We start from the raw sequence: 57,671 nt of genomic DNA, 5'->3' as shown, positions 1-57,671 counted from the left end.
TGTTCGGGCGTGCAAGCGAGCTTACTCAGGTCGACCACATCGGCTACAAGCCCGAGAGCGTTTACAACGCACCCACAGTCAGCCTCTATCGTTTTTACATCGAGCGTTGTCGAGCCAACCTCAAGGTATTGGCGCATGAAACGCCGGGCATCATGGCCACCTTGCTTGAGTTTTCCCAGACGCTGTTCGGTGAAATCATCAGCCTGCTGTTGATCCCGGTGCCAGGGCCTTTGAAAGGTCTGGGGCGGTTGAGAGCGTTCGCCATGTTCACTTCAATAGGGCAGACCCTTTTCCAGGGGCTGCACAAGGATGGCCGTGGCGACTTGGTGCAAGCGGCGATGGATGTCGCTGACCTGCTCAGCAGCAGGTTCCTGCACGCACGTTTGGCCCCGACTGTCAGGCGCCGGCATCAAGCGTTGTATGAGCGGCTGGCCCAGCAAAGCAAACCGCTGACGGCCGCCGAGCGCGAGAGCCAGACTGACGGCCAACTGCTGGAAAAAATGCTGGGCGCTACAGACGTGCCGCCACAAAAGCTCGAGCGGATCGTCACCCTCAGCAACAGCTCGAGAGCCGACCTGGATCAGGTCTGGGAGGGAGCACCGCCCTCGGCATCGCTGGTTGAGGCAGTGCATCGGTTTAACATCGACCAACTGATCGACTGGGCAGCCGAGGGGGCCGACGCCAAACGTCCCGAGGCAATGGGGGCCGTTGAGATTCTCGCTCCGCTGCTCACCCAGCATAAGGATTGGCCGAAAAACACCGCCTTGAGCATTCAAAATCCGCAAGGTGTGGAAGTGCGGCGCTACAGCAAACGTGCGGACCATAAGACCACGGCGGTGGTCACGGTAACCGCGTTGGAAGGCGATCTGTTTGCTCATTCAACGCCACGGCGGATTACCCTGAGTTTGCCTCAGGCCATTGTCGATTTGCTCCCCGAGGTTTTTTTATCGGGCGAGTCGACGTTGGCCGAACAACTGGCCGGCAGGGCCGACGCGTTGCGAATTGATCTGTTTGAGGCACTCACGGAATATGCCAATGCCAGTCGCGCTACGGCCCCGACCGTGTCTCAGGCAGTGCTTCGATTACTGCCTGACAGTGTTGCCGACCATAACCCTGCGCACGCGGTGATCGAGCAGTTACACACATTGCACCCGCTGTTGAGCCGGGCACGCTTGCTGGAGGTGCTGCGCCAACACCCGTTGTCGGAACATCAGCAGACACAACTCCTGCACTCGCAATTTCAACCCCAAGCGCTTTACACCGCGCTACGCTCTGCCCGTCAGAGGGCACGCGCAGAAGCCATGGTTGACGGCGTACTCCATCCTCGGCGCTTCAGTCAAAAAACTCAGGACTGGGCCACGGAGTTTGCCGCCGGGGCACTGCGTGACCTGACCGGCCAGGTAGTGGTCGTCAGCCCTCAAGCGCAAGCGATACCTTATGTTTCGCGAGGACCGCTGGACAAAACCATTGTCGTGATCGACCACGGGCGCGGACAGTTCTCACTGTTTGACGCTCAATCGCCCAGCCCAAGGGCGACCGAAACCGATGATTTATACCAAACGGTCGTGAGCCAAATCTCTGAACACGACCTGCTACGGTTGAAGTGGGACGCGCAGAGCGCCGCCTCTCAATTCCGTCACGCAGTGGCGCGGACCTTGCTCAACAACCTTAGGCCCGATGGCAGGTTTTATCCGTCACGCCGTGAGATCGGGCGATACGCCAGCGTGGTCGAAACGTCAAATATTGTGCCCGAGCCTGACGCGCTCGGCCTCTACAGCCTGGGTGCCGATCGCTACCTGTTTATCGAAGGTGAGTATTTCAATGTCGCCCAGGAGCGGGGGCTTGGCCCCTGGCGTATTCAGCACCCGTCCCTGGAGCTCGCCTATGCGCCGGTGCTGACTCACAACGGCGAGGGCGCCTGGCGGCATGAGTGGGAGAACCCGCTGACCTGGGACGGGCAGAAACCGTTTCAGCGTCTAGGGCCCTGGGTGCGTGAATTGACGCCGGATGCCATTGTGCAGATCCAGCACATCAGTGGCGTGACGCCGGCCATCCTGCGCCGCGTGCATGTGCGTAACGAGCGCCCCCCGGCCATCCTGCGCGAGACGGTTGAGCGCTTCACGATTCATCAGCGGGTCAAATCGGGTGTGGAGGTCGGGCGGGACTTTTACGATGAGCTGCTCGGTGAGGTCGGGCCTGAGGCTGCCGACGCATTGGCCGGCGTGACGGGGGCGTCTCGTGCCGATCAAGTCGCGCTGCTGGAATCCAGGGTGGGCGAGGACAAGCCACAGATGGAGCGGCTTTTTTTCAAGGCGTTGTGTCATAAGAGTGAGCAGTCGTCCGAGCCTTTGGCGCAGGTGCTGCAGCGTGATTTTCCCAGCTTGACGGCAGCCATCGCCGAGGATCTGGTGCGGGATGCCACCGCCACAGAGCAAGCGAGCCTGGAGGCTGGTCGCGTGCCTTTGACACTTACGCCAGCGGTACGTTGGTGGATCGATTACTTGCAAAAAACCAGGGCTTTAGAGGGCGTGCATCTGTCGGCGGCAACCAGTGACAACAGCTCCAAGTTGATCCTGCATACATTGCCGGATATTGACGGATGGCCGAAACACTTGCGGGTCGAAGTGAGGGAACGGGGGCGGTTGATCGATAGCATCGGCCCCGCCGACGGGACACTTACGCGTGAGCTGGAGTCTTTGGATGGGCAATACCAGGCATACACGCCCCAACCGGATGGCGACCGGAAGGCGTTAGGGCGGCCCGGTGTTTTTCTGGAAGTTCTGTTAGGTGCGCTGCCGACCATTGAACGTCAGGCAGTGGGCTATACCCATGCGGGCGGATTCGAAGAATTGATTCAGGAGATTGGCCATCGACTGGAACGCAAATGGGAGTTCGCCGATACCCTGCTCGGAATAGGGCAGCGCCCTTGGTACAACCCGCCGCGACGTGTCGCTGACGGCCGGATTGGTTATCCACTTAGCGGTGGTGAAGATCTGGGGGCGGAGGATCACGCGCAGGTTTTGCGTGTGCGTGTGTTGTTTCCTCGTAAAGACGACAAAGAGGTGTTTGAAATAATTAATAACTTGGCGGGCCCCTTGGGCGACCGTGATCAGGTGATTAACTCACTGTTCGATGATTGGGAGGCTTTGGATGGGGTACTGGACCGTTGGACTGCCCAAGACGAGCAGGTGGAGCAGAAGGCCGCCCGCAGCGAAGCCGCTGAGCGAATTCGCAGTTGCTGGCGTAAAGAGGATTCTACGCGTGGCGTGTCATTCGAGCTGAATCTGGAAGAGCTGGCACTCGAAGACTTGCCGCTGATGTCCGCTTATTTTAGGGGGGTGAAAATACTGAGTTTAAAAGGTAACCAGTTGACAGGGATGCCTGCGAATTTTTTCAGAGGGTTTCCCGATCTTCGTTGGCTAACGCTCGATGGTAACAAGCTTGAGCATCTACCTTCGGGCTTGGATGAGCTGCCAAACCTTTCACTGCTCAACTTGGCTAATAACCGCATTAAACCCAATCTTCAGGACGTGATGGCGTTGGCCGGGTTGACTCGCTTGATCAAGCTCGATCTCTCCGGTAACCCTTTAGCGCAAGGGTCTCCTTTAAAGCTCTACCCCTTGAAAAATCTGGAAGTACTCAAGTTGAGACACTCCGGCCTCACCCAGTTGCCTTCAGGCGCGGTGACGTTACGCAGTTTGCGAGTGTTCGACGTGATAGATAACCAGCTCAGAGAGTTGGGTGAGCACGATCTTTATGTGAATGAAAATGTTCATCGTGCATTAGACGTGAGGGGCAACGATCTTTCCCAGGACACGTATGAGCTGCTGACCAGTTATCGGCTACGACCGGGTTATTACCATGTGGACTTCGGTCTGTCGGCAGATCACCCGCTGCCGAAACCCTTTATTGACCGATGGCTGCCACCGTTGCCCTACAGTGAGTTCCCTCAGCGACGAAACACCTGGTCGTCGCTGAGTGCCGAACAAATGGCTGACCGCTTCTTCAATGTGTTGTGGAATATTTCCGCCTATCGGCCATTTACCGAGCCTGGCCATAGAGAGTTACGCATCGATATCACCCGGCGCGTATGGGGCATCATTGATTCGGCTGTGAATAACGTTGAGCTGCGCCAAGTACTCTTTGATGCGCCTTTGGCTGATCGAATGGGAGGTATCGATGGCTTGCTGTTGTGCATTAATGACTTAGAGCTGCAGATGCATCCGATACAACTGCTCGCCGAGAAGAAGCACAGTGCCGGGCCGGATCTTGTTAACTACTATCGCGCCAGGCACCGGCTCGCATCTATCTATGAAAAGGTTTTGCGAGCGCTTTCCGAATTTTCGCGGCCGACGATGCGGGAGCTATGCAGGCATGTTTTTGACTATCGGATGGCATTGGCTCAAACCCTGGGGCTCCCCCTGCCTTTCCATCAGCGTTTTGATGTGCCTGCTGTGTTGCCCAGGCCATTTGCGCCGAACACGTTGCGCAACCTGATCATCGCGCAAGAGCATCAGATCGATTGGCCGGGCGTGCTCAAAGATGAGGAGCATTGGATCAGTTTTCTCGAGCTTAAATACCCAAGTCGTTTTGAGGCGGCCCTCGGTCATTACTACCGTAGGATGGAGCGCGCGAATCGATACGTTAACGATGGAGACATCAACGAGCATCGGTTCGAAATTACCTTGCGAGCAATAAAGGTACCGATGGGAGCAGCCAAAAGAACAGTGGTTCAGCAATTGACTCAGATAGAGTGGGCCAGCTTCCTGGCCAACTGATTCCTGTGCTTATGCCTTTAAGCCATAAGCACCACACTTTGCGTGATATGGCCCGCCGGCCTTTCCCGGTATGATGTTCGCCCCCGCAGTCTGGATTGCGAATACGCCATGACCTTGCAGTACCCTACAATCGCCGATTGCGTCGGCAATACGCCCCTGGTCCGCTTGCAACGCATGGCGGGTGAAACCAGCAATACCCTGTTGCTCAAGCTCGAAGGCAACAACCCGGCCGGTTCCGTCAAGGACCGCCCGGCGTTGTCGATGATCACCCGCGCCGAGCTGCGCGGGCAGATCAAGCCCGGTGACACGCTGATCGAAGCCACCTCGGGTAACACCGGTATCGCCCTGGCCATGGCCGCGGCGATCAAGGGTTACAAGATGGTGCTGATCATGCCCGACAACGGCAGTGCCGAGCGCAAGGCGGCGATGACCGCCTATGGCGCCCAACTCATCCTGGTCACCCAGGAAGAGGGCATGGAAGGTGCGCGCGACCTCGCCGAGCGCATGGCCGCCGAAGGCCGTGGCGTGGTGCTGGACCAGTTCGCCAACGGCGATAACCCCGAAGCGCATTACACCAGCACCGGCCCGGAAATCTGGCGCCAGACCAACGGCTCCATCACCCATTTCGTCAGCTCCATGGGCACCACCGGCACCATCATGGGCAATTCGCGCTACCTCAAGGAGCAGAACCCGGCGATCCAGATCGTCGGCCTGCAACCGATGGAAGGCGCGGCCATTCCCGGTATCCGTCGTTGGCCTGAAGAGTACTTGCCGAAGATCTACAACGCGGCGCGTGTAGACCGCATCATCGACATGGCCCAGCGTGAAGCCGAAGACACCACCCGCCGTCTGGCGCGTGAAGAAGGCATCTTCTGCGGCGTGTCCTCCGGTGGCGCTGTGGCGGGGATGTTGCGCTTGTCGAAAGAAGTTGAAAACGCGGTGATCGTCGCGATCATCTGTGACCGAGGCGACCGCTACCTGTCGACCGGCATCTTCGACGAACCCAACTGATGGCCAAGCACGAGAGAGGCCTGCGCTTTCAGCCGACGGGCGGCAGCCGCGCCCCGCAGATTCCGGTGGGCAAGAAACAACGCCTGACCATCGAGCGTCTGGCCAACGATGGCCGCGGCATTGTGTTTTTTGAGGGCCGCACCTGGTTCGTCAATGGCGCGCTCGCCGGCGAAGAAGTCGAAGCGCGGGTGTTGGGCGCCCACGGCAAAATCGTCGAGGCCCGCACCGAGCGTGTGTTCAAGGCCAGCGAGCTGCGTCGCCCGGCACCGTGCGCGCACTTCGGCCGCTGCGGCGGTTGCAGCGTGCAGCACCTGCCCCATGACGAACAACTTGCCCTGAAACAGCGCATGCTCGCCGAGCAACTGTCCCGCGTGGCCGGTGTCGAACCGCAAGAGTGGGCCGCACCCTTGAGTGGCCCGGAATTCGGCTACCGTCGCCGCGCCCGTGTGGCGGTGCGCTGGGATGCCAGGGCCAAACAGCTTGAGGTGGGTTTTCGCGCGGTGGCCAGCCAGGATATCGTCGCCATTGATGATTGCCCGGTGCTGGTACAAGCCTTGCAACCGATCATGCAGCGTTTGCCGAACATGCTGCGTCGCCTGAGCAAGCCTCAGGCGTTGGGGCATGTGGAGTTGTTCAGTGGTTCGTCGATTGCCGTATTGCTGCGGCATATGGCGCCGTTGTCCGAAGCGGACCTGCAGGTATTGAACGAATTTTGCACCTTCCATCAAGCCCAGTTGTGGCTGCATGGCGAGGGCCAGCCGGAGCCGGTAGAGCCGGGTCAGGCGCTTGGTTTTAGACTGGCGGCGTGGGATCTGGAACTGGCCTACCGTCCGGGAGATTTTGTCCAGGTCAACGCCGGCGTCAACGATGCGATGGTTGCCCAGGCCCTGGAATGGCTGGCGCCACAGCCCGAAGATCGGGTGCTGGACCTGTTTTGCGGGTTGGGTAACTTTGCCCTGCCGCTGGCCAGACAGGTGCGCGAAGTGGTGGCGGTAGAAGGCGTGCAAGCCATGGTCGAGCGGGCGGCGCAGAACGCCGTCAGCAACAATTTGCATAATGTGCAGTTTTTTCAGGCCGATCTGTCCCAGCCTTTGAGCGACGCGCAATGGGCCAAACAGGGCTTTTCTGCGGTACTCTTGGACCCACCCCGTGACGGTGCCCTGGAGGTTGTGCGCAAGCTCGCCACCCTGGGGGCCAAGCGTCTGGTGTATGTGTCCTGCAACCCGGCCACGCTGGCGCGGGACACGGTTGAGTTGGTCAAGCAAGGCTACCGGCTAAAACGTGCCGGGATCCTCGACATGTTTCCGCAAACAGCGCATGTCGAGGCCATGGCGTTATTTGAAGCGGGCTAGGATGCCCGTTTAATCCGACTGGCCTGTCGTCTCCTGGGCCGTGACCTGTCAGGGAGTGGTACCTAGCCTAATGGTTGCACCGCTAGGGTTACGCAGCAGGTCAGCGATGATTTTTGGCGCATCCAAGATGCGTCGTAGGGAAGGTAAGCAAGATGGTACAGGTGAGAGCACACCAGCCGATCAACACCGACGGCAGTATCAATCTCGAGGCATGGCTGGATCATGCCGTCAGTGTCGACCCGGCACTGGACCGTGAAGCCTTGAAAGCAGCCTGCGAGTTCGCTCGTGAGTCTGAACAGCAAGACAATGCGGCCAAGAACCTGTGGGCCGAAGGCACTTCAAGCTTTCGCACCGGGTTGGAAATCGCCGAGATCCTCGCCGATCTCAAGCTCGACCAGGATTCGCTGATCGCCGCCGTGCTGTATCGCGGCGTGCGTGAAGGGCATATCCCGTTGCCGACGGTCAGCCAGCGTTTCGGCGCGGTGGTGGCCAAGCTGATCGACGGCGTGCTGCGCATGGCCGCCATCAGCGCCAGCCTCAGCCCGCGCCAGTCCATGGTGCTGGGCACCCAGGGCCAGGTCGAAAACCTGCGCAAAATGCTGGTGGCCATGGTCGACGACGTGCGCGTCGCGCTGATCAAGCTGGCCGAACGTACCTGCGCGATCCGTGCGGTCAAGACCGCCGACGACGAAAAGCGCAACCGCGTGGCCCGCGAGGTGTTCGACATCTACGCGCCGCTGGCGCACCGCCTGGGCATCGGCCATATCAAGTGGGAGCTGGAGGATTTGTCCTTCCGCTACCTCGAACCCGACCAATACAAACAGATTGCCACGCTGCTGCACGAGCGGCGGCTCGACCGTGAGCGCTTTATCACCGACGTGATGGGCCAGTTGCGTTCCGAGTTGCAGGCCACCGGCGTCGATGCCGACATCAGCGGCCGCGCCAAGCATATCTATTCCATCTGGCGCAAAATGCAGCGCAAGGGCCTGGCCTTCAGCCAGATCTACGACGTGCGCGCCGTGCGCGTGCTGGTGCCGGAAATGCGCGACTGCTACACCGCGCTGGGCATCGTGCACACCCTGTGGCGGCACATTCCCAAGGAATTCGACGACTACATCGCCAACCCCAAGGAAAACGGCTATCGCTCGCTGCACACTGCGGTGATCGGCCCCGAGGGCAAGGTGCTGGAAGTGCAGATCCGCACCCACGCCATGCACGAAGAGGCGGAGCTTGGGGTTTGCGCGCACTGGCGTTACAAGGGCACCGACGTCAAGGCCGGGTCCAACCAGTACGAAGAGAAGATCTCCTGGCTGCGCCAAGTGCTGGAATGGCACGAAGAGCTGGGCGATATCGGCGGCCTGGCCGAACAGCTGCGGGTGGATATCGAACCGGACCGGGTCTATATCTTCACCCCCGACGGCCACGCCATCGACTTGCCCAAGGGCGCCACGCCGCTGGACTTCGCCTATCGCGTACACACCGAAATCGGCCACAACTGCCGGGGCGCCAAGATCAACGGGCGCATCGTGCCGCTCAACTACAGCCTGCAAACCGGTGAACAGGTCGAGATCATCACCAGCAAGCACGGCACGCCGAGCCGCGACTGGCTGAACCCGAACCTGGGCTACATCACCACGTCGCGGGCACGGGCGAAGATTGTTCATTGGTTCAAATTGCAGGCGCGCGACCAGAACGTTGCAGCCGGCAAGACCTTGCTTGAGCGCGAATTGGCGCGTCTGGGCCTGCCGCAGGTGGACTTCGACAAGCTGGCCGAAAAAGCCAACATGAAGATCGCCGAAGACATGTTCGCCGCCCTCGGTGCTGGCGACTTGCGCCTGGCGCAATTGGTCAACCTGGCCCAGCAACTGGTAGAGCCGGAGCGCGGCAGCGAGCAGCTGGAACTGATCCCACGCAAAGCCACCGGCTACAAGCCCGGCAAGCGTGGCGATATCCAGATCCAGGGCGTGGGCAACCTGATGACGCAAATGGCCGGTTGCTGCCAGCCATTGCCGGGCGATGCCATCGTCGGCTACATCACCCAGGGGCGTGGCGTGAGCATTCACCGCCAGGATTGCGCCTCGGTGCTGCAACTGGGCGGGCGCGAACCCGAGCGCATCATCCAGGTCAGCTGGGGCCCGGTGCCGGTGCTCACGTATCCGGTGGATATCATCATCCGTGCCTACGACCGTTCCGGTTTGCTGCGTGACGTGTCGCAAGTGCTGCTCAACGAGCGCATCAACGTGCTGGCGGTCAACACCCGCTCGAACAAAGAGGACAACACCGCATTGATGTCCCTGACCATCGAGATCCCGGGGTTGGACGCGCTGGGGCGGTTGCTGGGGCGGATTTCCCAGTTGCCGAACATCATTGAGACCCGGCGTAATCGCACGCCATGACACGGTTTGAAAACCTGTGTGGACTGCTTTGTGTGGGAGTCGGGCTTGCCCGCGATGCAGGCACCTCGGTCTGTTTGACAGACCGAGGCGAGGCTATCGCAGGCAAGCCAGCTCCCACATTAGATCTTCAGTGGTTCCAGAAAATGGGCAGAGATTGACCGATGTATTCACTTGAAGACCTGCTGCACCTGATGAACCGCCTGCGCGACCCTCAATACGGGTGCCCGTGGGACATCAAGCAAACCTACGCGACCATCGTGCCGCACACCCTTGAAGAAGCCTACGAAGTCGCCGACGCCATCGAGCGCGGCGACTTCGATCATCTGCAAGGCGAGTTGGGCGACCTGTTGTTCCAAGTGGTGTATTACAGCCAGTTGGCGCGGGAAGAAGGGCGCTTTGAGTTTGCCGGCGTGATCGACAGCATCACGCGCAAGCTGATCCGTCGCCATCCCCACGTGTTCCCCACTGGCGACCTGTATGCGCCGCTGGATATTCCCCAGTTGAGCGAAGAACAGGTCAAGGAACGTTGGGAGCAGATCAAGGCCGAGGAGCGCGCAGAAAAATCCGACGCACCCGAGCAACTGTCGCTGCTCGATGACGTACCCACGGCCCTGCCCGCATTATCCCGCGCCGCCAAATTGCAAAAGCGCGCCAGCCAGGTCGGTTTTGACTGGCCGTCTGCCTTGCCGGTGGTCGACAACGTGCGTGAAGAGCTGGATGAAGTGCTCGAAGCCATGGCCGATAACGACTCGGTGGCCATCGCCGATGAAGTCGGCGACCTGCTGTTTGCGGCGGTTAACCTGGCCCGTCACCTCAAGGTCGACCCGGAAACCGCGCTGCGTGGCGCCAACGCCAAGTTCGAACGACGTTTCCGATTTATCGAACAGGCATTGCGCGACACGCACAAACCCATAGAAGATTGCACCCTCGAAGAGTTGGACGCCCTGTGGGGCGAAGCCAAACGCCAGGAAAAGAATGTGTCCAGCTGCGGTTGAGCAGTTGCCTAAATGAGTAAGCACCATGAGCCTTTCCCTTCGCGACCAGTTGCTCAAAGCAGGTCTGGTCAACCAAAAGCAGGCCAAGCAGGTCGGCAAAGACAAACAGAAACAGCAGCGCCTGGTCCACAAAGGCCAGATCGAGGCCGATGACACCCAGGCGCGTTTGGCCACCGAAGCGCACGCCGAAAAGGTCAAGCGCGACCAGGAACTGAACCGCCAACAGCAGGAAAAAGCCGAGGCCAAGGCGCGCACGGCCCAGGTCAAACAATTGATCGAGACCTCGCGCCTGCCCAAGCTGACCACCGAGGACTACTACAACTTCGTGGATGACAAGAAGGTCAAGCGCCTGTCGGTCAACACGCTGATGCGCAACAAGCTGAGCAACGGTTCCCTGGCGATCGTGCACCACGGTGGCGGCTACGAGGTGATTCCGCGTGAAGCGGCGCTGAAGATTCAGGAGCGCGCACCGGAGCGTATCGTGCAGCTCAATATCCTCACCGAAAGCCAGGTTCCGGATGAGGACGATCCATACGCCGCCTACCAGATCCCGGATGATCTGATGTGGTAAGGCGTTAAAAACAACAAACCCCGCTCAAAAGGCGGGGTTTGTGTTTTTAACCTGCAGCTTCAGCCGATCACCAATCCACTGCATAACTCACGCTGAAGGTACGCCCTTCAGCGTTCGGATACGGCGCACGGGCGTTGGCCTGGGCAAACATGTTCTGGTAATTGCGGTTACTGAGGTTGTAGATCGCGCCTTCCAGGCGACCGACTGGCAACCTGACCGAACCGAGCAGATCGACCAGCGTATAACCTTTGATATCGCGGCCGTTGTTGTCTTTGGCCGCGGCGTCATAGTCCGCCAGTTGCATGCCTTGCAGGCGCAGGCTGTAGTCGCCACGGTCATAGCCGACAAAGGCGGTGGTCTTGGCAGGCGAGATACGTGTGGCGGGCAGGTCGATCCATTTGCCGTTTTGCTGGGTCTCGCCTTTGGCGTAGGCGTAAGTGCCGCCTACCGACCATTGATCGGTGACGTTGTAGGTCAGGCTGGTTTCGATGCCGCGCACGCGCTCTTTCTGGTTGATCAGGCGCAACACACGGTCATTGGCATCATAGAACTGGGTGACGTCGGAGGTGTTTTCATAGGCGGTGACGTTGGCCAGCCACTTGTCCCAGTTGCCACGCCAGCCGAGCTCGTAGCTGTCGACCTTGAGGGCTTGGGCGTTCAGGTCCTGGATGTCGTACTTGCTGTTGACGTCACGCAGGAAGCGCTGGATATCCGGCAGGGAAAACCCCTGGCTGAAATTGACGAACACATCCTGGTTTTCATTCAGGTGGTACACCGCACCCAGGTTGTAGAGCGTGTCATCGTATTTGAGGGTGCCGCCCGGCAGTGTGGCGCGGTTGCCGGTCTGCACGATCTCGCCGTAGGCAATGCTGTCGGACACTTCGCTTTCGATCCACTCACGACGTATGCCGCCACGTAAGGTCCAGTCATCGATATCGTAGGACAGCTGAACAAAAATGGCTTTGGTGCTGGTTGCGATGTCCGGGCCCATCTCGAAGGTGGTGCCGGTCTTGGTATAGCTCAGGCCGTTGACCCGGTATTGGTCGCCGCGTTGGCGCGAGGTTTCATGGTCATAGTCGGCGCCCCAGACCAGATTGCCGGTCGCCGAGCCGATGTCCGGCATTTGTGTATCGATCGCTGCCCGCACACCATAGACGTCTTGCACACTGTTGTTGTCGGACACCCCGGCACGGCCGCGAGACAGGTCGGGGAAGAACAGTGCATCGGCGCGCCGCCAGTAACTTTCGACCTGCAAGCCCTGGCCGTAGAAGTCCTTGTCGGCGTAATTGAGGTTGACCGCCTGGTTGTGGGTGAAGGGTTGGTCATCCAGGTCCAGGCCTTTTACCGCGACCGCAGTGCTGGTGATGCGTGGGTTCTTGGTGTAGCGGGTGTCCTGTTCATCTTTATAGTCTTGCAGCGACAGGCTGATCTTCTTGTCGTCATCCAGCTCGTAGCCGAAGCGACCTTGCAGGTCGTAGGTGTCGGTGTCCATGTTGCTGCCCTGGGACGTGTCCTGGGGAATGCGTTTGCCGTTACCGTCGAACTGGTCGTTGCGTTGCACCGTATTGCCCGACACGTACCAGTCCACCGGGCCCTTGCGGCCGGTGGCACTTTGAAAGGCTTCGTAGGAGAACCCTTTGTGGCTGAAGTTGTTGCCGGCGGTCATGCCGATCTTGCTGCTGAAGGCCAGGTCTTCGCCTTTGTTGCGCTTGGTGATGATGTTGATGATGCCGCCTGACGCGCCGGCGCCGTAGACGCTGCTGGCGCCGGATATCACTTCGATGCGCTCGATGCTTTCCGGTGCCACGCTGTTGAGCTGGCGGAAGTTGTCACGCGTGGCGTTCTGGGACACGCCATCAATCAGGATCAGCGTGTTGCGCCCGCGCAGCGTCTGGCCGAAGTTGCTCATGCCACCGCTGGAGGGCGCTATGCCCGGGACCAGCTGCCCGAGGATATCGGCAACCCGGCGTCCTGCCGCTGTCTGCTGGCGGATCTGTGCTTCGTCGATGACCTGCACCGAGCCTGGGATCGCGGCAATGCTGGTTTCACTGCGAGTGGCTGAAACGACCGTCGCCTGCAATTGCAGGTTGGTAGCCGCCGCTGGCGCGTCTTCCGGTTGATCGGCCCAGACAGGCGCGCTTATCGAACCGAGCAGGGGCAGCAGGACGGCCCATTGTGATTTGTTCATGATCTTGCCTTTGAGTTATTAGAAGTATTGACAGAAAAATCGGAAGTCTCAGGTGTTCGGGTGAACGAACGGATGGCGCGGATACCCAGGGCTGCCAAGGCATAGGTCAGTGCCACCAGCCAAAAGCTGTGCGCCAGGCCCACCATTGCCATGCCGACGCCACCCAACAGCGCACCGCACAACGCGCCACCTTTTGCGGCGCTATTGCCCAGGCCCAAGGCAAACCCCTGCTGGCTGGGTGCAACGGTGTTGGCGATCAACGTGTAGGCGACCGGCAGCAGCGCGCCTTGCCACACGCCCCACAGCAGCCGGCTGGCGAGGAACCCCAGCCATTCGCCGGCCATCGCCGTGAAGGCCAGCGTCAAGGCGCAAAGCCACGTGACGCATTCGATGATGCGCAGCGTGTGCGCCGCCGGGTGTCGGTCAAACAGCCGGCCCCACAGCGGCGCGGACAGCGCGAGCGTCAGTGCGCTGGCGGCATAGCTGGCGCCGATCAGCCAGGCAGGGGCGTGCAGAACATCGGCGACGTACAGGGCATAAAACGGCTGGGGCATCATCTTGGCTGCCTGGATCAGCACGATGATGGCGAGCATTGCGCCGAGCCAGCCTTTGGGCAGTGCCGTAGGCGTTGAGGCACGTGCCGGTCTTGAGCGCGGCGCATCGCTGGGTAGAAACAGGCTGATCAACGCGCACAGCAGGCAAACCGCCGTGGCGCTGTAGCACAGCAATGCGAAGCCGGAAATGTCCATCAGCCAGCCACCCAGCACCGGCCCGGCCAGCGAGCCCACGGCGGTGGCCGATTGCAGCCGCGCCAGAACGTGCCCGCGCCCACCTTCGGCGCAGTACGCCAGCGCGTAGGCCTGGGCCGCTGCAATAAAGCCGGCCAGCGCACCTTGTGCCACGCGAATGACCACCAGCAGCCACGGATCGGTGGTGACAGCGGCCAGCGCCTGGCATACCGCCAGTGCCAGCAGCGCGCGAATGATCATCGGCTTGTGGCCGGTACGATCACCCAGGCGCCCCCACATTGGTGTGAGGATCATCGCCGCCATCATCGGCCCGGCATACACCAGCGATGAAAGCAGGCCGGTGTACTGGGCGTTGGCAACGCCCAGCAGCTTCTGGATTTGCAGCGGCCAGAAGGGGCCGCTCATTTCCATGGCGCCCATCGACACCAGCTGAATCACCACCAACAGGCGCAGTGCCGTGTTGTTAGCCGACATTGGCGGCAGTGCTCAGCGGGTTCGGCAGGCGGCCGACGATATCGGCATGGCTTTCCATCAGGCGCATGCGCATAAACGACTTGGCTGGCCAGTCCTGCTCCAGCAGCGCGGCGCGTTCGGTCAGCCAACGTTGGGGCTCGACCTGGCTGCGCAATTCATCGAAACACTCGCGGACCTGGGCGGACAGTTCGTCCCACAGCAGCCCCTCCGGAATATCGAAGTGGCGCGCACTGAGCAATACCAGTTCGCCCAGGTGGCACATGAACACCGTGTGCAGCAACTTGTCGCGCACGAAACCGGCATCGTCGTACAAGGTCATCTTCGGGTCGTGCAGTTCGATGTCCAGGCCGTGGGCGTGCAAGGTCTTGCGATCGATGCGGATATCACCGAAATCACGCAGCAACAGACGGCTTGCTTGCCCGTCGGTGCCCATGACCATAAAGGAGTTCTGCTGATGGGCCTCGAAGGCCACGCCATAACGCAGGTACATGCCCAACAGCGCCGGCACTGCGATGGATGCATAGTCTTTAAAAAACGCCTGCATGGCCTGCGCGTCGTCGGTGCCTTTGCTCAGGCGTACCCACTGCTTGAGCAGGGGTTGCCCATGCTGATCGATGGCAAACAGGCTGCCTACCGGAATGGCCATTTCGCCCGGCTCAAGCAGGCTCTGCGGATTGTCCCGGTACAGGACGGCCAGGTGCCGCGAGTGTTCGTCATTGGCAGGTTGTGGTTGGAAATGCACGCCGAGTCGTTCGGGCACGATGCTCAGAATTTTTTGAATGTGTGGCTCGCGTGCCAGGATGGTTTGCAGCAAATGGCTGATACGTGGGCCCATGCGCGCGGAGCGTGGCGACACGGTGCGCTGCACGCTGGTCAAGCGCAGCGACACTGGAAGTTTAACCATTGGCGCGTCGCACCGGCCTTCGGGCAACACGGTCCTGAACGACATGGTCGGGTGGGCGGTGAACGCGACGATGTCGGTCAGCACCAGCAGCCGGTCGCCGATTTCATTGGCGAACAGTTGCGGCAGCTCTTGGCGAGCCTGCCAAGGGTGAGCGGGCATCGGCAGGTAGTCGCCGGCCTCAAGGCCTTGAGCGGTCAGCTGTGCCGTCAATTGGCGGGCCGCCTGCGGGAAGTGGTTTTGCCACCATTGCCAGTAATCTGCAGTACCGGCCAGGCTTTCGACATGGGCGAACTGGCGGTGCAGCGCACAGAGTAATACCGGGAAGCGCGCTTCGAACTCCGGCGAGAATTCAATCACCTGCTCTGTTCCCAGGCCCAGCTTTGTCTTGTAGTTGGGGTGCCATGGATGGCCCAGGGTGCCCCACTGCTCAAGGACTGATGTCGGGTTGGAAACGCTTGGGTTGTTCTTGAGGTAGCTGAGCAAGTTGTCTTGATGCGCGGGGGCCATTGCGGCGTGCAGCTCAAGGGTCCACTGCTCGTGGAAAGCGAGGCACAGCGTATCGTTGACAACGCTGTCATCGATCTCGCTGTTGAGGCGGCTCAAGACGTCGGGGGCGGCAGGTGATTCGAGGCTGCTGTTGAGTAATGTCAGCAACTGCGAGGGGAACCGGATTTTCTGTTCTGGCTGGCCGGCGCGCAGGACACTCACCGAGCCGCGCAAATCCCAGCTGGCCATGCGGCCCGGGCGCAGGTGATCAAAGCGCAGGCGGGTGTGGTCGGGTAGCTCCAGCCAGCAGCGATTGTGCTCGTCATAGGTGCGCGCGGCGGGGTTGAGCAGACCTTCACGGAACAAGGCCTGGATCAAGCGCTGGAAGCTGCGTTCGGCGGCGGGTGCAAGGGTATCGATCAGGGCATCAAGCGTGACGTGCTTAGCCTGGAATTGGCGAGTGGAGAGTGCTTCACCCCAGCGTTCAAGCAGTAGTTTTTCCGGTGTGGCGACATGTCCGTGCATCAATTCGAACTCCTTATCCGAGGCGCTGAGTGAAAAGCGAACGGATACTATCGAGAATCATTACCAAATGTCTATTTGTTGTTACGCTTTTTGCGGAAACGATTATTCAGGGAGTGAAAGGAGGGCGGGTCGAAGACGGACAGAGCAACCATGCAGGTCTGCAGTCAGGGCTTGAAGCGTCTAAGTCAGGCTAGTTCAGTGTCTTTGAGATGGCTTGTAATACGCGGCCTGAGGCTTTGTAGGATGTGTCTGTTTTCATGCGGTCGTGGCAGAACACAGGAAAACGACGGAGGTGAGATACGAAAAACCCCGCTCAATGGCGGGGTTTTGTGTGCAGGCACACCAGCTGCTGTGTGGGGCTGGGTGGCTGCCGGATTTCAGCCTTTCAGGAGCCTTCGGCCTGGCGTTTCATCTCTAGAGATTCGAGCTCGTTTTTATAATTGTGGGCTTCGTTCTCATTGTGGAACATGCCGACCAGTTGGTCTTGTTGATGTACATCCCAGATGTGAATCCCATGACCCAGTGCTTCGTGAGACATGTGTGCATCGTCGCGTTCAGTTACTTTTACAGTCATCTGCTTGCTCCAATCTCTGGTTGATCTGCGGCAAGTCGTCGCAGGCCTCTTTTATATGTTTTGTTAGCTTGCTAAGTAAACCGATTTTGCGCGCAACTATTTATTGCAGGAAACGCAACAGTGCTGCAGGCCACGCAAATCGCGACATTGCGTCGCAGGGTGCTGAGTTTTATGACAAAAGTTTCATGTTTGCGACCGGCTGGAGCCTTGTGTTGATCATTGAGCCGCTATCGCAGGCAAGCCAGCTCCCACAGGTGAATGCATTTCAAATGTGGGAGCTGGCTTGCCTGCGATAGCGGTAGTGGCTTCAACACAAAACCTCCAGGCGAAAAAAAGCCCCGCATTTCAGCGAGGCTCTTTTAAATCACATCACGGTATCAGCTACCTTTGATAGCCTGGCCATCAACGGTACCGACCAACAGCATGATGTTGTATTCCTTGCCGTCGGTTTCCACCTGGCGCAAGGCAACCAAAATACCGCCCAGGTCCTTGGCAAACCACATCTGGGTGATGCGCTTGCTTTGGGTCGGGTCGCGTACACGTTCAACCTTGATCGCATCGATGGAGCCGACCTTGGTTTGGACCTTTTCCGGGCCGATCACGCGGAAGTCGTAGGTGTCGGTGTCGGTGCCTTCAACGACGATGTAGCTCATGCTCTTCTTGCCGGCCGCCACATCGCGTTGCAACGCCAACTGATAGGTCGACTTGTCGAGCATGCCGCTTTGCAGGGCGACGTTGACCGGGTCTTTGTTTTCAAAGCCGGTGACTTTCTTGGCCGTCTGGTCGAAGTCCAGGTTGATCTTCTTCGACTTGCCCAGGCCGCCACGCTCGAAGCTGTAGCTCACGGGCTGCAAGGCATCTTTGTCGAGACGGATAACACTGGTCTCGGTGAGGCTGGCGATCATCATGGACGCCTTGAAATTCAGGGTCCACGAGCCGTTGTCATTCTTGACCAGGCTGCGTTCGGCCGAACCGCTCATGGGCAACTGTTTCCAGTCGGCGGTGTAGCTGGCGGAGAAAGGGTGAAGGTCTGCTGCTTGCACGGCGGGCAAGGCGAACAGCGCAAAAGCGAAGAGCAGGGCGCGACGCATAAAATCTCCTAGGTTCGAATCAAGTGGCCGCTGGCCGCGAGTAACTGACCGTCCAATAATGCACCCTGTTCGCCGAGAATCAATCGTCCCTCGGCAAACCAGCGAACAGCCAGCGGGTAAATCCTGTGTTCCTGGGTGTGAACCCGTTGCGCAAGTGTCTGCGCCGAATCTGCAGACTCTACCGGAACCACTGCCTGTACGACCAGAGGCCCGCCATCGAGTTCCTCGGTGACAAAGTGCACGCTGCAGCCATGCTCCGTGTCGCCGGCCTCGAGCGCGCGTTGGTGCGTGTGTAACCCTTTGTATTTGGGTAGCAGGGACGGGTGGATATTGAGCAGGCGCCCCTGGTAGTGCCGCACGAAATCGGCGCTGAGGATGCGCATGAAACCGGCAAGCACCACGAGTTTGGGGTTGAAGGCGTCGATCAGTTCGATCAAGGCGCTGTCGAAGGCCTCGCGACCTTCGAAAGCCTTGTGATCCAGCGAGCGGGTGTCGATACCCGCGTCCCTGGCGCGTTGCAGGCCGTAGGCGTCGCTGCGGTTGGAGATCACCGCAGCAATGCGCACCGGGCTGTCGCCGGTGCGCGTGCTGTCGATCAGGGCCTGCAAGTTACTGCCGGTGCCGGAGAGCAGCACCACGACATCACAGGTCTCAGGCATCAGTGAGCCTTGAGGTTCTTCAGTTCAACCTGGGCCGCGCCTTCCGGGGCGGTCGCGATCTGGCCGATAACCCAAGGCTGCTCGCCGGCTTCACGCAGTACGTGCAGGGCGGTTTCAACGTGTTCTTGCGCCACGCAGATGACCATGCCCACGCCGCAGTTCAGCACGCGGTGCATTTCGGTTTCGTTGACGTTGCCTTGCGCTTGCAGCCAGTCGAACACGGCAGGACGGGTCCAGCTTGCCACGTCGACAATCGCCTGTGCGCCTTTTGGCAGCACGCGCGGGATGTTGTCCAGCAGGCCACCTCCGGTGATGTGGGCCATGGCTTTGACGGCGCCGGTGTCTTTGATCAGCTTGAGCAAAGGCTTCACGTAGATGCGGGTCGGGGCCATCAGCAGGTCGGTCAGCGGTTGGCCGTCGAGCTGGGTGTTCTCGATGTCGGCGCCGGACACTTCGATGATCTTGCGGATCAGCGAGTAGCCGTTGGAGTGCGGGCCGGACGATGGCAGGGCGAGCAGGGCGTCACCGGCTGCGACTTTGGAACCGTCGATGATTTCAGCTTTTTCGACAACACCGACGCAGAAACCGGCCAGGTCGTAGTCTTCGCCTTCGTACATGCCTGGCATTTCAGCGGTTTCGCCGCCGACCAGGGAGCAACCCGACAGTTCGCAGCCGGCGCCGATGCCGGTGACCACTTGAGCGGCGGTGTCCACGTTCAGCTTGCCGGTGGCGTAGTAGTCGAGGAAGAACAGCGGCTCTGCGCCACACACCACCAGGTCGTTGACGCACATGGCAACCAGGTCGATACCGATGGTGTCGTGCTTGTTCAGGTTCAGCGCCAGGCGCAGCTTGGTGCCCACGCCGTCGGTGCCGGACACCAGCACAGGCTGCTTGTAGCCGGCCGGGATTTCGCAGAGGGCGCCAAAACCGCCCAGGCCGCCCATGACTTCGGGGCGCGCAGTGCGCTTGGCGACGCTCTTGATGCGTTCGACCAATGCTTCACCGGCGTCGATGTCTACACCGGCGTCCTTGTAGCTCAGGGAGGGTTGCTTGCTCATGATCCAGGCCTTTAGGGGGGATTTCTGGGTAACGACCGAGCCGGCAGGCGCTTTGGATAAAAGGCCCAGCCGCTGACGGTCTGCGAAGGCGCGCGATTTTATCAGGCTTGAGGGGCAGCGGCCATCCTCGGGCCGACGGGCAGGGCCATATAGGTTAAAAAAGCCGGTTAAAAAAATGCTAATCGAGCCGGTAATGGCGTGTATTAAGGTATAGCCTTTAACCCGCTATCGTTATGACAGTACAAAAACTGCCATGACCCTGTGAATGTTTTACCGGCTGCTGTGGTCACAGCCTTGCCAAGCCGAGTTCACGCGGTCTGTTCCAGCCGCTAAATTTGTCGTTCGGGAATCTTCCATGCGTCTGTGTAATGTCTTCTTTGTAGGCTGTTTGTCGTTGGTCAGCCTGGCGAGTCATGCCGAAACCCTCAATGGCCTCTATCAAGTACTTGAACCGGTTGCCAGCCAGTCGCCCCAAGAGCGTGATCAGGCCACCCAGCGCGCCGTGCAATCCCTGGTGATCCGCCTGACCGGCGATGCCAAGGCCGCCGAAGGCCCAGGCCTGGCGGCGATCCGCAAAGACCCGCAGCAAATCATCAGCCAATACGGCTACGACGCCGGCCCGCCGGAAAGTCTGCAAGTTGACTTCGACCCTGTGAGCACCGATCGCGCCCTGCGTGAAGCGGGCCTGTCGATCTGGGGCAGCAATCGGCCGTCGATCCTCGGCTGGTGGCTCAACGATTCCACTGACGGCAGCAGCTTGGTCGGTGATGGCCAGGCGATAGCCGGTGCACTGCGCCGTGCTGCGCAACACCGCGGCTTGCCGTTGCGTTTGCCGCTGGGTGATCTGGATGAGCAAGTCGTCGCCACTGCACCGAATCTGGAAAGTGCCGACGCCACGCCCTTGCGCGCCGCCTCCGAACGCTACGGTGCCGACGCCTTGCTGGCCGTGCACGCGCGCCAGGAAGGCAGCCAGTGGCAGGCCAAATGGCGCCTGTGGTTGGGCGACAAGAGCGAGCAGGGTACCGCCCAGGGCGCTGATACTGGCGCGGTGGCCGATGCCGTGATGTTGGCGGTCAGTCAAAAACTGGCACCACGCTTTGCCGTCAAGCCAGGTGTGAGCACCGAACAGCTGCTCGAGGTGCAGGGCATGAACCTGGAGCGCTATGCCGCTTTGGGTCATTTGCTTGAGCCCTTTGGTGCTCAGCCGCAACGGGTGGATGGCAATCGCATTGTGTATCGGGTCAACGGCAGTGCCGATCAGTTGCGCACGCAGTTGAGCCTGGCCAAGTTGCAGGAAGTGCCTGCGGGCGAAGCGCCGGTTCAACCGCCGGTCGCCGATGGTACGCAGCCGCCGGCTGCTCCGGAGCCTCAGGCGCAGTTACGTTTTCGTTGGTAGGTGATCTTCCTTCTATATAGATAGAAGGAAGCAAATGAGAGATGGAGTGGTTTATGGCGGATACGCGTCGTTGGGTGTGGCTTGGTGGGGTTGTCCTGCTGTGCGTTTTTGTGTTCTTGCTGCATTCGATCCTGACGCCGTTCCTGGTCGCGTTGCTGCTCGCTTATCTGTTCGATCCGGTGGTGGATCGCCTGGAGAAAGCCGGTTTGTCGCGAACCTTGGGCGTGGTTGCGGTGTTTGCACTGTTCACGCTGATTATCACCGCCTTGGTGCTGGTGTTGGTGCCGATGCTGGCCAAGCAGCTGTTCCGTCTTTATGAGCTGGCGCCGCAAATGCTCGACTGGTTGCAGCACACGGCCATGCCGTGGGCCCAGGCCAAGCTGGGGCTGGCAGACGGTTTCTGGAAGTTCGACAAGGTCAAGGCCGCGATCAGTGAGCATATGGGCCAGACCACCGATATTGTCGGTGTGGTGCTCAGCCAGGCCACGGCCTCCAGCCTTGCCTTGATCGGCTGGTTGACCAATCTGGTGTTGATCCCGGTGGTAGCGTTCTACCTGCTGCGTGACTGGGACATCATGATGGCCAAGATCCGCAGCCTGCTGCCACGCAACAACGAAGAGCGCATCGTTTCCCTGGCGCAAGAATGTCACGAGGTGCTCGGCGCGTTCGTACGCGGCCAATTGCTGGTGATGCTGGCGCTCGGGATCATCTATGCCGCCGGCCTGATGGCGATTGGTTTGGAGCTGGGGCTGTTGATCGGTTTGATCGCAGGTTTGGCGGCCATCGTGCCGTACATGGGCTTTGTGATTGGTATCGGTGCGGCGCTGGTGGCCGGGTTGTTCCAGTTTGGCGGCGACCTGTACCCGATGCTTGGGATCGTCGCGGTGTTCATGGTCGGCCAGGCTCTGGAAGGCATGGTGCTGACGCCACTGCTGGTGGGTGACCGGATTGGCTTGCACCCGGTGGCGGTGATCTTTGCGATCCTCGCGGGCGGTGAGCTGTTTGGTTTTACCGGCATCTTGCTGGCGCTGCCGGTGGCGGCGGTGATCATGGTGTTGGTGCGCCACGTCCATGATCTGTATAAGGATTCGGATGCGTATACCGGGGTTGAAGACCCGGATCTGTAACCGTTTCGCAACAAACCCGGCCTAAGCCGGGTTTGTTGTTTCTGGGGCAGGGTGTCAAACAATTTGCGCAAATCGCCCCAAGTTAACGCAAACCTTTGATTTTGCTTGTGGTCTGCTGCATTGTGCGCCCGGCTTCACGGGTATAAACTTTGCAAACTTTACACAGAGGCCACTAACGGTTCGTTTGGAGCCGTTCAGTCAGCATGAAACCGATTCAGCTGCCCTTGGGTGTGCGTCTGCGTGACGACGCCACCTTTATCAATTACTACCCAGGCGCCAATGCCGCTGCACTCGGCTATGTCGAGCGGCTCTGCGAAGCCGACGCCGGGTGGACTGAAAGCCTGATCTATCTGTGGGGCAAACACGGCGTGGGGCGTACCCACCTGTTGCAGGCGGCCTGCCTGCGCTTCGAGCAGATGGGCGAGCCGGCAGTTTATTTGCCGCTGGCTGAGCTGATGGACCATGGCATCGGCATCTTCGACCACCTTGAGCAATACGAACTGGTGTGCCTGGATGACCTGCAGGCCATCGCCGGCAAGGCAGAGTGGGAAGAGGCGCTGTTTCACCTGTTCAACCGCCTGCGTGACAGCGGCCGGCGCTTGTTGATTGCCGCGTCTACCTCGCCGCGTGAGCTGCCGGTGAAGCTGGCTGACCTCAAGTCACGCTTGACCCTGGCGCTGATCTTCCAGATGCGCCCGCTCTCCGATGAAGACAAGCTGCGTGCCCTGCAATTGCGCGCATCGCGTCGCGGGCTGCACCTCACCGACGAAGTCGGGCACTTTATCCTCACCCGTGGCACCCGCAGCATGAGCGCGTTGTTCGATTTGCTCGAACAGCTCGATCAAGCCTCGCTGCAGGCCCAGCGCAAGCTGACCATTCCGTTTCTCAAGGAAACCCTCGGTTGGTAGCCAGCCCTTGTCCAGCAAGGTTTTCGGCAACTTCCAGGCGTCAGAAAACCTGCGTTTGGGCCGGTTTGGCCACGCAACAGGCATGAATTGGGTGTTAAGGGCTTAGATGTCATAGTCCAAACAAGAAGTCACATAGATCACGATTGAATTTGCAAATCGATGTGATAGAGGGCATAGTCTCGACTTCTTTACACATCAGCCACGGTCGTGCCCATGCTAAATCGCTTCGCACCCCTCGTGCCTCTCGCACTCGTTACCCTGTTGTTTGGTTGCGCCACCCACACTAAAAACGTGGCTGAGCAGCAAAAACCACAGGTTCAAAATCAGGCAAAGTTCGTTGCAGCGCAGTCTTCCACTGTCTATCAGGAAGATCTTTATAAAGAAGAGCAGGCAACCGAAAAAGAACTGGCCAACTTCGCCGGCAGCAAGCCTTACCAGCTTCCCGTTCTGGCCGACAGCATCCTCGAACGCGGAATGTCCCTGATCGGTACCCGTTACCGTTTTGGCGGTACCTCTGAAGCCGGTTTCGACTGCAGCGGCTTTATCGGCTACCTGTTCCGTGAAGAAGCCGGCATGAACCTGCCACGCTCGACACGCGAAATGATCAACGTGGATGCACCGTTGGTCGCACGCAACAACCTCAAGCCCGGTGATCTGCTTTTCTTTAGTACGGCAGGCCGTGGTCGTGTCAGCCACGCCGGTATCTACTTGGGCGATAACCAGTTTATCCACTCCAGCAGCCGTCGCAGTGGCGGTGTTCGAGTCGACAACCTGGGCGACAGCTACTGGAGCAAAACCTTCATCGAAGCCAAGCGTGCACTCGCCATGGCCCCGACTACGGTTACCGCTAGTAAGTAAAGTTAAAGTGATACTTGAAGTTTGACGTGTAAGCGCTAGAATCCCTGGACATTGTTGTAATCCGTTCGCGCGAGCTTTGCTTGCGCGTTCTGGTTTTCAGCGTTCGGCAGCCAAAGCCGCATCCAGATCAGGATTGTTCTGCCCATGTCGACCTCAGCACGCCTCATTCTTCTTGTTTGCGCCGCGCTCCTCAGCGCCTGCGCAAGCCGTCCACCGCCGCCTGCGCCTGTCGCGGTCAAGCCCAAGCCGGTGTTCAACTATTCCACCCAAAATTTCTCGCCGGCTGCTGAAGACGTGCTCTTCCGTGCGCTCGGCCTGGTCGGCACGCCTTACCGTTGGGGCGGCAATACGCCGGACTCCGGGTTTGATTGCAGTGGCCTGATCGGCTTTGTCTACCGTGACGCCGCCGGCATCAGCCTGCCGCGCACTACCCGCGAACTGATCGTGATGCGCGCTCAGGATGTGAGCGAAAACAACCTGCAAACCGGCGACCTGATCTTCTTCGCCACCGGCGGCGGCTCGCGAGTCAGCCACGCAGGTATCTACGTGGGTGAAGGGCGGTTCGTACACGCGCCGCAAACGGGCGGTACGGTGAAGTTGGACACCTTGTCCAAGGCCTATTGGCAAAATGCCTACCTGAGCGCCAAGCGCGTGTTGCCGGCGAGTCTGGCGCGTAATCCTTAAGCCACTCGGGCCCAAGTGTCTGAGCCGGCTTGTGTGGGAGCTGGCTTGCCTGCGATTCAGGCGGCTCGGTCTGTCAGTTAAACCGAGGCGATACCATCGCAGGCAAGCCAGCTCCCACATGAGCCCCCTACAAGGCAGTTACTTAACCGCCGACACCCGCCACACCTTATTCCCCACATCATCGGCCACCAGCAAATCCCCCTGCTGATCAATCACCACGCCCACCGGCCGGCCCATGGCTTTCTCGTCTTTATTGAGGAACCCGGTCAGCACGTCCACCGGCTGCCCCTTGGGTTGCCCACCTTCGAACGGCACGAAGATCACCTTGTAGCCACTGTGCGGTTTGCGGTTCCACGAACCATGCTGGCCGATAAATGCGCCGTTGCTGAATTGCGCCGGGAGTTTGCTGCCCTCGGCAAACGTCAGCCCCAATGACGCAGTGTGCGGCCCCACGGCATAGTCCGGGGCGATGGCCTTGGCGACCAGGTCGAGGTTTTGCGGCGAGACACGCACGTCCACATGCTGGCCGTAATAGCTGAAGGGCCAGCCATAAAACGCGCCGTCTTTCACCGAGGTGATGTAGTCCGGCACCAGGTCGCTGCCGATCTCATCGCGCTCGTTGACCGCCGTCCACAGCTTGCCGCTCTGCGGTTCCCAGGCCATGCCGTTGGGATTGCGCAGGCCGGAGGCAAAAATCCGGTGCTGGCCCGTGGCGCGGTCAACTTCCCAGATCGCTGCGCGGCCTTGTTCCGCGTCCAGGCCGTTTTCGCCGACGTTACTGTTGGAGCCGACACTCACATACAACTTGCTGCCGTCCTTGCTGGCCACCACGTTTTTGGTCCAGTGGTGGTTAATGCTGCCGCCCGGCAGGTCCACGACCTTGGTACCGGCTGCCTTGATCGCGGTTTCGCCCGGCTGATAAGGGAAGCGCAGCAGCTTGTCCGAGTCGGCGACGTACAGGTCGTTACCCACCAGCGTCATGCCAAACGGCGAATTGAGGTTCTCCAGAAACACTGTGCGCGTCTCGGCCACGCCATCATGGTCGGCATCGCGCAGCAGTGTGATGCGGTTCGGGCTCGGCACGCCCGCGCCGGCGCGGCCCATGACTTTCTCCATCACCCAGCCGCGAATGCCGGTGGCGTCGTCCGGCTTGGGCGGCGAGTTCGTTTCAGCGACCAGCACATCCCCGTTAGGCAAAACGTAGAGCCAGCGCGGGTGATCCAGGCCTTCGGCAAACGCCGCCACCTGTGTACCGGCGGCGGCTGTCGGCTTGGCGCCGTCCGGCCAGCCGATCGCCGGGGCAATGTTGACGGTGGGGATCAGGGTTTTGTTCGGCTCCGGCAGTTTGGGCGATGGCCCGGTGCCGTCCGAGACCTGCAAGGTAGAGCTTTCACCGCAGGCGGCGAGGGTGCCTGCCAGCATGATCAGTAAGGCGAGTCTGGTTTTGTGCATGGTTTTCTCCTTAATACCTGTAAAGGTAGAGAAGCGCGGCAGTCGGATGGTTCAAGTGCAAGGCCAGCTTTAATTGACGCTCCACCCCCAACCCACTAACCTTCGCGGCTTGTTCCAGGTGCTCTGTGGCCGATGTGCCGACAGAGTGAAACAGGGAAGCCGGTGAGTGAGCGCGCTTGTACACAGCGCAGCCGCAATTCCGGCGCTGCCCCCGCAACGGTAAATGAGTCGAAACGGTGCCTTTTGCCACTGTATCCGCGTGATATGGGAAGGCGCACCGTTGGCCTGCTCGCGCTATATGCAGAGCGCCACTTATGAGCCCGGAGACCGGCCTGGATCATCCAACAGCATCACGGTGGGCGATGCTTGGCTGTCTGTTTTTCTTTTTCCTGCCCGCCGTTTTTGTCCAGCCCCAGCGGAGAGCTGCCATGACTGATTCCCCCGACCGCGACGAACGCCACCTGGCGCGCATGCTGCGCAAAAAAGCCGTGATCGACGAGCGTATCGCCAATTCCCCAAACGAGTGCGGCTTGCTGCTGGTGCTGACCGGTAACGGCAAAGGCAAAAGCAGCTCGGCGTTCGGCATGCTTGCCCGCGCCATGGGCCACGGCATGCAATGCGGCGTGGTGCAGTTCATCAAGGGGCGCAACAGCACTGGCGAGGAACTGTTTTTCCGGCGCTTCCCCGAGCAGGTGCGTTTTCATGTGATGGGTGAAGGCTTCACCTGGGAAACCCAGGACCGCCAGCGCGACATCGCCGCCGCCGAAGCCGCCTGGGCGGTTTCCCGCGAATTGCTGCAAGACCCGTCCATCGGCCTGGTGGTGCTGGACGAGCTGAACATTGCGCTCAAGCACGGCTACCTCGATCTGGACCAGGTACTCAGCGACCTGCAGGCCCGCCCACCCATGCAGCACGTTGTGGTGACGGGCCGTGGCGCCAAGCCCGAGCTGATTGAAATGGGCGACACCGTCACCGAAATGGGCATGCTCAAGCACGCGTTCCAGGCCGGTATCAAGGCACAGAAGGGCGTCGAACTTTGAATCAGCCCCGTCATTGCCCAGCCGTATTGATCGCCGCACCGGCGTCCGGCCAAGGCAAAACCACCGTCACCGCCGCGCTCGCCCGCTTGCACCGCAACCTGGGGCGCAAAGTGCGCGTGTTCAAATGCGGGCCGGACTTTCTCGACCCGATGATCCACGAGCGTGCCAGTGGCGCGCCGGTGTATCAGTTGGACATGTGGATGGTGGGCGAGCAGGAAAGTCGCCGGTTGTTGTGGGGAGCGGCGGGCGAGGCTGACCTGATCCTCATCGAAGGCGTAATGGGGTTGTTTGACGGCACACCCTCAAGCGCCGACCTGGCGCGGCACTTTGGCGTACCGGTGCTCGGTGTGATTGACGGCACCGCCATGGCCCAGACCTTCGGTGCCCTGGCGCTGGGCCTGGCGCGCTACCAGCCGGACTTGCCATTCGCCGGTGTGCTGGCCAATCGCGTCGGCACCTTGCGTCATGCGCAATTGCTCGAAGGCAGCCTCACCGAAGGCCTGCGCTGGTATGGCGCGTTGTCCCGTGAAACGGGGATTGAATTGCCGAGTCGTCACCTGGGCCTGGTGCAAGCCAGTGAACTCAATGACCTTGATGCCCGTCTGGACGCCGCAGCCCAGGCGCTGGGCAGCAGCTGCGAAGTGGCGTTGCCGCCGCCGGTGACCTTCGCCGCGCCGCAACTGATTGAAGCTGAGCCGCTGTTGGCCGGTGTGCGCATTGCCGTGGCCCGTGATGAAGCCTTCGCTTTCACCTACGGCGCCAGCCTGGATCTGTTGCGGGCAATGGGCGCTGAGCTGAGGTTTTTCTCGCCGATCCACGATCGCCAGTTGCCCGACGCCGACAGTCTCTACCTGCCCGGTGGCTATCCCGAATTGCATCACCAGGCACTGTCTGAAAACACCCCGATGCTTGCGGCAATCCGCGCCCATCATGCGGCAGGCAAACCGTTGCTGGCTGAATGTGGCGGCATGCTCTACCTGCTGGATTCGCTCACCGATGTGGATGGCACCCGTGCCGAACTGGTCGGCCTGCTGCAAGGCGATGCGGTGATGCAAAAGAAACTCGCGGCCCTGGCCCTGCAAAGTGTCGAGTTGCCCGAAGGCGTGCTGCGCGGTCATACCTATCATCATTCCCTGACCAGCACCGAATGGCAGCCGATTGCCCGTGGCCTGAGCCCCAATGGCGGGCGCGGGGCGGAGGCGGTGTATCGGCAGGGGCGGATGACGGCTTCTTATGTGCACTTTTACTTTCCGTCGAATCCAACGGCGGTGGCCGCGCTCTTTGCGCCCGACCAGAAGAACGCCATCGCAGGCAAGCCAGCTCCCACATTGACCGGGTTCACACATCAAAATGTGGGAGCGGGCTTGCCCGCGATAGGGCCATGACCAACAACGCCTATCCCCACGCCGACCGCCAAGCCGTCTACCGCGCCATCGCCGAACGCCGCGACATGCGCCACTTCACCGGCGGCACGGTCGCGCCCGAATTACTGCACCGCCTGCTTCAGGCCGCACACCAGGCGCCCAGCGTGGGCCTGATGCAACCCTGGCGGTTTATCCGCATCAGTGACCGTCAACTGCGTGGGAACATTCAGCAATTGGTGGAGGAAGAACGCGTGCGCACCGCCGAAGCCTTGGGCGAGCGCTCCGACGAATTCATGAAGCTCAAGGTCGAAGGCATCCACGACTGCGCCGAAGTTTTGGTGGCTGCGTTGATGGACGACCGCGAGCGCCACATCTTTGGCCGGCGCACCTTGCCGGAGATGGACATGGCGTCGTTGTCCTGCGCGATCCAGAATCTCTGGCTGGCCGCCCGTGTCGAGGGCCTTGGCATGGGCTGGGTCTCGCTGTTCGAACCACAGGCGCTGGCCGACCTGCTGGGCCTGCCGCCCGGCGCCAAACCCCTGGCCGTGCTGTGCCTGGGCCCGGTGGCCGAGTTCTACCCGGCACCGATGTTGCAACTCGAAGGCTGGACCGAACCACGGCCGCTGAGTGACATGTTGTATGAGAATGTGTGGGGAGTGAGTCAATGAGTGTGGCCTTGCTGTGTGTCGCTGCGGTGGCGCTGGATGCGCTGCTGGGCGAACCCAGGCGCTGGCATCCGCTGGTGGCGTTCGGCAATTTCGCCGGGCGTATCGAGCAACGTTTCAACACCGGTGGCCGTGGCTGGCGCAGCCATGGCGTGACCGCATGGTTTATCGCCGTGGTGCCGCTGACGCTGCTGGCCACTGCGTTGTCCTGGGCGCCCTATATCGGCTGGGTCCTGGAAATCCTGGCGCTGTACCTGGCGCTGGGCATGCGCAGCCTGGGTGAGCATGTGATGCCGGTTGCGCAGGCGTTGCGCAGCGGTGACCTGGATGAAGCGCGCAAACGCGTGAGTTATCTGGTCAGCCGCCAGACCAGCGAGCTGGACAGCACCGAAGTCGCCCGCGCCGCCACCGAGTCAGTGCTGGAGAACGGCAGCGACGCAGTATTTGCCGCGTTATTCTGGTTTGTGGTCGCCGGTGTGCCGGGCGTGGTGCTGTACCGCCTGAGCAACACCCTCGACGCCATGTGGGGCTATCGCAACGAACGCTTCGAGCGCTTCGGCTGGGCAGCGGCCAGGATCGACGATGTGCTCAACTATATTCCTGCACGGCTGGTGGCGCTGACCTACGCCGTGCTGGGCAAAACCCGCCTGGCGTTCAGATGCTGGCGCACCCAGGGCCCGACCTGGGACAGCCCCAACGCGGGTCCGGTGATGGCGGCCGGGGCGGGCGCCCTGGGCGTGGAACTGGGTGGCGCGGCGATCTATCACGGCGAGCTGCATCAGCGTCCGCAGCTGGGCGAAGGCCCGGCCGCCGATGCCGACGCCATCGACCGTGGCTGGCAACTGGTGCAGCGTGGCGTTTGGTTATGGCTGTTGATCCTCTGCGCGGGGGCGCAATTGTATGCTTGAGCACGGTGGGCGCCTGCGTAAGGCGGTGATTGAGTACGGGATTGCCGAGGCCGATTGGCTCGACCTGTCCAGCGGCCTCGCGCCCTGGCCCTGGCCGATCCCGGACATCCCGTTGCGGGCCTGGGCGCGTTTGCCGGAAGCCGATGACGGCCTGGAAAAGGCCGCCTGCGACTATTACGGCGCCGCCCACTTGTTGCCGGTGCCGGGCTCCCAGGCGGCGATCCAGCTGCTGCCGCGCCTGCGCCGTTCCGGCAAGGTGGGCGTGTTGTCGCCCTGTTACGCCGAGCACGTCGAAGCCTGGCGCCGCGCCGGGTATGTGGTGCGCGAAGTGCAGGAGCAGGAAGTCGACTTCTTTCTCGACAGCCTCGACGTGCTGGTGGTGGTCAACCCCAACAACCCCACCGGCCTGAGCCTGAGCCCGCAACGCCTGCTGGACTGGCACGCACGGCTGGCCCAACGCGGCGGTTGGCTGGTGGTGGACGAGGCGTTCATGGACGTCACTCCAGAGCTGAGCCTGGCCAGCCACACCCATCATGTCGGCCTGATCGTGTTGCGCTCGTTCGGCAAATTTTTCGGCCTGGCCGGTGTGCGCCTGGGCTTCGTGCTGGCTGAACGCAGGTTGCTGCGGTTGTTGGCCGAGCAGGTTGGGCCGTGGGCCGTCAGTGGGCCGACGCGCGTGCTCGGCCAAGTGTGCCTGCGCGATACCGCCGGGCAGGTTCGTCAGCGTGAGCGTTGTATCGAAGCGGGCCGGCGCTTGTTTGACCTGCTCGAGCGCCACGGCTTTCAACCCCACGGCGGCTGCGCTTTGTTCCAGTGGCTGATCACCCCACACGCCGAGCGCATGCATGAATTCATGGCCCAGCGCGGCATTCTGCTGCGCCTGTTTGTCCACGACAGCAGCCTGCGCTTTGGCCTGCCCGACACCGAGGCGGATTGGCTGCGGCTCGACGAAGCCCTGGCCATCTACAAGGAAGCCCCATGAGTACGCTGATGGTGCAAGGCACCACCTCCGACGCGGGCAAAAGTACCCTGGTGACCGCGCTGTGCCGCTGGCTGGTGCGCCAGGGCATCGCGGTGGCGCCGTTCAAGCCGCAGAACATGGCGCTCAACAGTGCCGTGACCGCTGAAGGCGGCGAGATCGGCCGCGCCCAGGCGGTGCAAGCCCAGGCCGCCAACCTGGCGCCGCACACCGACATGAACCCGGTGCTGCTCAAACCCAACAGTGACACCGGCTCCCAAGTGATCATTCACGGTCGCGCGGTGACCAGCATGAACGCCGTGGCCTATCACGACTATAAAGCCATCGCGATGCAGGCGGTGCTGGCCTCCCACACACGCCTGAGCGCGGCCTACCCGGTGGTGATGGTGGAGGGCGCGGGGTCGCCTGCGGAAATCAATCTGCGTGCCAATGACATTGCCAACATGGGCTTTGCCGAAGCGGTGGACTGCCCGGTGCTGTTGATCGCCGACATCAATCGCGGCGGCGTGTTCGCCCATCTGGTCGGCACCCTGGAATTGCTTTCGCCGACCGAACAGGCGCGGGTCAAGGGCTTTATCATCAACCGGTTTCGCGGCGATATCGCCTTGTTGCAGCCAGGCCTGGACTGGTTGGAGGCGCGCACCGGCAAGCCCGTGGTGGGCGTGCTGCCTTACGTGATGGACCTGCACCTGGAAGCCGAAGATGGTATCGACCAGCGCCAGATCGACAAGGCCGCGCAAGTGCTCAAGGTGGTGGTGCCGGTATTGCCGCGCATCAGCAACCACACCGATTTCGACCCGCTGCGCCTGCACCCCCAAGTGGATTTGCAGTTTGTCGGGCCGGGCCAGCCGATTCCGCCAGCCGACCTGATTATCCTGCCGGGCTCCAAAAGCGTGCGCAGTGACCTGGCCTATCTGCGTGGCAATGGCTGGGAAACTGCCGTGGCTCGGCACTTGCGCTACGGTGGCAAGGTGCTGGGGATTTGCGGCGGTTTGCAGATGCTCGGCGAGCAGCTGCATGACCCGCTCGGGCTGGAAGGGCCGGCCGGCTCCAGTGAAGGCTTGGGGCTGCTGGCGTTCAGTACGACCCTGGCAGCAGAGAAGCAGCTGCGTAATGTGCGAGGACGCTTGCTGCTGGAAGATGCCGAGGTCAGTGGTTATGAGATTCACGCCGGCGTGACTTGTGGTGAAGCGCTGGCGAACGCTGCCGTGCGGCTGGATGATGGCCGCAGTGACGGCGCCCAGAGTGCCGACGGGCAGATCCTCGGTACCTACCTGCACGGCCTGTTCGAAAGCCCCGCCGCGTGCAGCGCCTTGTTGCGCTGGGCCGGGTTGCAGGACGTGCAGGAGGTGGATTACCACGCCTTGCGCGAGCGCGATATCGAGCGTTTGGCGGACTTGGTGGAGAACCACCTGGATACCGCTTTGTTGCGCAAGCTATGCGGGCTTTAACAGTGCACACACAATCCAACTGTGGGAGCTGGCTTGCCTGCGATGGCGGTTTGTCGGTGTACATATCCGTAAGCTGGGTAACGGCCACTTATGGTTCCGCTCTGACAGCGGGTCACTTTTGTAAAGACACAAAAGTAACCAAAAAGTCTTCGCCCCACCACTCGGCACCTCGCCTGGGCTCGGTGTTCCCGAACGCAGGCTTGAATCCGTGGGCCGCCGCGATGGGCCATCCTTGGCCCAGCGCGGCTAACCCGGCGTCCTGCCGGGTTAGCCACGGCTTCAAACCTGCGTTCGGCCAGCGTGGTTTAACAGGGCGACTGAGATCAACATCAAAAGCCAGATCAACCGCCAAATCAAAAGCGAATCTGCCCTCCTGTGGGAGCTGGCTTGCCTGCGATGGCGATGGCTCAGCCACTGCATACCTATCTGACTCACCCCACTCGCCGCTGCACACTCCAACCTCGCCACCCGCCGAACAAGGTGCTCCCCCATGCATCAACTAATCCTCGGCGGTGCCCGCTCCGGCAAGAGCCGCCTGGCCGAAAAACTCGCCAGCGACAGCACCTTGCCCGTCATCTACATCGCCACCAGCCAGCCGCTGGACGGCGAGATGAGCGCGCGCGTCGCGCATCACCGTGAGCGGCGTCCCGATCATTGGGGGCTGATTGAAGAACCTATCGAACTGGCCCGCGTACTGCGCGAAAACGCCGCTGCCGGGCGTTGCCTGCTGGTGGACTGCCTGACCCTGTGGCTCACCAACCTGCTGATGCTCGAAGACCCGGCGCGCCTGGCGCTGGAGCGCGATCAATTGCTGCACACCCTGGCAGCGCTGCCGGGAGAAATCATTTTTGTCAGCAACGAGACCGGAATGGGTGTCGTGCCGCTGGGCGAATTGACTCGCCGCTATGTGGATGAAGCCGGTTGGCTGCATCAAGCCTTGGCCGAGCGGTGTCAGCGTGTTGTCCTGACGGTTGCCGGCCTGCCCCTGACTTTGAAAGGTACTGCGTTATGACTGACACCTGGTGGCTCAACCCTTGTAAGGCCGTCGACACGGCGGCGTACGAACAAGCGCTGGCGCGCCAGCAGCAGCTGACCAAGCCGGCCGGTTCGCTTGGCCAGCTCGAATCTGTAGCGGTGCAACTGGCCGGCCTGCAAGGCCAGGTCAAACCGTTGGTGGACCCAGTGTGGATCGCCATTTTTGCCGGTGACCATGGCGTGGTCGCCGAGGGCGTGTCGGCGTTTCCCCAGGAAGTGACCGGGCAAATGCTGCACAACTTCGTGACCGGCGGCGCGGCCATCAGTGTGTTGGCACGCCAGCTGGATGCGCAGCTGGAAGTGGTCGACCTCGGCACGGTGACGCCGTCGTTGAACCTGCCCGGTGTGCGTCACCTGAACATCGGCGCGGGCACTGCCAATTTCGTCAATGGCCCGGCCATGACCGAAGCTCAGGGCCGCCTGGCATTGCAAGCCGGTCGTGACAGCGCGCGTCGCGCATTGGAAAGCGGCGCCCAGCTGTTTATCGGCGGCGAAATGGGCATCGGTAATACCACCGCCGCCAGTGCCTTGGCGTGCGCGCTGCTCGATTGCAAGGTCAGCGACCTCACAGGCCCGGGCACCGGTTTGAATGCCCAAGGCGTCAGCCACAAAGTGGCAGTTATCGAGCGCGCACTGGCGCTGCATGCCGGGCAGCGCGATGACGCATTGCGCACGCTGTTCAACCTCGGCGGGTTTGAAATCGCCGCGTTGGTCGGTGCTTACCTGGCCTGCGCGCAAGCAGGCATCGTCGTGCTGGTGGATGGGTTTATCTGCACCGTCGCCGCACTGGTCGCCACGCGCCTGAACCCGGCCTGCCGCGAATGGCTGGTGTTCGGCCACGGTGGCGCCGAGCCGGGCCATCGTCACGTGCTGCAACACCTTAACGCCGAACCCTTGTTGCAACTCGGCCTGCGCCTGGGCGAGGGCAGTGGTGCGGCGCTGGCGGTGCCGTTGCTGCGCCTGGCGTGCGCGCTGCACGGGCAGATGGCGACTTTCGCCGAAGCGGCCGTGGCAGACCGCCCGGCATGACCTTGCACCTGGACCTGTTGCGCCACGGCGAAACCGAGCTGGGTGGCGGCCTGCGCGGCAGCCTCGACGACGCCTTGACCGACAAGGGTTGGGCACAGATGCGCGCCGCCGCGGCAGAGCGGGGGCCTTGGGACCGCGTGATCAGTTCGCCGCTGCAGCGTTGCGCGCTGTTCGCCCAGGAGTTGGGCGCGCGCCTCGACGTGCCGGTGAGCCTGGAAAAAGACCTGCAGGAATTGCACTTCGGCGCCTGGGAAGGGCACAGCGCAGCGGCGCTGATGGAAACCGACGCCGAAGGGCTGGGCCTGTTCTGGGCCGACCCCTACAGCTTCACACCGCCTGAGGGCGAGCCGGTCAGCGACTTTTCCCGCCGTGTCCTGGGCGCCGTCTCACGCTTGCATCAGGCCTATGCCGGTGAGCGTGTGTTGCTGATCAGCCACGGTGGCGTGATGCGTCTGCTTTTGGCGCAGGCGCGAGGTTTGCCACGTGAGCAGTTATTGAATGTCGAGGTCGGCCACGGTGGGCTGTTCAGCCTGCAAGTCGCCGCCGATGGCGTGTTGAAGGAAGGAACCTGACGATGCTGCCATTCTGGATCGCCCTGCAATTTCTCAGCAGCCTGCCGATTCGTTTGCCGGGCATGCCGCAGCCACAGGAATTGGGACGTTCGCTGCTGTTTTATCCCGTGGTCGGGCTGTTGTTCGGCGTGCTGTTATGGGTGCTGAACAGCGTATTGATGGGCGCGCCGTTGTTGCTGCATGCCGCTTTATTGCTGACGGCGTGGGTGTTGCTTAGCGGTGGCCTGCACCTGGACGGCTTGGCGGACAGCGCCGATGCCTGGCTCGGTGGCTTCGGCGACCGCGAGCGCACCCTGACCATCATGAAAGACCCGCGCAGCGGGCCGATTGCCGTGGTCACCCTGGGTTTGGTGCTGTTGCTCAAGTTCACCGCGCTGGTGGCGCTGATCGAGCAGCAAAATGGCGCGGCATTGATCCTGGCGCCGTTGATCGGACGCGCTTCGATGTTGGCGCTGTTCCTGACCACACGCTACGTGCGTGCAGGCGGTTTGGGTCAGGCGCTGTCGGATCATTTACCGCGGGTTGTCGGCCAACAGGTGCTGATCCTCAGTGGCCTGGCCTGCATCCTGATCGGCGGTTTCAGCGGTGGCCTGGCGGTTTTGCTGGCGGCGCTGTGTTTTATCGGTTTGCGCCACTTGATGGTCAACCGGTTGGGCGGCACCACCGGCGACACAGCCGGTGCGTTGCTGGAGCTGCTGGAAGTCGCGGTATTGATCGGTTTGGCTCTGTAACACTTTCTTGCATTTCCTTAATCGCGGGTATATACACGTTCTATGCTTGCCTCCCAATGTTTATGCACCAACCTGCGACGTGCCGCCCGTGGCGTCAGCAGGCATTATGACGGCGCTCTCGACGGCTTCGGGATCAACGTCGCCCAGTATTCTTTGCTGTGCAACTTGCAGCGCCTCGACCAACCGAGCATCTCCAGCCTGGCCGACGCCATGGGCCTGGATCGCAGCACCCTGGGGCGCAACTTGCGCGTGCTGGAAGGCGAAGGCCTGGTGCAGTTGGTCGAGGGTGATGACTTGCGCAACCGCCTGGTGCTGTTGACGCAAGCCGGCGAAGAGCGGCTGGCTGCGGCGTTACCGGCGTGGGAAGCGGCGCAGCAAAAATTGATTGATCAGTTAGGCGCCGAAAAGCGCGAAACCTTGTTGGCCTTGCTGGATGAACTCGCCTGAGCGCGAGTTTGTTCGACTACAAGCGGGTATATACCCGCGAGCGGAGAATAAGAACATGACCTCGATGTGGCGCACCAGTGGCTGGATCCTTATGGGGAGTGCGCTGATCCTGGCGTTGTCCTTGGGCGTGCGGCATGGCTTTGGCCTGTTCCTGGCGCCGATGAGCAACGAATTTGGCTGGGGGCGCGAGACGTTTGCCTTCGCCATCGCCTTGCAGAACTTGATCTGGGGCTTGGCGCAGCCGTTTACCGGCGCCCTGGCCGATCGTTTTGGCGCGACCAAAGCGGTGTTTGTCGGCGGCGTGCTGTACGCCGTGGGCCTGGTGTTGATGGGTATGTCCGATTCGGCGTGGTCATTGTCGTTGAGTGCCGGCTTGCTGATTGGTATCGGCCTGTCGGGCACCTCGTTTTCGGTGATCCTCGGCGTGGTCGGCCGCGCGGTACCGCCGGAAAAACGCAGCATGGCCATGGGCATCGCCAGCGCCGCAGGCTCGTTCGGCCAGTTCGCCATGGTGCCCGGCACCTTGGGCTTGATCGGCTGGCTGGGCTGGTCGGCCGCCCTGTTGGCACTTGGCCTGATGGTGGCGCTGATTCTGCCGCTGGTGGCAATGCTCAAAGACAAGCCGCTGCCGGTGGTGACCGGCCAGCAAACCTTGCGCGAAGCCTTGAAGGAAGCCTGTTCCCATTCCGGTTTCTGGTTGCTGGCATTCGGTTTCTTTGTTTGCGGTTTCCAGGTGGTGTTTATCGGTGTGCACCTGCCGGCGTATCTGGTCGACCAGCACTTGCCCGCCACGGTGGGCACCACGGTGCTGGCCTTGATTGGTCTGTTTAATGTGTTCGGCACCTACACTGCCGGCTGGCTCGGCGGGCGCATATCCAAGCCGCGCTTGCTCACCGGCCTGTACCTGCTGCGTGCGGTGGTCATCGTGTTGTTCCTGTGGGCGCCGGTCACCGAAGTCACGGCCTACCTGTTTGGCATGGCCATGGGGTTTTTGTGGCTGTCCACGGTGCCGCTGACCAACGGCACCGTCGCAACCTTGTTTGGTGTGCGAAACCTCTCGATGCTCGGTGGGATCGTGTTCCTGTTCCACCAACTCGGGTCGTTCCTTGGCGGCTGGTTGGGCGGGGTGGTCTATGATCGAACCGGCAACTACGATTTGATCTGGCAGGTGGCGATTCTGCTCAGCCTGTTCGCCGCCGCGCTGAACTGGCCGGTGCGCGAGCGGCCGGTGGCGCGCTTGCAGGCGCAGATGGAGGCGGCATGAGTGTGACGGCACGGTGTTTGACGGTAGCGGCGCTGGTCGTGCTGATGCTGCTGGCCTGGTGGGGCTGGCAGCGTGGTGGGCTGGCGTTGATGCAACTGGGTATGTCGATCTGTTAAGTTCGTGGTCTGGAAATGTTAAGGACTCACGACATGCAGATGCGCTGGCTTGCAGTACCCGTCCTGATGGCCATTGGCAGTGTTGCCATGGCCGCCAATTGCCCGCCGTTGCTTGAGGGCCAATTGCCCAAGCTGCGCGCCAAGGAATCCATCGATCTGTGCCAGCGCTTTGCCGGCAAACCTCTGGTGATCGTCAACACCGCCAGCTTCTGCGGGTTCGCGCCGCAGTTCAAAGGCCTCGAAGCCTTGTACCAGCGCTACAAGGGCCAGGGCCTGGAAGTGATTGGCGTGCCGTCCGATGACTTCAAGCAGGAAGCCAAGACCGGTGAAGAGACCGCCAAAGTCTGTTACGTGAATTACGGCGTGACCTTCACCATGACCGAGCCGCAAAAAGTCAAAGGACCGGACGCGGTGCACCTGTTCAAGGTCCTGTCACAGCAGACCAGCGTACCGAAGTGGAATTTCTACAAGTATGTGGTCGACCGCCAGGGCAAGGTGATTGCCAACTTCTCCAGTTTGACCAAGCCGGACAGCCCGGACTTGATCAAGGCAGTGGAAGAAGCATTGGCTTCCAAACCCTGATCGTCGGCCATTAAAAAGCCCCGCCTCCTGTGCAGGAGGGCGGGGCTTTTTATACAGCTTGAATCAGAACTTGTACGTCATACCCAGGCCGAAGCCGTTGGCGCTGTTTTCGTACTTGGACGCGTAGGTCTGGCCCAGCGCGTTCTGCTTGTTGACCTTGACCGGCTCTTCCTTGAGGTAGGAGTACGCCAGGTCGATGGTCATATTGTCCATCACAGCGTAGCCAAGGCCAACGCTGAAGATGGTCCGGTCACCGGTAGGAATACGCGGCGAACGGTCGGTGTTGTTGGTAGGCGACTGGTCGAAGGTCAGACCGGTACGCAGTACCACTTGTTTGGTGACCTGGTAGGAAGTACCGATAGCATAGGCCCAGGTGTCGTGCCAGTTTTGCGGCTCTTTGATCTGGCCGACAATCTGAGGTGCGAGCGCACCGCCAGCACGGGTCACGCCTTCGTTGTTGACGGTAATGTCTTTCAGGCGGCTCCAGCGTGTCCAGGTTGCACCACCGTATAATTTCCAGTCGCTGCTCAGGTCTTGAGTGACCGAGGCGTCCCAGGATTCAGGGGTGTCAACTTTCAGTGACGCGTCGTAACGACCGGCACCCAGGTAGGCAGCTGGAACGCCGGTGCCTGGAGTAACCTCTGTATGGCCTTCAAGCTTGTACTTCACTTTCGAGTGATACGTCAGGCCCACACGGGTAGTGTCGGTGGCTTGCACCAGGATACCGGCGTTGAAGCCCAGGGCGGTGTCGTCGCCTTTGACTTTGACTTTGCTGTCACCCGTGCCTGCGAGGCCAGGCAGTGGCAGCAAGCCAAGGTTTGGCTGCGACTCAAGCGTGCCGGAGATGCGGTTGATGGTCGGACCAAAACCGATCGACACTTTGTCGTTGAAGGCGTAGCTCACAGTCGGCTGGAAGGTGATGACCGCCACTTCACTTTTGTTGCCGAATGCTCGGCCCTGGAAGCCGCGTTCATAGTCAGTCTTCAAGCCGAACGGCGCATAAACGCCAAAGCCGATTGCCCACTGGTCGTTTAGTTTGTTGGTGTAGAAACCAAAAGGGACGGCGGTGAACGGCACCATGTCGCCTTTGTTGCTGCCGCGTGAGCGACCGCTGGCGTCCTTGATGTCGGTAGAAGCGTCAATGGCTGCGACACCACCGGTGATTTGCTGGCCTTCAAGGCGAGCCATACCGGCAGGGTTACCATAGACAGTGCTGGCGTTATCGGCAGAAGAAGAACGGCCTGCGAAACCCGTGCCCATACCCGCGACGTCTTGCTCGTTGAGGGCAAAGCCGCTCGCGAACAGTTGGGTGGAGGCCATTGCAACGGCGAGGCTAAGTGTGGTCTTGAGCATTACTTTTTTCATTATTAGAACTCCGTGGTGATCACCGCTGCGGAAAGTAACAATAAATTTAAGTTAGCGCTATAGGCTGTAATGCAGGAGATAGAGCGGTTTTGTAGGACAATCCGACCAAAATCAACGTTTTTAGCCGAACCTTGCAAAACGCCTGATCAACAAGTGACCTGATTCATGGGTGAAACACAGGTTTGCCAGGCTTGGGTGAAATCCCGTAGCCGCCCTTGAGGATGAAATATTTCTTTCCAGATACGCGCCATGGCCAGTACATCGCCCGGCGCCGGCAGGGCAGGGCTGTGTTGCTCCACCAGCAGCCAGGCTATCGCAGTGGCGTAACGCAGGTTGACGGTCAGCTCAAGCTGGGGCGCACTGAGGAACGCATGCTGGCTGGCCAGGCCGCGCACCAGGCTGGCGCGCTCGGGGTCGCGTGCGAGGTAGTGGTCCCAAAGGGCGCGGTGGCGCGGTTCGGTGATGCTGTACAGGCCGTGGCCACGGCGGTCGTGCAGGGCGGAGCCGAGTTCCGACTGGCTGGCGGCAATGCCCAGCAGCAGGGCTTCGGCGGTCGCGTCATGGCGGCCGAGGTAAATCAACGTCGGTCGGATCACATAACGACACAATTCGCTGGCGGCGATACCCATACAAGCCTCGGTCCATGAAAGTGGTCGACGGTGCCTGAGAGGGGGCTTGGCAGCTGTGAATCGGATCTCAGGCCCGTCGCAAGCGGATCATGCCGCTTGAGTTGAAGTGTAGTGTCATATTCACGATGTAAAGGACTGTTTTTAAAACATCTTCTTCATTTAGTTATAACGTTTATATCTATTTGAACTTAGTCAAAATGTTTCGATGGCAAATTTCAGGCAATAAAAAACCCTGCTTTTTAAACAGGGTTTTTGTGTTTCAGCGACTCGGGTCGATCAGGCAGTCAGTGCCTGACGGGTACGTTCGATCACGGCCTGCAGCGGCTCTGCGCTGGAGTATTGATCGGGGTACAGGCGTTCGCTGTGACGAGCGATGCCGTGTTCGTTGACCAGGGTGAAGCTGAAGCAGCCTTTGCGAGCGGCCATGATCAGGCAGTTCATTGGTGCAAAAGCGTTGGTGAGGGTGCGAATGGCATCCTGAGTATGGATTTGAGCGTTCATATTATTGGTGTTCCTACAAATGACACGGATAAGAACCGTGCAGCGTTAAAACGTTCCAGTAACGTTGATCACCATTGATCAAACGAAGAACCCGACTGGAACAAAGCAGCCAGTTTGAAGCGCTATTAAGTTGGCGCGCTTGGGCTGGCAGGTAGGTACTTAGGAGGGCAGGCAACACAACAGGGGCAAAGGTTCTGGGCCCAGGGTGAAGATCCTGATCAATTTGCAGGTTGGTTCGGTCAGAGTATTGAGACTTCGCGACACCCTTTGCATGTTCAAAGGCAGTGTCGACGCAAGTGATACCTGGAAACCATCGAGGTGGTCGGTCCCGTGTTGTTCAGGGGATTGGTTCGACCAGAATTGACTTTCAGCTTGGTACTAACGCCGCGGATAGTAACGGATCGAATCCGGGAAGGGAAGCGGCTGAGCAAAAAACTTTTATCAGCCGCCGAGCAAGCCACGATAGACCAGCACCGTCACGGCGGCGGCCAGCGAGCAACCCAGGCCGTAGGCCGCGAGGGTCAGGCGCCAGGAGCGGCCGGTCTCGATCACCTGCATCACGTCGCGCATGTCATTGATCCGGCCGTCTCCCAGCTCAATGCACAAGCTGACGGCAGTAAAGGCCGCCGATAACAGGATGGCGATGGCGAACAACGCGCCGTCAGGCGAGGGCAGCGCTGCATTGATGCTCAGTGAGGTCGCGCAGATGGCGAGCAGCAACACGGCAAACAACAGGATTCCTTTCATCAGCGCCTGCAGGAGAGTTACGTCGATGGGGCAAGAGTGTGGCGAGCCGAGGTGGATTTGAAAAGTCCTCTGTTCCTGCAGGCCGGTAACATTCCCGAGCGGGTTGAAGCAAAAAACGGCGCTGATATAACCAGTGGATGGGTACTTGTGCACATTAGTTGCGCGGTGTGTAACCACTCTGTCAACTGCCCGAAAGCGCCGTTGTTTGCCTGCAACGAAAATTTAAGTCAATGAAAAACATCACTTTTTTTTATTGGTGAAAAAATCGTCAGTTTGACTGCGGCCCCCGTTTCATGGGGCTTTGCGCGGGTTCAAGGTGGGTTGTCCACTGAGTTATCCACAGCTTCTGTGGATTGTCCCGAGCGCTTGCTCTAGAACGGGCGTGTAGGATTTTTCCAGCTTTACCTGCGCGAAAAAAAGAGTAGAGTGGCGCGCCTTCCAATCTGTCCCACAGTGCTTTATGAAGTTTCGCTCAGTATCACCTTCTGTTACCGACACCCCTCAAACTGTTACCGCACCCAAGCGCTTTTCGCTGAAGGTTGCCTTGTGGCTGCTCGACAGCCCGCGGTTGGGGCACAACGCCAACATCAAGCACTTCGCCGGGCGCCTGCTCAAGCAGCCGGCCCGCGATGGCGTCGTCGCCGCCCAAAGCCGCCTGGGCCAGTTGATGTGCCGCGAGTGCGGCAACGCCCGCGACCGCCGCATTGGCCACGACCTGCTGCGCCTGGCCGCCCGTGCCGGTGACCGCCGCGCCCTGCGCGAGCTGGGGCAGGTCGAAGACTGAGCTGTCCTCAAGCCCCGCGCTTGGTTAACCTTGCTCCTTTTCGGTAATGGCAGAAATGGCTATGGTTTTTGACTGGACCAGTATTGCCTTGGGTCTGGCGGGTGCAGCAGTGCCTTTATTGGCCCTGTGCTGGCAGATTCAACGACGACTGACCGCGCGCATGACCGGCTGGGAGCTGCTCGAAGAGCGCCTGGCGACCGCGCAACTGGCCCAGGAAGGGCTGGCCGCGCAACTGGACGCCAGCCGCGATGAAATCAGCGACCTCAGCCAGGCCAATGCCTCGAAACAGGCCGACCTGGCCGCTATGCGCCGCGAAGTCGAACTGCTGCAAATCGACCGCGATAACGCCCGCGACGCCGCTCACGCCTGGAACCTCGACCGCAGCGCCAAGGAAACCGAGCTGCGCCGCCTCGATGCGCTGTCAGCCGCCTTGCGCGCCGAATTGCGTGAACAACAGGACAGCCATCAACAACGTCTTGCCGACCTGCAAGGTTCGCGCGATGAGCTGCGCGCGCAGTTTGCCGAGCTGGCCGGGAAGATTTTCGATGAGCGCGAGCAGCGTTTCGCTGAAACCAGCCAGGAACGCCTGGGCCAATTGCTTGACCCATTGAAGGAACGCATCCAGTCCTTCGAAAAGCGGGTGGAAGAAAGCTATCAGAACGAAGCCCGCGAGCGTTTTTCCCTGGCCAAAGAGCTTGAGCGTCTGCAGCAATTGAACCTGCGCCTGTCGGACGAAGCCACCAACCTGACCCGCGCTCTAAAGGGCCAGAAAACCCAGGGTAACTGGGGCGAACTGATTCTTGAGCGGGTGCTGGAGCATGCCGGGCTGGAGAAGGGTCGCGAGTACCAGACCCAGGTGAGCCTCAAAGGGCCGGACGGCGAGCGCTTCCAGCCGGACGTGCTGATCATGCTGCCGGGCGACAAGCAGGTGGTGGTCGACTCCAAGGTCAGCCTCACGGCCTATCAGCAATACGTCGCGGCGGATGATGAGGTGATTGGCCAGGCGGCCCTCAAGCAGCATGTACTGTCCCTGCGTAACCACGTCAAAGGCTTGGCCGGCAAGGATTACAAGCGCCTGGAAGGGCTGCACAGCCTGGATTTCGTGTTGCTGTTCGTGCCCATCGAGGCTGCATTTTCCGCCGCCCTGCAGGCCGAGCCTAACCTGTTCCAGGAAGCGTTCGACCGCCATATCGTGATTGTCAGCCCCACGACCTTGCTCGCCACCCTGCGGGTGATCGACAGCCTGTGGAAGCAGGAGCGCCAAAGCCAGAATGCGCGGGAAATCGCCGAACGGGCCGGCTGGCTGTACGACAAGTTCGTGCTGTTTATCCAGGACCTGGACGAAGTGGGCAACCGTCTGCAACAGTTGGATAAGGCTTATAGCGCAGCGCGTAACAAGCTGACGGATGGGCGTGGGAATCTGGTCAGCCGCACCGAGCAATTGCGGTTGCTGGGCGCGCGTGCGAGCAAAAGCCTGCCGGCGGATTTGCTCGAACGCGCAATGACCGATTCAGACGGCGTGGCGCATCTGCCCGAGTAAATGCAATCCGAAATGTGGGAGCGGGCTTGCTCGCGAATGCGGTGTGTCAGCCAGCACATTCGTTGACTGACACTGCGCATTCGCGGGCAAGCCCGCTCCCACAGTTTTGACCGAGTACACTGTTTAAAGCGGCAAATGCCGACTCAACAACGCCCGCAACGCCGCCGGTTTTACCGGCTTGGCCAAGTAATCCAACCCCGCCGCATGCACCTCGGCGACCATCTCCGGTCGCCCATCGGCACTGATCACCACCCCGGGAATCGGCTCCGCCAACTGCGCCCGCAGCCAGCCCATCAGCTCCGTGCCCGTCTCGCCGTGGTCCAGGTGGTAATCCACCAACGCCAATTGCGGGCGCACGCCCTCGGCCAGCAGCGCCGCGCATTGCGCCTGATCGGTGGCGTTCCACACTTCGCAGCCCCAGCGCGTCAGCAGGCTGCGCATGCCGATCAGGATGCTTTCTTCGTTGTCCACGCACAGCACCTGCGCGCCGCTTAATGGCAGCCCATTGTCTTGCGCGATCTTGACCTGTGGGCTGGCCTGGTTGCGCGCCAGTGGCACGCGCACGCTGAACACGCTGCCTTGGCCCGGCCACGAGCGCACGCTCAACGTATGCCCGAGCACGCGGCACAGGCCGTCGGCGATTGCCAGGCCCAGGCCCAGGCCTTTCTCGGCGCGGGTCTGGTGGCTGTCCAGGCGCTTGAACTCTTCGAAGATGACCTTCTGTTTATCCAGCGGAATACCAGGGCCACGGTCCCACACTTCCAGGCACAGTTCGCCCTCGCGCCTGCGCACGCCCAGTAGCACGGGGCCGTCGGCATAGCGGAACGCGTTGGTGAGAAAATTCTGCAGAATCCGCCTGAGCAACTTGATGTCGCTGTCCACCCGCAACCGACTGCCGCGCAGGCGGAAACGCAGGCCCTGCTCCTGAGCCAGTGCCTTGAATTCGGCGCCGAGGGTGTCGAACAGCTCGTTGAGCACAAAGGGCTGGCGCTGCGGGTTGATCTTGCCGTTTTCCAGGCGTGAAATATCCAGCAGGTCGCTGATCAAGTCTTCGGCCGAGCGCAGCGAACTGTCCAGGTGCTGCACCAATTGCCGGGCCTCGGCGGACAAACCGTCGTGCTGGTGGGAGAGGGCGGCGGAGAACAGGCGTGCGGCGTTCAAGGGTTGCATCAGGTCGTGGCTGACCGCCGCAAGGAAGCGGGTCTTCGATTGGCTGGCGGATTCGGCCACGCCCTTGGCATCGGTCAATGCAACATTGAGCTGAGACAGTTCATGGGTGCGCTCGGTTACCCGTTGCTCAAGGCCTTCGTTGGCTTCGGTCAGTGCCTGCTCGGCTTCACGGAACGCTGTGATGTCGGTAAAGCTCATGACAAACCCACCGCCAGGCATCGGGTTGCCGATCAGCTCGATCACGCGGCCATTCGGGAATAACCGTTCGGAGGTGTGCGCACGACCTTGGCGCATCCAATGCAGGCGGCGCGCTACGTGTACTTGGGCTTCACCCGGCCCGCACAGGCCGCGCTCGGCGTTGTAGCGAATGATGTCGGCAATCGGCCGACCCACGCTGATCAGGCCTTCAGGGTAGTTGAACAGTTCCAGATAGCGGCGGTTCCAGGCCACCAGCTTGAGGGACTGGTCGACCACACTGATGCCCTGGGTGATGTTTTCGATCGCGCCTTGCAGCAACGCGCGGTTGAACTGCAACACCTCGGAGGCTTCGTCGGCGATGCGTACGACGTCCTCCAGCTGCATTTCCCGACCTTCAATCGCGGCTTTTACCACTGCGCGTGTCGAAGAGGCGCCGAGCACACCGGCCAGCAAGCGTTCAGTGTGGGCAATCCAGTCGTTATCGGCGTTCTGGTTCGGGTTGAAGCCTTTGCCCTGACGATAGGCGAAACGGATAAAGCTCTGCTGGGCGCGTTCCTCGCCGACAAAACGTGCCGCGAGGCTGAGCAGGTCGCTGATCTGCACCGACAGCATCGAGCGCGCATTGGCGCGCTGGCTGATTTCCTGGCCGATAAACCGCCCGGCCTGCCAATGCTCGGACACCCGTGTGCGCGACAGCATCGAGACCCACACAAACAGCGTGAAGTTGCCCGCCAGGGAAAACACAGTACCCAGGGTCAACGAGGTGACGGTGAAACCAAAGGGGTGCGAATGCATCCACGTCAGGCCGGGGAAAAGGCTCAACGACCAGCCCAGGCTTTTCGCCGTCACCGGTAGGACCAAGGTGTAGAACCACAGGAAAGTGCCCGCTGCCAAACCGGCAAACACGCCGCGTCGGTTGGCCTGCTTCCAATACAACGCGCCGAGCATCGCGGGTGCCAGTTGGGTGACGGCGGCGAACGCGATCTGGCCGATGGTCGCCAGGCTCGCGCTGGAGCCGAGCAGGCGGTAACTCACGTAGGCCAGCAACAGGATGATCACAATGCTCACGCGGCGCACCGACAGCATCCAGTGGCGGAACACTTCGAACGGCCGCTCGGCGCTGGAACGGCGCAACAGCCACGGCAGCAACATGTCGTTGGAGACCATGGTCGACAAGGCGATGCTCGCCACAATCACCATGCCGGTTGCCGCCGAAGCACCGCCGATAAACGCCAGCACGGCAAGGGCCGGGTGCGCTTCGGCCATGGGCAGGCTGATCACGTAGGAGTCCGGCAATACCGAGGCGGGCAATAGCATTTTGCCGCCGAGGGCAATAGGGATGACGAACAGCGCGGCAAGGATCAGGTAGGCCGGGAACACCCACTTGGCCAGACGCAAATCCTGCGGGTCGATGTTCTCTACCACCGTGACGTGAAACTGCCGTGGCAGGCAGATGATGGCCATCATCGCTACGCCGGTCTGCACCACCATCGACGGCCAGTTGATGGTTTCTGTCCAGTATTCCTCTAGGCGCGGGGCGAGCATGGCCTGGCTGAACAGGTCGCCAAAACCGTCGTACAGGCCGAAGGTCACGAATGCGCCGACCGCCAGAAAGGCAAACAGCTTGACCAGGGATTCAAACGCAATCGCCAGCACCATGCCACGGTGGTGTTCGGTGGCATCCAGGTTGCGGGTACCGAACACAATGGTGAACAGCGCCAATACCAGCGACACGATCAACGCGGTGTCCTGGGCGCGGGTGCCGGTGGTGTCGGGGCCGGAGCCGATCAACAGGTTCACGCCCAGCACGATGCCTTTGAGTTGCAGGGCGATATAGGGCAGCACGCCGACCAGGCAGATCAACGCCACCACCACGGCCAGTGATTGGGATTTGCCGTAGCGTGCGGCGATAAAGTCGGCAATGGAGGTGATGTTTTCCTGCTTGCTGATCAGGATCATCTTTTGCAGCACCCAGGGTGCCAGCACCAGCAGCAGCACAGGTCCCAGGTAGATCGGTAAAAACGCCCACAGCTGCTCGGCGGCCTGGCCGACGGCGCCGAAGAAGGTCCAGCTGGTGCAGTAAACGGCCAGCGACAGGCTGTATACCCAGGCACGCATTCGCGGCGGCAACGGCGCGTGGCGGCGGTCACCGTAAAAGGCGATGGCGAACATAATGGCCATATAGGCCAGGGCAACGGCGGCGATCAGCCCGCTGGACAGCGTCATGGTAACTCCGAGCATAAGAACACCCGGGCATTCCGAGCCCGGTGGGACAGTCTCGCATGATGCTGGGGGTTAGTCAGTGTCGACCAAGGTCGTGTAAGGGGGCGGGGTGGGGTGTATTCCGTTGCTGCGGTAACGGCTGCCTATGGTTCCGCTTTTACAGCGGCTCACTTTTGTGTAACCCATGTGGTTGTCCCGTACACGCCCCCAATACTCGGTGCCTCGCTGTGGCTCGGCATGCCCGCAATCCGACACTGATTTGGGGGGGGCGATTTCAGATCAAGATCACGATCAAAAGCGCAGATCAAAAGACCGCTGACTTCGTCATCGAAAAGGATGTAAGAGCCGGAGCAACAGCAACAGCAACAGCAACAGCAGAGCCATACTCGGTCAACTGTGGGAGCTGGCTTGCCTGCGATGGCATCAACTCTGTGTACCTGACACACCGAGGTGTCTGCATCGCAGGCAAGCCAGCTCCCACATTCAGACCGCGTTGCATCAGGTAAATAGGCTTTTGCCTTGCACTTTGGACTTTTGGCTGGGCTGGCATTCCGGGCGTTTGCCAAAAGTGGCCCGCTGTAAAAGCGGAACCATAGGCCGCCGTTACCGCGGCAATGGATATACACGCCACCCGCCACCACGAAAAAACACGCTCACCGCCGCGGCAGGGTTTTCTGGCGCAAGATGTAGACGGTTACCAACACCGCACTGGTCAGCATAAACCCACGCGCCCAAGGCAGCGGCACCAGATAGCAGGAAAACCCAATGCTCAGCCACATCAACCCAATGGCATACACCTTGCCCTTGAGCGGAATCCCATTGCCGTCCAGATAGTCACGAATCCACGGGCCCAGGCGCGGATGTTCCACCAGCCATTGGTAGAAGCGCGGGGAGCTTCGAGCGAAGCAGGCGGCGGCGAGTAGCAGGAAGGGGGTGGTCGGCAATACCGGCAGGAAGATACCGATCACGCCCAGCGCTACGCTCAGCCAGCCGATGGCCAGCAGCACGTAGCGCAGGAGCAGTGAACGCTTGCCCATGGGCGTCATGGGCAAACGACTCAGTGGTGACGTGGCTTGAGGATCGCCGGTTTTTCGTCAGGCGCGTTGCACAGCAGGTACAAGGCGGTGAGGGCTTCCGGGATCTGTACGATCATGTCGTCCATCAGGTTGGCGTCGGCGGCGATGTCGGAGAATTCCGGCTGGTCGTCGAACAGGCCCGAACCGACCATGATCGGCAGCAGCATTTCGCTGACTTCTTCCTCGGCAGTTTCGAACCAGGCGGCTTCGCGCAGGAACACGCCTTCCATGAAGCCGATGCACCAGCCGCGCAGGTCGGAGTCATCCGGCTCTTCGCCCAGGTCCAGCTCGCATGGCAGCTCGAATTCCTCATCGGAAGCCAGCTGGCGACCAATGTGGGCCTTGAGGGCCAGCAGGGTCGATTCGATTTCTTCGCGTTGGGCGGCGTCGGCGTAGTGCGGTTCTTCGGCGAACAGCGCGTCGATCCATTCACGGTCGGGTACGACGTCGGCGCAGATCGACAGGGCGGTCAGGTAGCCGTGAGCGGCCACGTAGTCCAGCGCCTCGTCATGCAGCTCATCGGCGTCGAGGAAGGCTTGCAGGCGGGTTAGTTGCTCAGCGAAGGACATTGAAGGGCTACCTTGGGAATAAACGATGCGCAATTCTAGGCTTTCTTGAGCCTCCAGGCCAGCTGCAAGGCATATTTGCCGGGTTCTGGAGCGGGATGACTATTCGTCAGTGGCGCCCTTTGCCGGGTAACGCTCGGGTATACTGCCGCGTTTTGTGATGCCCCTGCAGGCCAAGCGCCAATCCGCGAAAACTTCGCTTACGGATTATTTCCCGTGAAGCGGTGTTTTTTCGGCCAGCCTGTACAGAGGGATTTCGGCACCATTTTGGAGTTTTACATGCTCGAGCAGGCTCAACGCGTCCTCAAGGACATCTTCGGCTACGACAGTTTTCGTGGCCGCCAGGGTGCGATCATTGAGCGCGTGGCCAGTGGTGGTGATGCCCTGGTCCTGATGCCTACCGGTGGCGGCAAGTCGCTGTGCTTCCAGGTCCCGGCGTTGTTGCGCAATGGCTTGGCCGTGGTGGTGTCGCCGCTGATCGCGTTGATGGACGATCAGGTCGCCACCCTGGAAGAGCTCGGTGTCGCCGCCGCCGCCTTGAACTCCACCCTGAGTGCCGAGCAGCAGCGCGAGTTGGCTGCGCGCATCAAGCGCGGTGAAGTGAAAATGCTCTACCTGGCGCCTGAGCGGCTGGTGCAGCCGCGCATGCTGGCCTTCCTGCAAAGCCTGGAAATTGCGCTGTTCGCCATCGACGAGGCCCACTGCGTATCGCAATGGGGCCACGATTTCCGCCGCGAATACCTGCAGCTGGGCCAACTGGCGGAACTGTTCCCCGACGTGCCGCGCATCGCCCTGACCGCCACCGCCGACAAACGCACCCGCGAAGAAATCGTCGAGCGCCTGCACCTGCAAAACGCCGAACGCTTCCTGTCGAGCTTCGACCGGCCGAATATTTTTTACCGCATCGTGCCCAAGGAACAGCCGCGCAAACAGTTGCTGGCGTTCCTGTCCGAGCGGCGCAGCGACGCAGGCATCGTGTATTGCCTGTCGCGCAAGAAGGTCGATGAAGTGGCCGCGTTTCTCTGCGAGCAAGGCTACCCGGCGCTGCCGTATCACGCGGGCCTGCCCAATGACACGCGCTCTGCCCACCAGAAGCGCTTCCTCAACGAGGAAGGCCTGATCATGGTGGCGACCATCGCGTTCGGCATGGGCATCGACAAATCCAACGTGCGCTTTGTTGCGCATATGGACCTGCCAAAATCCCTTGAGGCCTACTACCAGGAAACCGGTCGCGCCGGCCGTGATGGCCTGCCGGCGGATGCCTGGATGGTCTACGGCCTGCAAGACGTGGTGATGCTCAAGCAGATGCTGCAGAACTCCGAAGGCGACGAGCGGCACAAGCGCCTTGAACAACACAAGCTCGATGCCATGCTTTCGCTGTGCGAGGAGACCCGCTGCCGCCGTCAGACGCTGCTGGCGTATTTCGACGAGGACATGCCCGAGCCCTGCGGGCACTGCGATAACTGCACCGATGGCGTACAGACCTGGGATGCTACCGAGCCGGCGCGCCAGGCGTTGTCGACCATCTACCGTACCGGCCAGCGCTACGGCGTGGGCCATCTGGTGGACGTATTGCTGGGCAAGGACAACGAGAAAGTGCACAGCTTCGGCCACGAAAAACTCTCGGTGTACGGCGTCGGCAAGGCGCGCGCCGAAGGCGAATGGCGTTCGTTGTTCCGGCAGATGGTCGCGCGCAACCTGGTAGACATCGACATCGAAGGTTACGGCGGCCTGCGCCTGAACGACAGTTGCCGGCCCTTGCTCAAGGGCGAGGTGAGCCTGGAGCTGCGCCGCGACCTTAAGCCGCAGACCACCGCCAAAAGCAGCAGCACCAGCCCGGCCAGCCAGTTGGTGCGCTTTGAGGAGCGCGAACAGTGGGAAGCCTTGCGCACCCTGCGGCGCAAACTGGCGCAGGAACACAGTGTGCCGCCTTACGTCATCTTCCCCGACTCCACCTTGCTGGAGATGCTGCGCGAGCAGCCAACGAGCATGGCCGAGATGGCCAAGGTCAGCGGCGTCGGTGCGCGCAAACTCGAACGCTACGGCCAAGCCTTCCTCGAAGTGCTCGGTGGCCAGGCCGAGGCGCCGAAGGAAGTTGCCGATATTCGCCATGAGCTGATCAGCCTGGCACGTGCAGGCATGACCCCGATCCAGATCGCCGGCCAGCTGCAATGCTCGGAAAAAAACGTCTACACCTTGCTGGCTGAATCCATCGGCAAGCAGCAGTTGTCGTTGGAGCAGGCGCTTGATTTACCGGAAGATCTGCTCGGTGAAATCCAGGATGCCTTCCTCGACGGAGAAGGCGAATTGCCACCGGTTACGGAGATTGCGCCGCTGTTTACCGGGCGTGTGCCTGAAGGTGTTTTGTATTGCGTACGTGCCGCTTTGCAGTCCGAATTCGAAATTTAGTGTGCCAATTACGACAATGTAACGAATCAGTCCATAGCGCCACTTGCCTCCTGGCATGGCTCATGCTTAGCTGACTAATAATTAGCCACATTTTATTTTCAGTCTAAACCATGAGTTTTTTATGCCGTTAACCGAACAACACCGCTTTGGCATGCAGTTGGCGCAAATGTCCCGAGGCTGGCGCGCCGAACTGGACCGCCGTTTGGCGGGGCTGGGTTTGTCCCAGGCGCGTTGGCTGGTGCTGTTGCATCTGGCCCGTTTTGTCGATGCACCGACCCAGCGTGAACTGGCGCAAAGCGTCGGCGTAGAAGGTCCGACCCTGGCGCGCCTGCTCGACAGCCTGGAAGGCCAGGGCCTGGTGCAGCGCCAGGCGGTGCTGGAGGATCGTCGCGCCAAACGCATCCTGCTGTGCGACACCGCCCGCCCGTTGATCGACCAGATCGAAACCATCGCCACGGCCTTGCGCCATGAGTTGTTTGTGGGCGTGGATGAAGACGATTTGCGTGTGTGCATGCGCGTGCATGGGCACATTCTGGCGAACCTGGAAAAGTCCTGAGGTGTGGCGAGGGAGCTTGCTCCCTCGCCACAATAAGCCTGGCATCCGGCTAGAACGTCTGCCCCAGGTTCAGGTACACCGCCTGCTGCTTGTCATCATTGAATCCATAGCTGAAGTTCAGCGGCCCCAACGGCGTATCAAAGCCGAGGAAAATACTCGCCGCATTGATATAGCCACTGTCGAACTGATTGTCGTTGTTCCACGCCCGACCGCGCTCCAGCGAAGCCCCCAGGTACAGTGGGAAATCCAGCGGCAGATACGAGCGCGGCGTCAGGCGGCGGTAGTACACGGCGCGCATCAGGGCGATGTTCTGCCCCGAGATTGAATCTTCGCGAAAGCCCGATAATTGCCGCGCACCGCCGAGCAGGAAGCTGGAAACCACCACGTCGGATTTATCCAGGGTGCGGCCATAACGACCGCCGAGTATCAAGGTGTCCGGGCCGTGGCTCATGGCTTTGTCCAGCTTGAACTCCCACTGTCGGTAGCGCTGGTCCGAACCCAGGCCGGGTTCGAACTCGCGATAGGCCAGGCCGATGTCTTCACCGGAGTGGGGGAAGTACACGTTATCCAGCGAATCGAACGAGTACTTGAGCTCATAGAAACCCTCGCTGAAGCTCACACTCGGCAAGTCGCGCTCGCCAACACGTACATCCGCCTTGCCCCAGGCTTCACCGATGCCGAAGCGGATCTCGCCGCTGTTGCCGATCTGGCGTCCCACGTTCAAACCAAAACCGTAGCGCTCCAGGCGGTATTCGGCGATAGGGTCGCTGTCCAGCACCAAGTCAACGTTCTGCGCCTGGGCACTGATATAGGGCGCGACGAAGTAGCGTGAACCCACATCCAGTGGCTGGTAGAACTCGCTGTACAGCTCCTGGCGATCACCAATCTGCACGCGTGTCAGCCATTCGGCGCCGAGGCGGTTGATGCCGTTCATGCGGTAACTGGCGCCGAGGTTGTAGGCGCTTTCGCCGCGCATGTCATCCGACAGGCTCAGGCCCAGGCGCAAGTAGTCGGTGCCGCTGCGTTTGCCGCGCGCGCTGATGACCAGGGTATTGTCCTGGCCCTTTTTCACCACGCGGTATTGCACCTGCTCGAAATAATCCAGGCCATACAACGTGCCCATGTCGGTTTGCAGGCGGCCCAGGTTCAGCGGCTCGCCCAGGGTTTGGCGGATGTAGTAGCGAATCACGTCGTCACTGACTTTCGAGTCGTTTTCCACCTTGATGGCGGTGATCACCGGCGTGCGTTCACCCGGGGTGCGGGCCTCCACCAATTGCGCGTCGATCGGTTCGGCGGGGCGCAAGTGCGCCAGGCGCACGTCGAGGGCGCGGGTGGCGCGGTAGCCGGCGTCGATCATGTCTTTGGCGCGACCGAAGTCGGTCACGCCGTAGGCGGCCAGAGGCGGCTGGATCAACACATCCTTGGGCTGCAGGGCCTTGAGTTGTTCTTCGGAGTTGCGCCGGGTCATCAGGGTGATCGACTGGTTGAGCACATCCACCACAGTAGCCAGTTGCTTGCGTGAGCGCAGCGGCGTGCCGATGTCCACGACGATGGCGATATCGACGCCCATTTCGCGCGCCACATCCAGTGGGATGTTGTCGGTCATGCCGCCGTCCACCAGCAGCCGCCCGTCCAGCTCAACCGGGGCGAACACTGCCGGGATCGACATGCTGGCACGGATTACCTGGGGCAAGTGGCCCTTGCTGAACACCACTTTTTCGCCGGTGGTGATGTCGGTGGCCACGGCGCGGAACGGGATTGGCAGCTTGTCGAAATTACGCGTATTGCTGGAGTGGGCGAACATGCTTTCCAGCAACAGCGCCAGGTTCTGGCCCTGGATCACGCCGAGCGGCAGGCCGAGGCTGCCGTCATCGCGGAAGCTGAGCTTCTGTTTGACGAGGAAGTCGCGGTCATCCTGTTTGCGCCGAAACGGCACGTCTTCGCGTGGCGGGGCATCGGACAATGCCTGTTGCCAGTCGATATTGAGCGCGAGCTTTTCCAGTTCATCGATCTTGTAGCCCGAGGCGTACAGACCGCCAATCACCGCGCCCATGCTGGTGCCGGCGATAGCATCGATATGGATACCTTGCTCTTCCAGGGCCTTGAGCACGCCAATATGCGCGAGGCCACGGGCGGCACCGCCGGACAGCACCAGGCCGATCTTGGGGCGTGGGCTTTCGACGGCATCGGCGATCAGGGGAAGCAGGCACAGAAACAGGCAGGACAACAGGCGGCGCATCATGAATCTCAAGGCTGGGCGATAAAGGCCGGTATTATAGTCACTCGATCGTCCGTGCCCGTTATGTCAGGAACTTCTCAAATTATGTCTGCCAGCAAACCCGAGATCGTCATCACCTATTGCACCCAATGCCAATGGCTGTTGCGCGCGGCGTGGCTGGCCCAGGAATTGTTGAGTACATTTGCCGATGACCTGGGCCGTGTGGCGCTGGAACCGGCCACCGGCGGGGCGTTTCGCATCACCTGCGACGGCGTGCAGATCTGGGAGCGCAAGGCCGACGGCGGGTTTCCGGAGGCCAAGGTGCTCAAGCAGCGCGTGCGCGACCAGATCGACCCGCAGCGCGACCTGGGGCACAACGACCGCAAGGCCTGAAGGCTAAGCGGTGGCTGCCGGCTGTTTGGCCTGGCTGGCGCTGCCCAGCAAGCCTGAGAGCACGATGGCGACGATGATCAGCGCGCCGCCCAGCAGCATGCGCAAGGTCGGGGTTTCGGCGAACAGCAGCCAGGCCGCGGTGATGCCATAGACCGGCTCCATGGCGAACACCACGGACGCGGTGCGCGCCTTGATCACCGCGAGGCTGGCGACAAACAAGCTGTGGGCCAGGCCGGTGCAGAATACGCCGAGCAGCCCGATCCACAGCCAGTCAATCCCACGCACATCCGCCAGGCCCGGCGCCGCCACTGGCAGCAGGCAGGCCGCGACCACCACGTTCTGGCACAGCGCGGCCTGCACCGCCGGAATGCGCCCGGAGCTGGCGCGGTTGTTCAGCGACAGCAGCGAGAACAACAGGCCCGAGAGAATCCCCCACAGCAGGCCGCCCGTGGCCTGGCTGGCGAGGTCGAAGTCTGGCGTCACCAACACCAGGCCCACCGTGACCAGCGCCACCAGCAGCACTTCGTTGGCGCGGATGCGCTCGCGGAAGATCAGCCCTTCAAGTATCACGGTAAAGGCCGGGAACGCAGTGAAGCCAAGGGTGGCGACGGCCACCCCGGCGACTTTGACGGCAATGAAGAAGGTCACCCAATGCGCCGCCAATAGCACGCCGCTGACGACGAGGCGACGCCAGTCGCGCATCTCCAGGGTTTTCCAGGTGGTGTTGCTGGCGAATCGCGCAAAGATCGCCAAGGCGATCACGGCAAAGGCGGCGCGGCCAAATACGATGATGGCCGGTGAGGCGGCTGCCAGCTTGCCGAAAACACCAGTGAGGCCAAACATCAGTGCGCCGATATGCAGGGCGCCAAGGGCTGAGCGGGGAGTCATTGCGATCCTTGAACCAACGGGGGTGACAGAATCGCAGTCTAGAGGTTCGAGGGCACCGGTGTCTGTCGCGGGCCTCGCGAATCTTAGCGCCAGGCTCTTGTCAGTCCGAGCGACGCAACGCGCCCGGTGAGGCGCCAAACTCACGCAGCATGGCGGCAGAGAAGGCACTTTGCGAGGCGTAACCGACGCGCTCGGCGATTTCGCCAACGGGCAGCGGCGTCTCGCGCAAATGTTTCAACGCCATGTGCAGGCGACGGCTACGCAGGTAGTCCATCGGTGTTTGCCCGCACTCGGCCATAAAACGTGCATGCAGGCGTGCCACCGAGAGGTCGGCAATACGCGCCAGGTCGGCCACCTGCAACGGATGCGCAGCATGGCGTTCGATGTGCGCATTGAACGCCGCATACGGCAAACGCTTGCCCGGTATCGACTGGGCAAGCGGATGATTGAGACTGGCCAGCAGCAACACCGCGCCTTGCTGGGCGATCAGCGGGTCATCCACCGGGCTTTGTGCCAGCCATTGCACCAATTGGCTTTGCCGGGCGTCCAGTGTCAGTCGCGCCGGTTGATCGAGCAGGCGGCGACTGGTGTCGGCATGTTCGCCCAAAGACTGCGCCACCCAATGCTCGTCGGGAACATCCAGCACCAGGCAGCGGCTGCCGTCGCGACTGCCGCAGGCATGGTGGGCCGAGAAGGGCAGCACCATCACGCTGCTGGCGTGCACCTGGCTGCCCAGGCCATCGACTTCCAGGTCCAGATGCCCCGACAACCCGAACACCAGTTGGGCGTGATCATGGCTGTGGGCGAGCGGTTCTTCGAGGTAGTGGCGCAGCGTGAGGGTCGGTCTCATCGCAGTCTCCTGGGCAGCAGGCCTGCAGTCTACAACGCTTCGGAGGGTTGCGAGCGCTGTCATCAGACTGACGCACAGTTGTCATGGGCTATTAACCGCCCGGGCGCAAGCTCGCGAAAACACCGTCGAGGGATGCCCATGACCAGTGCCGAGTTCGTTAAACCCAGCCGCAAACAACGGGTTCGTACCCTGTGGATCTCCGACGTGCACTTGGGCACCCGGGATTGCCAGGCCGAGCACCTGTCGCAGTTCCTCAAGGGCTACCACGCCGACAAGGTCTACCTGGTGGGCGATATCATCGACGGTTGGAAAATGCGCGGCGGCATGTATTGGCCCCAGGCTCACACCAATGTGATCCGCCGCTTGCTCACCATGGCCAAGCGCGGCACCGAGGTGATCTACGTCACCGGCAACCACGACGAATTCCTGCGCCGCTACTCCAAGCTGATTCTGGGCAATATCCAACTGGTGGACGAAGCCGTGCACGTCACTGCCGATGGCCGCCACCTGCTGGTGATTCACGGCGATCAATTTGATGTGATCACCCGATACCACCGTTGGCTGGCCTTCCTGGGCGATTCGGCCTATGAGTTCACCCTCACGCTCAACCGTTGGCTCAATCACTGGCGTGCGCGGTATGGCTATGGCTACTGGTCGTTGTCGGCGTACCTGAAGCACAAGGTCAAGACGGCGGTGAGTTTTATCAGCGATTTCGAAGAAGCGATCGCCCACGAAGTGACCAAGCGCGAGTTGCATGGCGTGGTGTGCGGGCATATTCACCATGCCGAGATTCGCAAGGTGGGCGAGGTGGACTACCTTAATTGCGGGGATTGGGTGGAGTCGTGCACCGCGTTGATCGAGCACTGGGATGGCAGTATCGAGTTGTATCGGTTGGCGGATGCGCAGGCCAAAGAGGCGCTGCTCAAAGCCGAGATGGTTGCGGGCTAGAAGGCTCGCACGGTCAAAAATGTGGGAGCTGGCTTGCCTGCGATGGCGGTTGTTCAGTCAGCTTATTCAGTGACTGACACTCCGTAATCGCAGCATAGGTATCTACACAACTTTTGAAGGCCGCCAATTTCTCCTGTGGCGAGCAGGCTTGCCCTGCGTTGGGCTGCGAAGCAGCCCCAAACCCAGTCGCT

General features: G+C 60.9%; 48 protein-coding genes and 1 riboswitch (1 of these 49 running past the window's edge). Of the genes, 30 read left to right on the top strand and 18 right to left on the bottom strand.

Translation table 11 applies throughout. The features are described 5' to 3' along the window. The 6 genes from ASE80_RS26125 to ASE80_RS26100 all read left to right on the top strand — a co-directional run. Positions 1-4,778: the 3' portion of a dermonecrotic toxin domain-containing protein gene (locus tag ASE80_RS26125; RefSeq protein ID WP_056861475.1), read on the top strand. Its footprint begins 1,174 nt before the window's first position; the window shows 4,778 of its 5,952 coding nt (coding positions 1,175-5,952); its start codon lies beyond the left edge, outside the window; its stop codon occupies positions 4,776-4,778. Between the two features lie 108 nt (positions 4,779-4,886). Next, positions 4,887-5,789, top strand: a complete 903-nt coding sequence (gene cysM, locus ASE80_RS26120; protein WP_056861474.1) for a cysteine synthase CysM — start codon at positions 4,887-4,889, stop codon at positions 5,787-5,789. After that, entirely contained in the window at positions 5,789-7,141 is a 1,353-nt protein-coding gene (rlmD, locus tag ASE80_RS26115) for a 23S rRNA (uracil(1939)-C(5))-methyltransferase RlmD (protein WP_056861473.1), read from the top strand. The genes cysM and rlmD overlap by 1 nt, the downstream gene beginning before the upstream one ends. Positions 7,142-7,293: 152 nt before the next feature. Beyond that, entirely contained in the window at positions 7,294-9,537 is a 2,244-nt protein-coding gene (relA, locus tag ASE80_RS26110) for a GTP diphosphokinase (protein WP_017134872.1), read from the top strand. 161 nt (positions 9,538-9,698) lie between these two features. Next, complete coding sequence (gene mazG / locus ASE80_RS26105; RefSeq protein WP_056861472.1) at positions 9,699-10,532, top strand: nucleoside triphosphate pyrophosphohydrolase; 834 nt, start codon at positions 9,699-9,701, stop codon at positions 10,530-10,532. Positions 10,533-10,557: 25 nt separating this feature from the next. Then, positions 10,558-11,103, top strand: a complete 546-nt coding sequence (locus ASE80_RS26100; RefSeq protein WP_056861471.1) for a DUF2058 domain-containing protein — start codon at positions 10,558-10,560, stop codon at positions 11,101-11,103. A gap of 67 nt (positions 11,104-11,170) precedes the next feature. Here the strand turns inward: ASE80_RS26100 and ASE80_RS26095 are convergent, their stop codons facing one another. From ASE80_RS26095 to purM, 7 genes are all read right to left on the bottom strand, one after another. After that, entirely contained in the window at positions 11,171-13,291 is a 2,121-nt protein-coding gene (locus ASE80_RS26095) for a TonB-dependent receptor (protein WP_056861470.1), read from the bottom strand. Beyond that, positions 13,288-14,514 carry an MFS transporter gene (locus ASE80_RS26090; protein WP_056861469.1) on the bottom strand — a complete coding sequence of 409 codons (1,227 nt, stop codon included), beginning with the start codon at positions 14,512-14,514 and terminating at the stop codon, positions 13,288-13,290. Before ASE80_RS26090 ends, ASE80_RS26095 begins: the two co-directional genes overlap by 4 nt. Next, positions 14,504-16,429 carry an IucA/IucC family protein gene (locus ASE80_RS26085; protein WP_056861468.1) on the bottom strand — a complete coding sequence of 642 codons (1,926 nt, stop codon included), beginning with the start codon at positions 16,427-16,429 and terminating at the stop codon, positions 14,504-14,506. Before ASE80_RS26085 ends, ASE80_RS26090 begins: the two co-directional genes overlap by 11 nt. 385 nt (positions 16,430-16,814) lie before the next feature. Next, complete coding sequence (locus ASE80_RS26080; protein WP_017134878.1) at positions 16,815-17,003, bottom strand: hypothetical protein; 189 nt, start codon at positions 17,001-17,003, stop codon at positions 16,815-16,817. Positions 17,004-17,380: 377 nt separating this feature from the next. Next, positions 17,381-18,094, bottom strand: a complete 714-nt coding sequence (locus ASE80_RS26075) for a DUF3108 domain-containing protein (protein ID WP_056861467.1) — start codon at positions 18,092-18,094, stop codon at positions 17,381-17,383. An 8-nt stretch (positions 18,095-18,102) separates the two neighbouring features. Then, positions 18,103-18,753, bottom strand: a complete 651-nt coding sequence (purN, locus tag ASE80_RS26070; RefSeq protein ID WP_017134880.1) for a phosphoribosylglycinamide formyltransferase — start codon at positions 18,751-18,753, stop codon at positions 18,103-18,105. Continuing rightward, entirely contained in the window at positions 18,753-19,811 is a 1,059-nt protein-coding gene (gene purM, locus ASE80_RS26065) for a phosphoribosylformylglycinamidine cyclo-ligase (protein WP_056861466.1), read from the bottom strand. Before purM ends, purN begins: the two co-directional genes overlap by 1 nt. A 355-nt stretch (positions 19,812-20,166) precedes the next feature. Between purM and ASE80_RS26060 the strand changes: the two genes are divergently transcribed. The 5 genes from ASE80_RS26060 to ASE80_RS26040 all read left to right on the top strand — a co-directional run bounded on the left by ASE80_RS26060 (position 20,167) and on the right by ASE80_RS26040 (position 24,784). Beyond that, a complete protein-coding gene (locus ASE80_RS26060; protein ID WP_056861465.1) occupies positions 20,167-21,207 on the top strand; it encodes a DUF2066 domain-containing protein in 1,041 nt (346 codons plus the stop codon). A 53-nt stretch (positions 21,208-21,260) separates the two neighbouring features. Further along, positions 21,261-22,334: an AI-2E family transporter gene (locus ASE80_RS26055; protein WP_056861686.1), complete on the top strand. Its 1,074-nt coding sequence runs from the start codon at positions 21,261-21,263 to the stop codon at positions 22,332-22,334. A gap of 203 nt (positions 22,335-22,537) precedes the next feature. Further along, entirely contained in the window at positions 22,538-23,242 is a 705-nt protein-coding gene (gene hda, locus ASE80_RS26050) for a DnaA regulatory inactivator Hda (protein ID WP_056861464.1), read from the top strand. Between the two features lie 213 nt (positions 23,243-23,455). After that, positions 23,456-24,100 (top strand): C40 family peptidase, encoded by a 645-nt coding sequence (locus tag ASE80_RS26045; RefSeq protein ID WP_056861463.1) that lies wholly within the window; start codon positions 23,456-23,458, stop codon positions 24,098-24,100. Between the two features lie 144 nt (positions 24,101-24,244). After that, positions 24,245-24,784, top strand: a complete 540-nt coding sequence (locus ASE80_RS26040; protein WP_056861462.1) for a C40 family peptidase — start codon at positions 24,245-24,247, stop codon at positions 24,782-24,784. A gap of 138 nt (positions 24,785-24,922) precedes the next feature. On the opposite strand, the gene ASE80_RS26035 is transcribed toward ASE80_RS26040, so the two are convergent. Beyond that, positions 24,923-26,236 (bottom strand): PQQ-dependent sugar dehydrogenase, encoded by a 1,314-nt coding sequence (locus tag ASE80_RS26035; protein ID WP_056861461.1) that lies wholly within the window; start codon positions 26,234-26,236, stop codon positions 24,923-24,925. A gap of 99 nt (positions 26,237-26,335) precedes the next feature. After that, positions 26,336-26,586, top strand: a riboswitch (cobalamin riboswitch). 78 nt (positions 26,587-26,664) lie between these two features. Here ASE80_RS26035 and cobO point away from each other — a divergent pair. The 13 genes from cobO (at position 26,665) to ASE80_RS25965 (ending at position 38,419) form a co-directional block, all read left to right on the top strand. Further along, positions 26,665-27,276 carry a cob(I)yrinic acid a,c-diamide adenosyltransferase gene (cobO, locus tag ASE80_RS26030; RefSeq protein ID WP_010208674.1) on the top strand — a complete coding sequence of 204 codons (612 nt, stop codon included), beginning with the start codon at positions 26,665-26,667 and terminating at the stop codon, positions 27,274-27,276. Next, complete coding sequence (locus ASE80_RS26025) at positions 27,273-28,661, top strand: cobyrinate a,c-diamide synthase (protein ID WP_056861460.1); 1,389 nt, start codon at positions 27,273-27,275, stop codon at positions 28,659-28,661. Before cobO ends, ASE80_RS26025 begins: the two co-directional genes overlap by 4 nt. Further along, a complete protein-coding gene (gene bluB, locus ASE80_RS26020) occupies positions 28,658-29,308 on the top strand; it encodes a 5,6-dimethylbenzimidazole synthase (RefSeq protein ID WP_056861459.1) in 651 nt (216 codons plus the stop codon). Before ASE80_RS26025 ends, bluB begins: the two co-directional genes overlap by 4 nt. Continuing rightward, complete coding sequence (gene cbiB, locus ASE80_RS26015) at positions 29,305-30,213, top strand: adenosylcobinamide-phosphate synthase CbiB (RefSeq protein WP_056861458.1); 909 nt, start codon at positions 29,305-29,307, stop codon at positions 30,211-30,213. Before bluB ends, cbiB begins: the two co-directional genes overlap by 4 nt. Continuing rightward, positions 30,206-31,195, top strand: coding sequence for a threonine-phosphate decarboxylase CobD (gene cobD / locus ASE80_RS26010; RefSeq protein WP_056861457.1), 990 nt, complete (start codon positions 30,206-30,208; stop codon positions 31,193-31,195). The genes cbiB and cobD overlap by 8 nt, the downstream gene beginning before the upstream one ends. Further along, entirely contained in the window at positions 31,192-32,643 is a 1,452-nt protein-coding gene (locus tag ASE80_RS26005) for a cobyric acid synthase (RefSeq protein WP_056861456.1), read from the top strand. The genes cobD and ASE80_RS26005 overlap by 4 nt, the downstream gene beginning before the upstream one ends. A 490-nt stretch (positions 32,644-33,133) precedes the next feature. Then, the gene (gene cobU, locus ASE80_RS25995) at positions 33,134-33,655 is read left to right on the top strand and encodes a bifunctional adenosylcobinamide kinase/adenosylcobinamide-phosphate guanylyltransferase (protein WP_056861454.1); all 522 of its coding nucleotides are present in this window, start codon (positions 33,134-33,136) and stop codon (positions 33,653-33,655) included. After that, complete coding sequence (gene cobT, locus ASE80_RS25990; protein WP_056861453.1) at positions 33,652-34,707, top strand: nicotinate-nucleotide--dimethylbenzimidazole phosphoribosyltransferase; 1,056 nt, start codon at positions 33,652-33,654, stop codon at positions 34,705-34,707. The genes cobU and cobT overlap by 4 nt, the downstream gene beginning before the upstream one ends. Continuing rightward, positions 34,704-35,279 carry an alpha-ribazole phosphatase family protein gene (gene cobC, locus ASE80_RS25985; RefSeq protein ID WP_056861452.1) on the top strand — a complete coding sequence of 192 codons (576 nt, stop codon included), beginning with the start codon at positions 34,704-34,706 and terminating at the stop codon, positions 35,277-35,279. The genes cobT and cobC overlap by 4 nt, the downstream gene beginning before the upstream one ends. Positions 35,280-35,281: 2 nt before the next feature. Next, entirely contained in the window at positions 35,282-36,010 is a 729-nt protein-coding gene (locus tag ASE80_RS25980) for an adenosylcobinamide-GDP ribazoletransferase (RefSeq protein WP_056861451.1), read from the top strand. A gap of 42 nt (positions 36,011-36,052) precedes the next feature. Next, on the top strand, positions 36,053-36,457 hold the full coding sequence (locus ASE80_RS25975) for a MarR family winged helix-turn-helix transcriptional regulator (RefSeq protein WP_017134898.1): 405 nt from the start codon (positions 36,053-36,055) through the stop codon (positions 36,455-36,457). A 64-nt stretch (positions 36,458-36,521) separates the two neighbouring features. Beyond that, a complete protein-coding gene (locus ASE80_RS25970; RefSeq protein WP_162238862.1) occupies positions 36,522-37,721 on the top strand; it encodes an MFS transporter in 1,200 nt (399 codons plus the stop codon). Between the two features lie 149 nt (positions 37,722-37,870). Then, a complete protein-coding gene (locus ASE80_RS25965; protein WP_056861449.1) occupies positions 37,871-38,419 on the top strand; it encodes a glutathione peroxidase in 549 nt (182 codons plus the stop codon). 63 nt (positions 38,420-38,482) lie between these two features. On the opposite strand, the gene ASE80_RS25960 is transcribed toward ASE80_RS25965, so the two are convergent. The 4 genes from ASE80_RS25960 to ASE80_RS25945 form a co-directional block, all read right to left on the bottom strand. Beyond that, entirely contained in the window at positions 38,483-39,784 is a 1,302-nt protein-coding gene (locus tag ASE80_RS25960) for an OmpP1/FadL family transporter (protein WP_056861448.1), read from the bottom strand. Between the two features lie 146 nt (positions 39,785-39,930). Next, positions 39,931-40,413: a hypothetical protein gene (locus ASE80_RS25955; RefSeq protein WP_056861447.1), complete on the bottom strand. Its 483-nt coding sequence runs from the start codon at positions 40,411-40,413 to the stop codon at positions 39,931-39,933. A gap of 276 nt (positions 40,414-40,689) precedes the next feature. Continuing rightward, the gene (locus tag ASE80_RS25950; protein WP_005790139.1) at positions 40,690-40,914 is read right to left on the bottom strand and encodes a hypothetical protein; all 225 of its coding nucleotides are present in this window, start codon (positions 40,912-40,914) and stop codon (positions 40,690-40,692) included. A gap of 441 nt (positions 40,915-41,355) precedes the next feature. Further along, a complete protein-coding gene (locus ASE80_RS25945) occupies positions 41,356-41,661 on the bottom strand; it encodes a hypothetical protein (RefSeq protein WP_056861446.1) in 306 nt (101 codons plus the stop codon). A 460-nt stretch (positions 41,662-42,121) separates the two neighbouring features. Here ASE80_RS25945 and ASE80_RS25940 point away from each other — a divergent pair, with 460 nt between their 5' ends. Both ASE80_RS25940 and rmuC read left to right on the top strand, forming a co-directional pair. Next, positions 42,122-42,445, top strand: a complete 324-nt coding sequence (locus tag ASE80_RS25940) for a hypothetical protein (RefSeq protein WP_056861445.1) — start codon at positions 42,122-42,124, stop codon at positions 42,443-42,445. 175 nt (positions 42,446-42,620) lie between these two features. Beyond that, positions 42,621-43,985: a DNA recombination protein RmuC gene (gene rmuC / locus ASE80_RS25935; RefSeq protein ID WP_164488412.1), complete on the top strand. Its 1,365-nt coding sequence runs from the start codon at positions 42,621-42,623 to the stop codon at positions 43,983-43,985. A 123-nt stretch (positions 43,986-44,108) separates the two neighbouring features. Here rmuC and ASE80_RS25930 read toward each other — a convergent pair whose 3' ends face one another. From ASE80_RS25930 to ASE80_RS25920, 3 genes are all read right to left on the bottom strand, one after another. Continuing rightward, positions 44,109-47,579 carry a hybrid sensor histidine kinase/response regulator gene (locus tag ASE80_RS25930; protein WP_056861443.1) on the bottom strand — a complete coding sequence of 1,157 codons (3,471 nt, stop codon included), beginning with the start codon at positions 47,577-47,579 and terminating at the stop codon, positions 44,109-44,111. A gap of 650 nt (positions 47,580-48,229) precedes the next feature. Next, positions 48,230-48,622, bottom strand: coding sequence for a YbaN family protein (locus ASE80_RS25925; protein WP_056861442.1), 393 nt, complete (start codon positions 48,620-48,622; stop codon positions 48,230-48,232). A gap of 11 nt (positions 48,623-48,633) precedes the next feature. Further along, positions 48,634-49,221 carry a UPF0149 family protein gene (locus tag ASE80_RS25920; protein ID WP_017134909.1) on the bottom strand — a complete coding sequence of 196 codons (588 nt, stop codon included), beginning with the start codon at positions 49,219-49,221 and terminating at the stop codon, positions 48,634-48,636. A gap of 276 nt (positions 49,222-49,497) precedes the next feature. On the opposite strand from ASE80_RS25920, the gene recQ reads away from it, so the two are divergent. Continuing rightward, positions 49,498-51,627, top strand: coding sequence for a DNA helicase RecQ (recQ, locus tag ASE80_RS25915; protein WP_056861441.1), 2,130 nt, complete (start codon positions 49,498-49,500; stop codon positions 51,625-51,627). Between the two features lie 121 nt (positions 51,628-51,748). Beyond that, complete coding sequence (locus tag ASE80_RS25910) at positions 51,749-52,183, top strand: MarR family transcriptional regulator (RefSeq protein ID WP_056861440.1); 435 nt, start codon at positions 51,749-51,751, stop codon at positions 52,181-52,183. A 49-nt stretch (positions 52,184-52,232) separates the two neighbouring features. Here the strand turns inward: ASE80_RS25910 and ASE80_RS25905 are convergent, their stop codons facing one another. Further along, positions 52,233-54,422 carry a patatin-like phospholipase family protein gene (locus tag ASE80_RS25905; RefSeq protein ID WP_056861439.1) on the bottom strand — a complete coding sequence of 730 codons (2,190 nt, stop codon included), beginning with the start codon at positions 54,420-54,422 and terminating at the stop codon, positions 52,233-52,235. Between the two features lie 84 nt (positions 54,423-54,506). On the opposite strand from ASE80_RS25905, the gene ASE80_RS25900 reads away from it, so the two are divergent. Beyond that, positions 54,507-54,794 (top strand): SelT/SelW/SelH family protein, encoded by a 288-nt coding sequence (locus ASE80_RS25900; RefSeq protein ID WP_017134913.1) that lies wholly within the window; start codon positions 54,507-54,509, stop codon positions 54,792-54,794. 3 nt (positions 54,795-54,797) lie between these two features. Here the strand turns inward: ASE80_RS25900 and ASE80_RS25895 are convergent, their stop codons facing one another. Together ASE80_RS25895 and ASE80_RS25890 are read right to left on the bottom strand one after the other, a co-directional pair. Next, complete coding sequence (locus ASE80_RS25895) at positions 54,798-55,682, bottom strand: DMT family transporter (protein ID WP_056861438.1); 885 nt, start codon at positions 55,680-55,682, stop codon at positions 54,798-54,800. Positions 55,683-55,782: 100 nt separating this feature from the next. After that, positions 55,783-56,532, bottom strand: a complete 750-nt coding sequence (locus ASE80_RS25890; RefSeq protein ID WP_056861437.1) for an AraC family transcriptional regulator — start codon at positions 56,530-56,532, stop codon at positions 55,783-55,785. Positions 56,533-56,670: 138 nt separating this feature from the next. Here ASE80_RS25890 and ASE80_RS25885 point away from each other — a divergent pair, with 138 nt between their 5' ends. Next, positions 56,671-57,480 (top strand): UDP-2,3-diacylglucosamine diphosphatase, encoded by an 810-nt coding sequence (locus tag ASE80_RS25885; protein ID WP_056861436.1) that lies wholly within the window; start codon positions 56,671-56,673, stop codon positions 57,478-57,480. Positions 57,481-57,671: the final 191 nt, after the last annotated feature.

This window comes from Pseudomonas sp. Leaf15, from assembly GCF_001421425.1.
GTDB classification, from domain to species: domain Bacteria; phylum Pseudomonadota; class Gammaproteobacteria; order Pseudomonadales; family Pseudomonadaceae; genus Aquipseudomonas; species Aquipseudomonas salomonii.
This window is presented reverse-complemented; position numbering and strand designations above follow the sequence as displayed.

Bases quoted from the DNA above. Each gene is read 5' to 3' on its own strand.
- ASE80_RS25940 (WP_056861445.1), top strand. From the start codon at position 42,122: ATGAAGTTTCGCTCAGTATCACCTTCTGTTACCGACACCCCTCAAACT.
- ASE80_RS25980 (WP_056861451.1), top strand. From the start codon at position 35,282: ATGCTGCCATTCTGGATCGCCCTGCAATTTCTCAGCAGCCTGCCGATT.
- ASE80_RS26040 (WP_056861462.1), top strand. From the start codon at position 24,245: ATGTCGACCTCAGCACGCCTCATTCTTCTTGTTTGCGCCGCGCTCCTC.
- ASE80_RS25895 (WP_056861438.1), bottom strand. From the start codon at position 55,682: ATGACTCCCCGCTCAGCCCTTGGCGCCCTGCATATCGGCGCACTGATG.
- ASE80_RS25905 (WP_056861439.1), bottom strand. From the start codon at position 54,422: ATGCGCCGCCTGTTGTCCTGCCTGTTTCTGTGCCTGCTTCCCCTGATC.
- ASE80_RS26075 (WP_056861467.1), bottom strand. From the start codon at position 18,094: ATGCGTCGCGCCCTGCTCTTCGCTTTTGCGCTGTTCGCCTTGCCCGCC.
- purM (WP_056861466.1), bottom strand. From the start codon at position 19,811: ATGAGCAAGCAACCCTCCCTGAGCTACAAGGACGCCGGTGTAGACATC.
- ASE80_RS25920 (WP_017134909.1), bottom strand. From the start codon at position 49,221: ATGTCCTTCGCTGAGCAACTAACCCGCCTGCAAGCCTTCCTCGACGCC.
- ASE80_RS25950 (WP_005790139.1), bottom strand. From the start codon at position 40,914: ATGAACGCTCAAATCCATACTCAGGATGCCATTCGCACCCTCACCAAC.
- bluB (WP_056861459.1), top strand. From the start codon at position 28,658: ATGACCAACAACGCCTATCCCCACGCCGACCGCCAAGCCGTCTACCGC.
- cobT (WP_056861453.1), top strand. From the start codon at position 33,652: ATGACTGACACCTGGTGGCTCAACCCTTGTAAGGCCGTCGACACGGCG.
- cysM (WP_056861474.1), top strand. From the start codon at position 4,887: ATGACCTTGCAGTACCCTACAATCGCCGATTGCGTCGGCAATACGCCC.
- cbiB (WP_056861458.1), top strand. From the start codon at position 29,305: ATGAGTGTGGCCTTGCTGTGTGTCGCTGCGGTGGCGCTGGATGCGCTG.
- ASE80_RS26080 (WP_017134878.1), bottom strand. From the start codon at position 17,003: ATGACTGTAAAAGTAACTGAACGCGACGATGCACACATGTCTCACGAA.
- ASE80_RS25975 (WP_017134898.1), top strand. From the start codon at position 36,053: ATGCTTGCCTCCCAATGTTTATGCACCAACCTGCGACGTGCCGCCCGT.
- ASE80_RS25925 (WP_056861442.1), bottom strand. From the start codon at position 48,622: ATGACGCCCATGGGCAAGCGTTCACTGCTCCTGCGCTACGTGCTGCTG.
- ASE80_RS25955 (WP_056861447.1), bottom strand. From the start codon at position 40,413: ATGGGTATCGCCGCCAGCGAATTGTGTCGTTATGTGATCCGACCGACG.
- cobD (WP_056861457.1), top strand. From the start codon at position 30,206: ATGCTTGAGCACGGTGGGCGCCTGCGTAAGGCGGTGATTGAGTACGGG.
- ASE80_RS25965 (WP_056861449.1), top strand. From the start codon at position 37,871: ATGCAGATGCGCTGGCTTGCAGTACCCGTCCTGATGGCCATTGGCAGT.
- ASE80_RS26035 (WP_056861461.1), bottom strand. From the start codon at position 26,236: ATGCACAAAACCAGACTCGCCTTACTGATCATGCTGGCAGGCACCCTC.
- ASE80_RS25930 (WP_056861443.1), bottom strand. From the start codon at position 47,579: ATGACGCTGTCCAGCGGGCTGATCGCCGCCGTTGCCCTGGCCTATATG.
- relA (WP_017134872.1), top strand. From the start codon at position 7,294: ATGGTACAGGTGAGAGCACACCAGCCGATCAACACCGACGGCAGTATC.
- cobO (WP_010208674.1), top strand. From the start codon at position 26,665: ATGACTGATTCCCCCGACCGCGACGAACGCCACCTGGCGCGCATGCTG.
- rlmD (WP_056861473.1), top strand. From the start codon at position 5,789: ATGGCCAAGCACGAGAGAGGCCTGCGCTTTCAGCCGACGGGCGGCAGC.
- ASE80_RS26090 (WP_056861469.1), bottom strand. From the start codon at position 14,514: ATGTCGGCTAACAACACGGCACTGCGCCTGTTGGTGGTGATTCAGCTG.
- ASE80_RS26045 (WP_056861463.1), top strand. From the start codon at position 23,456: ATGCTAAATCGCTTCGCACCCCTCGTGCCTCTCGCACTCGTTACCCTG.
- ASE80_RS26085 (WP_056861468.1), bottom strand. From the start codon at position 16,429: ATGCACGGACATGTCGCCACACCGGAAAAACTACTGCTTGAACGCTGG.
- recQ (WP_056861441.1), top strand. From the start codon at position 49,498: ATGCTCGAGCAGGCTCAACGCGTCCTCAAGGACATCTTCGGCTACGAC.
- cobC (WP_056861452.1), top strand. From the start codon at position 34,704: ATGACCTTGCACCTGGACCTGTTGCGCCACGGCGAAACCGAGCTGGGT.
- ASE80_RS26055 (WP_056861686.1), top strand. From the start codon at position 21,261: ATGGCGGATACGCGTCGTTGGGTGTGGCTTGGTGGGGTTGTCCTGCTG.
- ASE80_RS25960 (WP_056861448.1), bottom strand. From the start codon at position 39,784: ATGAAAAAAGTAATGCTCAAGACCACACTTAGCCTCGCCGTTGCAATG.
- ASE80_RS25910 (WP_056861440.1), top strand. From the start codon at position 51,749: ATGCCGTTAACCGAACAACACCGCTTTGGCATGCAGTTGGCGCAAATG.
- ASE80_RS26095 (WP_056861470.1), bottom strand. From the start codon at position 13,291: ATGAACAAATCACAATGGGCCGTCCTGCTGCCCCTGCTCGGTTCGATA.
- ASE80_RS26005 (WP_056861456.1), top strand. From the start codon at position 31,192: ATGAGTACGCTGATGGTGCAAGGCACCACCTCCGACGCGGGCAAAAGT.
- ASE80_RS25885 (WP_056861436.1), top strand. From the start codon at position 56,671: ATGACCAGTGCCGAGTTCGTTAAACCCAGCCGCAAACAACGGGTTCGT.
- ASE80_RS25970 (WP_162238862.1), top strand. From the start codon at position 36,522: ATGTGGCGCACCAGTGGCTGGATCCTTATGGGGAGTGCGCTGATCCTG.
- mazG (WP_056861472.1), top strand. From the start codon at position 9,699: ATGTATTCACTTGAAGACCTGCTGCACCTGATGAACCGCCTGCGCGAC.
- ASE80_RS25900 (WP_017134913.1), top strand. From the start codon at position 54,507: ATGTCTGCCAGCAAACCCGAGATCGTCATCACCTATTGCACCCAATGC.
- ASE80_RS26100 (WP_056861471.1), top strand. From the start codon at position 10,558: ATGAGCCTTTCCCTTCGCGACCAGTTGCTCAAAGCAGGTCTGGTCAAC.
- ASE80_RS25945 (WP_056861446.1), bottom strand. From the start codon at position 41,661: ATGAAAGGAATCCTGTTGTTTGCCGTGTTGCTGCTCGCCATCTGCGCG.
- cobU (WP_056861454.1), top strand. From the start codon at position 33,134: ATGCATCAACTAATCCTCGGCGGTGCCCGCTCCGGCAAGAGCCGCCTG.
- purN (WP_017134880.1), bottom strand. From the start codon at position 18,753: ATGCCTGAGACCTGTGATGTCGTGGTGCTGCTCTCCGGCACCGGCAGT.
- hda (WP_056861464.1), top strand. From the start codon at position 22,538: ATGAAACCGATTCAGCTGCCCTTGGGTGTGCGTCTGCGTGACGACGCC.
- ASE80_RS25890 (WP_056861437.1), bottom strand. From the start codon at position 56,532: ATGAGACCGACCCTCACGCTGCGCCACTACCTCGAAGAACCGCTCGCC.
- ASE80_RS26060 (WP_056861465.1), top strand. From the start codon at position 20,167: ATGCGTCTGTGTAATGTCTTCTTTGTAGGCTGTTTGTCGTTGGTCAGC.